The organism is Idiomarina sp. UBA3176, from assembly GCF_002364295.1.
In the GTDB taxonomy this organism is placed as follows: Bacteria; Pseudomonadota; Gammaproteobacteria; order Enterobacterales; family Alteromonadaceae; genus Idiomarina; species Idiomarina loihiensis.
In genome coordinates this window covers 1-49920 of the sequence record NZ_DEXU01000008.1, presented here as the reverse complement: position 1 = coordinate 49920, position 49920 = coordinate 1, and the positions used below count along the sequence as shown (strand labels likewise).

38 protein-coding genes are annotated in these 49920 nt (G+C 48.5%); 23 read left to right on the top strand and 15 right to left on the bottom strand.

Annotated elements, in window-relative coordinates; translation table 11 throughout:
* Positions 1–331 precede the first annotated feature (331 nt).
* On the top strand, positions 332–607 hold the full coding sequence (locus B2U97_RS04275) for a helix-turn-helix domain-containing protein (RefSeq protein WP_034818351.1): 276 nt from the start codon (positions 332–334) through the stop codon (positions 605–607).
* Complete coding sequence (locus B2U97_RS04270) at positions 600–1847, top strand: type II toxin-antitoxin system HipA family toxin (RefSeq protein WP_034818350.1); 1248 nt, start codon at positions 600–602, stop codon at positions 1845–1847. Before B2U97_RS04275 ends, B2U97_RS04270 begins: the two co-directional genes overlap by 8 nt.
* 27 nt (positions 1848–1874) lie before the next feature.
* Here B2U97_RS04270 and B2U97_RS04265 read toward each other — a convergent pair whose 3' ends face one another.
* On the bottom strand, positions 1875–2624 hold the full coding sequence (locus B2U97_RS04265) for a 3',5'-cyclic-nucleotide phosphodiesterase (protein WP_286823275.1): 750 nt from the start codon (positions 2622–2624) through the stop codon (positions 1875–1877).
* A gap of 67 nt (positions 2625–2691) precedes the next feature.
* Between B2U97_RS04265 and B2U97_RS04260 the strand changes: the two genes are divergently transcribed.
* The 4 genes from B2U97_RS04260 to B2U97_RS04245 all read left to right on the top strand — a co-directional run bounded on the left by B2U97_RS04260 (position 2692) and on the right by B2U97_RS04245 (position 8360).
* Positions 2692–3324: a DUF998 domain-containing protein gene (locus tag B2U97_RS04260; RefSeq protein WP_011233851.1), complete on the top strand. Its 633-nt coding sequence runs from the start codon at positions 2692–2694 to the stop codon at positions 3322–3324.
* Positions 3317–5566 carry a heavy metal translocating P-type ATPase gene (locus tag B2U97_RS04255; RefSeq protein WP_286823274.1) on the top strand — a complete coding sequence of 750 codons (2250 nt, stop codon included), beginning with the start codon at positions 3317–3319 and terminating at the stop codon, positions 5564–5566. The genes B2U97_RS04260 and B2U97_RS04255 overlap by 8 nt, the downstream gene beginning before the upstream one ends.
* A 21-nt stretch (positions 5567–5587) precedes the next feature.
* Entirely contained in the window at positions 5588–6334 is a 747-nt protein-coding gene (gene murI, locus B2U97_RS04250) for a glutamate racemase (protein WP_286823273.1), read from the top strand.
* Between the two features lie 337 nt (positions 6335–6671).
* Positions 6672–8360 carry an NAD-dependent malic enzyme gene (locus B2U97_RS04245; RefSeq protein WP_034818345.1) on the top strand — a complete coding sequence of 563 codons (1689 nt, stop codon included), beginning with the start codon at positions 6672–6674 and terminating at the stop codon, positions 8358–8360.
* Here the strand turns inward: B2U97_RS04245 and B2U97_RS04240 are convergent.
* Positions 8357–9508 carry a trans-sulfuration enzyme family protein gene (locus B2U97_RS04240; protein ID WP_011233855.1) on the bottom strand — a complete coding sequence of 384 codons (1152 nt, stop codon included), beginning with the start codon at positions 9506–9508 and terminating at the stop codon, positions 8357–8359. The genes B2U97_RS04245 and B2U97_RS04240 overlap by 4 nt on opposite strands.
* Positions 9509–9593: 85 nt before the next feature.
* On the opposite strand from B2U97_RS04240, the gene azu reads away from it, so the two are divergent.
* The 3 genes from azu to B2U97_RS04225 all read left to right on the top strand — a co-directional run bounded on the left by azu (position 9594) and on the right by B2U97_RS04225 (position 14281).
* Complete coding sequence (gene azu / locus B2U97_RS04235; RefSeq protein WP_011233856.1) at positions 9594–10043, top strand: azurin; 450 nt, start codon at positions 9594–9596, stop codon at positions 10041–10043.
* Between the two features lie 87 nt (positions 10044–10130).
* Positions 10131–11174: an efflux RND transporter periplasmic adaptor subunit gene (locus tag B2U97_RS04230; protein WP_034818353.1), complete on the top strand. Its 1044-nt coding sequence runs from the start codon at positions 10131–10133 to the stop codon at positions 11172–11174.
* The gene (locus tag B2U97_RS04225; protein WP_286823267.1) at positions 11174–14281 is read left to right on the top strand and encodes an efflux RND transporter permease subunit; all 3108 of its coding nucleotides are present in this window, start codon (positions 11174–11176) and stop codon (positions 14279–14281) included. The genes B2U97_RS04230 and B2U97_RS04225 overlap by 1 nt, the downstream gene beginning before the upstream one ends.
* Here B2U97_RS04225 and B2U97_RS04220 read toward each other — a convergent pair.
* From B2U97_RS04220 to B2U97_RS04210, 3 genes are read right to left on the bottom strand one after another with little or no spacing between them, the layout of a single operon-like run.
* Positions 14278–15027, bottom strand: a complete 750-nt coding sequence (locus B2U97_RS04220; RefSeq protein ID WP_286823265.1) for a transporter substrate-binding domain-containing protein — start codon at positions 15025–15027, stop codon at positions 14278–14280. The two genes, B2U97_RS04225 and B2U97_RS04220, sit on opposite strands and share 4 nt — an antisense overlap.
* Entirely contained in the window at positions 15028–15483 is a 456-nt protein-coding gene (locus B2U97_RS04215) for a TerB family tellurite resistance protein (RefSeq protein ID WP_286823263.1), read from the bottom strand.
* A gap of 8 nt (positions 15484–15491) precedes the next feature.
* Entirely contained in the window at positions 15492–16859 is a 1368-nt protein-coding gene (locus tag B2U97_RS04210) for a GAF domain-containing sensor histidine kinase (RefSeq protein WP_286823260.1), read from the bottom strand.
* 150 nt (positions 16860–17009) lie between these two features.
* On the opposite strand from B2U97_RS04210, the gene B2U97_RS04205 reads away from it, so the two are divergent.
* Positions 17010–20186 carry an amidohydrolase family protein gene (locus B2U97_RS04205; protein ID WP_286823258.1) on the top strand — a complete coding sequence of 1059 codons (3177 nt, stop codon included), beginning with the start codon at positions 17010–17012 and terminating at the stop codon, positions 20184–20186.
* 13 nt (positions 20187–20199) lie between these two features.
* Here B2U97_RS04205 and B2U97_RS04200 read toward each other — a convergent pair whose 3' ends face one another.
* Positions 20200–21135, bottom strand: a complete 936-nt coding sequence (locus B2U97_RS04200; RefSeq protein ID WP_034818340.1) for a LysR family transcriptional regulator — start codon at positions 21133–21135, stop codon at positions 20200–20202.
* 170 nt (positions 21136–21305) lie between these two features.
* Between B2U97_RS04200 and B2U97_RS04195 the strand changes: the two genes are divergently transcribed.
* Genes B2U97_RS04195 through aceK form a run of 3 tightly spaced genes read left to right on the top strand, consistent with a single transcriptional unit; the run spans position 21306 to position 24509 of the window.
* Positions 21306–21596: a helix-turn-helix domain-containing protein gene (locus tag B2U97_RS04195; protein ID WP_286830260.1), complete on the top strand. Its 291-nt coding sequence runs from the start codon at positions 21306–21308 to the stop codon at positions 21594–21596.
* Positions 21586–22797: a type II toxin-antitoxin system HipA family toxin gene (locus B2U97_RS04190; RefSeq protein ID WP_286823252.1), complete on the top strand. Its 1212-nt coding sequence runs from the start codon at positions 21586–21588 to the stop codon at positions 22795–22797. The genes B2U97_RS04195 and B2U97_RS04190 overlap by 11 nt, the downstream gene beginning before the upstream one ends.
* 17 nt (positions 22798–22814) lie before the next feature.
* The gene (aceK, locus tag B2U97_RS04185; protein WP_286823250.1) at positions 22815–24509 is read left to right on the top strand and encodes a bifunctional isocitrate dehydrogenase kinase/phosphatase; all 1695 of its coding nucleotides are present in this window, start codon (positions 22815–22817) and stop codon (positions 24507–24509) included.
* On the opposite strand, the gene aceA is transcribed toward aceK, so the two are convergent.
* The 4 genes from aceA to argE form a co-directional block, all read right to left on the bottom strand.
* Positions 24493–25830 (bottom strand): isocitrate lyase, encoded by a 1338-nt coding sequence (gene aceA / locus B2U97_RS04180; RefSeq protein WP_286823248.1) that lies wholly within the window; start codon positions 25828–25830, stop codon positions 24493–24495. The two genes, aceK and aceA, sit on opposite strands and share 17 nt — an antisense overlap.
* 30 nt (positions 25831–25860) lie before the next feature.
* Positions 25861–27444 carry a malate synthase A gene (gene aceB / locus B2U97_RS04175; protein ID WP_272989880.1) on the bottom strand — a complete coding sequence of 528 codons (1584 nt, stop codon included), beginning with the start codon at positions 27442–27444 and terminating at the stop codon, positions 25861–25863.
* Positions 27445–27781: 337 nt separating this feature from the next.
* Positions 27782–29407 carry a methyl-accepting chemotaxis protein gene (locus B2U97_RS04170; RefSeq protein WP_286823245.1) on the bottom strand — a complete coding sequence of 542 codons (1626 nt, stop codon included), beginning with the start codon at positions 29405–29407 and terminating at the stop codon, positions 27782–27784.
* An 89-nt stretch (positions 29408–29496) separates the two neighbouring features.
* Positions 29497–30657, bottom strand: coding sequence for an acetylornithine deacetylase (argE, locus tag B2U97_RS04165; protein ID WP_286823243.1), 1161 nt, complete (start codon positions 30655–30657; stop codon positions 29497–29499).
* 99 nt (positions 30658–30756) lie between these two features.
* Here argE and argC point away from each other — a divergent pair, with 99 nt between their 5' ends.
* From argC to argH, 5 genes are read left to right on the top strand one after another with little or no spacing between them, the layout of a single operon-like run.
* A complete protein-coding gene (argC, locus tag B2U97_RS04160) occupies positions 30757–31782 on the top strand; it encodes an N-acetyl-gamma-glutamyl-phosphate reductase (RefSeq protein WP_286823241.1) in 1026 nt (341 codons plus the stop codon).
* Entirely contained in the window at positions 31779–32510 is a 732-nt protein-coding gene (argB, locus tag B2U97_RS04155; protein WP_286823239.1) for an acetylglutamate kinase, read from the top strand. Before argC ends, argB begins: the two co-directional genes overlap by 4 nt.
* 2 nt (positions 32511–32512) lie before the next feature.
* The gene (locus B2U97_RS04150) at positions 32513–33463 is read left to right on the top strand and encodes an ornithine carbamoyltransferase (RefSeq protein ID WP_286823237.1); all 951 of its coding nucleotides are present in this window, start codon (positions 32513–32515) and stop codon (positions 33461–33463) included.
* Positions 33460–34671, top strand: coding sequence for an argininosuccinate synthase (locus tag B2U97_RS04145; protein ID WP_286823235.1), 1212 nt, complete (start codon positions 33460–33462; stop codon positions 34669–34671). Before B2U97_RS04150 ends, B2U97_RS04145 begins: the two co-directional genes overlap by 4 nt.
* A gap of 3 nt (positions 34672–34674) precedes the next feature.
* On the top strand, positions 34675–36537 hold the full coding sequence (gene argH / locus B2U97_RS04140; protein WP_286823233.1) for an argininosuccinate lyase: 1863 nt from the start codon (positions 34675–34677) through the stop codon (positions 36535–36537).
* Here argH and B2U97_RS04135 read toward each other — a convergent pair.
* Entirely contained in the window at positions 36521–37372 is an 852-nt protein-coding gene (locus tag B2U97_RS04135; RefSeq protein WP_011233873.1) for an MBL fold metallo-hydrolase, read from the bottom strand. The genes argH and B2U97_RS04135 overlap by 17 nt on opposite strands.
* A gap of 198 nt (positions 37373–37570) precedes the next feature.
* On the opposite strand from B2U97_RS04135, the gene B2U97_RS04130 reads away from it, so the two are divergent.
* Together B2U97_RS04130 and B2U97_RS04125 are read left to right on the top strand one after the other, a co-directional pair.
* Entirely contained in the window at positions 37571–39142 is a 1572-nt protein-coding gene (locus tag B2U97_RS04130) for a hypothetical protein (protein WP_034818319.1), read from the top strand.
* A gap of 73 nt (positions 39143–39215) precedes the next feature.
* Positions 39216–41921 carry a TonB-dependent receptor domain-containing protein gene (locus B2U97_RS04125; protein WP_153849807.1) on the top strand — a complete coding sequence of 902 codons (2706 nt, stop codon included), beginning with the start codon at positions 39216–39218 and terminating at the stop codon, positions 41919–41921.
* A gap of 242 nt (positions 41922–42163) precedes the next feature.
* Here B2U97_RS04125 and B2U97_RS04120 read toward each other — a convergent pair whose 3' ends face one another.
* On the bottom strand, positions 42164–43051 hold the full coding sequence (locus B2U97_RS04120; protein WP_114981944.1) for a mechanosensitive ion channel family protein: 888 nt from the start codon (positions 43049–43051) through the stop codon (positions 42164–42166).
* A gap of 101 nt (positions 43052–43152) precedes the next feature.
* On the opposite strand from B2U97_RS04120, the gene B2U97_RS04115 reads away from it, so the two are divergent.
* Positions 43153–44745, top strand: coding sequence for an ABC-F family ATPase (locus B2U97_RS04115; RefSeq protein WP_016341283.1), 1593 nt, complete (start codon positions 43153–43155; stop codon positions 44743–44745).
* On the opposite strand, the gene B2U97_RS04110 is transcribed toward B2U97_RS04115, so the two are convergent.
* Both B2U97_RS04110 and B2U97_RS04105 read right to left on the bottom strand, forming a co-directional pair.
* Positions 44742–45407 carry a glutathione S-transferase family protein gene (locus B2U97_RS04110; RefSeq protein WP_011233878.1) on the bottom strand — a complete coding sequence of 222 codons (666 nt, stop codon included), beginning with the start codon at positions 45405–45407 and terminating at the stop codon, positions 44742–44744. The two genes, B2U97_RS04115 and B2U97_RS04110, sit on opposite strands and share 4 nt — an antisense overlap.
* 108 nt (positions 45408–45515) lie before the next feature.
* Entirely contained in the window at positions 45516–46166 is a 651-nt protein-coding gene (locus tag B2U97_RS04105) for a DUF1707 SHOCT-like domain-containing protein (RefSeq protein WP_153849804.1), read from the bottom strand.
* A gap of 230 nt (positions 46167–46396) precedes the next feature.
* Between B2U97_RS04105 and B2U97_RS04100 the strand changes: the two genes are divergently transcribed.
* Positions 46397–47977, top strand: coding sequence for an amidohydrolase family protein (locus tag B2U97_RS04100; protein WP_011233880.1), 1581 nt, complete (start codon positions 46397–46399; stop codon positions 47975–47977).
* A 68-nt stretch (positions 47978–48045) separates the two neighbouring features.
* On the opposite strand, the gene B2U97_RS04095 is transcribed toward B2U97_RS04100, so the two are convergent.
* The gene (locus tag B2U97_RS04095) at positions 48046–49041 is read right to left on the bottom strand and encodes a YeiH family protein (protein ID WP_011233881.1); all 996 of its coding nucleotides are present in this window, start codon (positions 49039–49041) and stop codon (positions 48046–48048) included.
* Positions 49042–49138: 97 nt separating this feature from the next.
* Between B2U97_RS04095 and B2U97_RS04090 the strand changes: the two genes are divergently transcribed.
* Positions 49139–49920 (top strand): LysR family transcriptional regulator (locus B2U97_RS04090; RefSeq protein ID WP_286830256.1); only part of this gene is annotated, 782 nt, incomplete at its 3' end.

Sequence of the window (49920 nt, the reverse complement as noted above, 5' to 3'; positions counted from 1 at the left end):
CATATATGACGTTTACGTCAGGAACGATATCCCACCTGACATAAATGTCAGGCTACTGCTTACGGAGACGCTACGAGTTCATCCCTGAAGGCTAGACGAAGGCCATCCATGGCCTTCGACACTCCTACAGCAGAAAGCCCACGGGTTTGATGCCTCTTGCAGCTCGCGCCGCACACCTCATCAATAGTCCCTGCAACCGTTGGGCGCTCGCTATCCTGCTATCCAGGATATCTCGCCTGATATGAAAATCAGATAAGGAATAGCGCTAGCTCAAGGGGTCTGCTACAATAGTAACAATTAATACTTAAAATACGCTTAAATTGTTACTATTATGACGCTTAACCTAAACACGGCATACGATACTCAGCTTGATCTTAAAGAGCATATTAAGCAGCTGCGAAAAGCGCAAAAGCTGTCGGTTGAAGCTTTGTCTGCAAAATCAGGTGTGCCCTATGGGACCGTTCGTAAGTTTGAGCGCACAGGAAACATCTCTTTGCGTCAGTTTTTAATGCTGGTCGAAGCTCTGGGTGAACTCAACCAACTCAGGGAATTTCTGGAGCAGGAAAAAGCCCCTAAAACCATAGATGAGGTTTTGAAAAATGCTTGATACGCCTCTTCAGGTAATACGCACTTTGTCGGATGGTAAGCGGGTTGGTGTTGGCACTCTGGCTGAAAATAAATCGGGCGTTTACTTTCAGTACCACGACGACTATTTAAACCAACACAAAACCTCCTTGTCACCTTTCAATCTAAAAGCGATAACTGAGCTTCAAAAAGCCCCACGACAACCTCATTATGGCTTACACGGTGTGTTTGCGGATAGCCTGCCTGACGGTTGGGGGCTTTATCTGATGGACAGAGTGTTTCGAGTAAATGGCTATAACCCACAGAGAATATCCGCATTGGAGCGTCTGGCTGTTATTAGTTCGGATTGTTTGGGGGCGCTTTCCTATGAGCCGAAAACTCCCTTAAGGGAAGGTAACAGTGAAGATATTGCCTTACGGAAACTGGGTCAGGAAGCGATAAAAGAGTTTGAAGGTACTGAAACGGATCTTATTGAGCACCTACAGGCGGCCGGGGGCTCTGGTGGTGCGCGCCCGAAATTAAATGCGACCTTACTGAGCAATGGCCAGTACTCGACTGATCCGAACGCAACAGGGCAAAAGCTGATTGTGAAACTGACGTCGGAACGTTTTTTACTAAAGCACGAAGAAAGCCTGGTTGAGTACTTATATTTAACTATGGCTAAAAACGTTGGAATTCAGGTGCCTGAGTTTGAGCTTATCGACGCGGGTAACGGTCAGTTTTGGTTGCAGCAGACGCGGTTTGATTGCTCTGAAAACGGTCGCTACCACATGCTGTCAGCCTCAGGTCTACTTGATGCTTCCTTCCGGGAGCCTTCATTGGATTACGTGGACTTAATTAAGGCTACGCGACTTATGTGCGGCGTTGATGAAGCGCAAAAACTGGTTAAGCGGGCATTATTTAATTATATGACTGTGAATGAGGATGATCACTCGAAGAATTTTAGTTTCCTCGCCAATGATAAGGACGAATGGCGGTTATCGCCGTGTTACGACATTGTTTATAGTCCGTCTTCTTATGGCGAACATATGACAGCATTTAACGGTAACGGAGCTTGTCCGGATAAAACCGCGTTAGAGCAGATGGCCGGGCAGGCTGGTTTTGCAAACAGCAAGCCGCTTTACCATATGCTGGATGAAATTTATCAACAAATCCGAAACTTCAAAACCGAAGCTAAAGCTCTAGGGGTTTCTGTTGGCCTCATTAAAACTATCGAAAATGATATTGCTGTGCGGGCGCGTAATGTACGTCTAAATGTGTAGACTGACGTTCACGCCAGAAATGATATCCTACAGCACCACCGTATTTTTATGTGGTGGGTTGGCTGTTAAGGTTTTGCGCAGGTCTTTTTCGTTACTGGGTTTTAAGTGGGTTACCCAAAGCTCAGCGGGTTGCTGTTCCAGGCTATTCAGGGCGCTTTGCAGCAGAGTCGGGGTCATGTGCTTGGTTTTTTCTGCAACATGCAGTAACTCGTCGGGAAAGGCGCATTCCAGCATTAGGGTGTCGATGTCGCCTAAGCGGTTAAGCTGTTCGGTCAGCTGTTTGCCGGCAATGGTATCGGCGGCGAAAACGAAGTGTTTGCCCTGATTTTTTACGCTGTAGCCCACTGTCGGCACGCTATGTTCTACAGCAAAAGCTTTAATTTCCAGGCCATCCAGCTTGATGCTATGACCCTGGTGAATTTCTTTAAACTGCAATATCGCTTCAGGCCCTTCGGTCATGCTGCTGAGCTCAGGCCAGATATCGCCGTTAAAAATGTTATTCTTCAGCTTTTCCAGAGTGTGAGCCTGTGCGTAAACCGTAACAGGTAAGTGCTCACTTCCGTATTGGTTGCTTAAAAACGTGGGCAAAGCGGCAATGTGATCCATATGCGAATGGGTCAGAAACACATGCCTAACCTGGTGCATTTGCGCGAGACTGAGTTGATTCAGACCGGTGCCGGCGTCAATCAGAATGTTATGATTGAGCTGAATGCAGGTGGAGCCGCCTTTATTGTCGCCACTGAGTCCGCCGCTGCAGCCAAGCACTTGAATATTCACAATCTGTTCCCATCTTGGTTTACACTGTAGTGAAAGATTATCACATTAATACAGCCGAGGAGGCTACATGGAAAACACACCGACGAAAAGCTCTCCCGTTATGCCGCAACTCATTATTCTGACCTTATTTTGGGTTGGTCTGCAATTGGTTGCCACCTGGGTAAAAGACGACTTTTCTCATGTAAGCCAGTATATAAGCGAAATTAATGCCACTGGCAGTACTGCCGCTGGCGCGTTTGGCTGGGTCGGTTTTATTCCACTGGCGATGGTTTCTTTCGGTGTACTACTAACTGCGCGTCCGCATTTACGCGTTAAAGGCATTAGCCATATTGGCTGGAGTCTTCTATTTTTCTACCCTGTGGCTTACCTCGGTGCGGCACTGGCACCTTGCGATTTAGGCTGTCCGACGGATGGTTCCAGTTCACAGGCATTACATAATGTTATTAGCATGGTCAGTTACTTCGGTTTTGCTCTGGGTGCTCTTTTACTGACCTTTACGCCGAAAACCACCTGGCCGGTGCGCTGTGCTTTTGTTCTTTTGTCGGTAATTATCGCCTTAGGTTTTGTGCTAATGATTAACCCCGAATTGGCAGAAGTACGCGGCGCGATACAGCGTTATATTGGCGTGGCACAACTGGTGGTTTTCTGGCTGCTGTTGTGGCTTAAACCGGCAGAAGCCGACGGAGGCAGTAATGAGTAATTCGGTTCGTTTAAGTGTGGAAGGCATGAGCTGTGGCTCGTGCGCCAGTCGTGTAGACAAGGCATTAAATGGCTTAGACGGCGTTGAAGATGCGTCGGTAAATTTGGCGTCGGATAGTGCGGAAGTGACTTATTCTGAAAAGCTGTCAGTGAACGATTTAGTTCAGGCGGTGAAAAATGCGGGCTACGATGCCCATGAAGTGATTGATCGCGACAAGCAAATGCGCGAACAGCGTGAGCAACAGGCAAAGGAAATGCGTACGTTAAAAAGCCAGTTATGGCTTTCGACTTTGCTGACGTTGCCGGTGTTTATATTGGCCATGGGCAACCATATGCTGCCGGTGTTTTCCGAGTGGGTACATAACTCACTGGGTTTACAAACCAGCTGGTGGATACAGTTAGTGCTTACTACCCTGGTATTGGCGGTTCCCGGCGCTCGCTTTTATAAATTGGGAGTTCCTGCGCTATTCCGGGGCGCACCGGATATGAACTCTTTGGTTGCACTGGGCGCTACGGCGGCCTGGGGCTATTCGGTGGTGGCAACGGTTTTCCCAACCTGGTTACCAAGTGAGTCAGTGAACGTTTACTTTGAAGCTTCAGCCGTTATTGTCACGCTGATTCTGGCTGGACGTTTCATGGAAGCACGGGCTAAAAGCCACACCTCGGACGCGATTCAGCGACTGATGAGTCTGCAAAGCAAAACCGCACGTGTGGTGCGGGACGGTGAGGTGACCGAAGTCGATATTGCTGAACTGGGTAAAGGCGATGAAATTGAAGTACGTCCGGGTGAACGTATTGCCCTGGATGGCGAAGTGTCTTCCGGCGACAGTTATGTCAATGAGGCTATGATAACCGGCGAAGCCGAGCCGGTGCATAAGCAAAAAGAAGACAAAGTTGTTGGAGGAACGCTGAACGAAAAAGGCACTTTGCGTTTTAAAGTAACGGCTACCGGCGAGGGAACCGTGCTGGCGCAGATCATCCGTATGGTTGAGCAGGCGCAGGGCAGTAAATTGCCGATTCAGGACACGGTGAACCGCATTACCTTGTGGTTTGTTCCAGCGGTGATGCTGGCGGCCTTACTGACCTTTGTGGTGTGGTACTTTGCGGCGAGTGAGTCAGCGCTTACTTTTGCACTGGTTAATGCCGTCGCGGTTTTGATTATTGCCTGCCCTTGTGCCATGGGACTGGCGACGCCAACCTCAATTATGGTGGGTACCGGCCGCGGTGCGGAAATGGGCGTGTTATTCCGTCAGGGCAGTGCTTTGCAGGCGTTACAGCAGTCTAAAGGCGTTATCTTTGATAAAACAGGTACGCTGACCGAAGGCAAACCGACTATTACCGAGTGGATGACCCTAAGCGAGTTTGACGAAAAAGAGGTGCTGACATTAGCGGCTTCGATTGAAGCTAAATCCGAGCATCCTACAGCAGAAGCTTTGGTGAATTATGCCAAAGACCAGGACATTAAAGTCAGCGAGCCTGAGAGCTTTGAAGCTATTTCAGGTTTGGGTGCCACCGGCAAAGTGGATGGTAAAACGCTTTACATTGGCACCAGCGAGCTGATGCAGGACAACGACATTGCGCTGGATGCTGAGCCTGCAGATGCTAAAGCATGGTCAGAGAGTGGACGCACCCCGATTTATGTCGCAATAGACGGTAAGCTGGCGGCCATATTTACTCAGGACGACCCGATTAAATCGAGCGCCAAAGAATTGATTAAGCGCCTGCACGCCGACGGTCTGAAAACCGCCATGGTAACAGGAGATGCTGAATCTACTGCGAAACGTATTGCCAAAGAGCTGGGTATTGACGAAGTGGTTGCCAATGTAAAACCGGATGGCAAGGTCGATGCGGTTAAGCGCCTGAAAAAACAATGGGGTCAGGTTATATTTGTGGGGGACGGTATTAACGACGCACCGGCACTGGCCTCCGCCGACGTGGGTTTTGCCATTGGCACCGGTACGGATGTGGCGATTGAATCCGCCGATGTGGTGCTAATGTCTGACAACCTGACCGTTGTGCAACAGGCTTTTGCTTTGTCTGAAGCCACCATGCGCAACATTCGTCAGAATTTATTCTGGGCGTTTGCTTATAATACCGCGTTAATTCCAGTTGCTGCGGGCGTGCTGTATCCGTTTTTCGGTATTTTGCTTTCGCCCATGCTGGCAGCGGGTGCCATGGCGTTGTCCAGTGTGTTCGTCATTACCAACGCGCTGCGTCTTAAAACCGTGAATTTGGAAAAGTAAATTGAAAAGGAATAGACGGGCATGAAAGTCGGAGTTTTTGATAGCGGTGTGGGTGGTTTAACCGTAGCTCGGTCGTTGCAACAAAGTGGTTGCTTCAGCGAGCTACTGTATTACGGGGACACTGCCCGCGTGCCTTATGGTAGCAAGGACAGCAACACCGTTACGCGCTACGCGCTGGAAGCCGTTGAGTTTTTTAACGGTGCCGATGTGGATTGTCTGGTGGTGGCCTGCAACACCGTGAGTGTGACCGCTCTGGAGCAAATGCAGAAGTTCTCCAATAAGCCGGTGTACGGCGTACTGGAGCCCGGTGTAATGGCTTTGGAGCAACTACAGGATATTGATACCAACGCCAGGGTGTTGGTTATAGCGACGCGCTCGACCATAAACTCCGGTGCTTACCAGCAACAGATACAGGCTTTGGGTTATAAGCAGGTGAACGCTATGGCCACGCCGTTGTTTGTGCCCATTGTTGAAGAAGAGCTTTACGATGGACCAATTCTGAAGGAAACCTTTAAGCACTATTTTGGCCAGCTTGAAAAACCTGATGTCGTGCTGCTGGGTTGCACACACTTTCCGCTAATTGCCGAGAGCATTTCAGCTTACTTCAATGGTGCTAAAACCATTCATTCCGGCGAAGCCATGCTGGAATGGCTAAAGCAACATCTGGACTTAAGCGCCCAGTTTGAAAGCACACCATTGCACATCATTGCCACCGAAAATGTCGACGCCGTCAAACGCACCGCCACCCGCTGGGGCCTGAAGCTCTAGCGTCACCGAACGAGTGCTGAGGTTACTAAGGCTCTTACGGAGGCCGCCCGCAAGTACGTCCCTGTAGGGCTTGAGCAGCGCCATCCATGGCGCTGCACACCTCCGTAAGAGCTTTAGTAACCGTCGGTGCACTCATCCGGCGAGTTTTATCAGTTCCATGGCCTTCGTCAAGCGTTCATGGATGAACTTGCAGCGTCTCCTGAAGCCCGGGTTCTGTTATCTCAGCCGAATTACCTACCAGCCCTGCTTCCCCTGCTCTGAGCCAGCTGGAATAGCAACTAGCGTGATGTTGATGTTATGATATTCGTATTACTTTTGCTTTCAGGAGTTTGTACTTATGCCGCAGACGCAGCGTCCGCTTTATATTCCGTATTCTGGCCCTAATTTGTTGGAAACCCCTTTATTGAACAAGGGCAGTGCGTTCAGTAAGGAAGAGCGTGCCGCGTTTAACCTGACGGGTTTGTTGCCGCCTCGTTATGAGAGCATTGAAGAGCAGGCTGAACGGGCTTACATGCAGTACCGGAGCTTTGAAACGCCCATTAACAAGCACATTTATCTGCGCGTTATTCAGGACAATAACGAAACTCTGTTCTATCGCTTGCTTACGGATCATCTGGAAGAGATGATGCCGATTATCTACACCCCAACCGTGGGTGATGCTTGCGAGAAATTCTCAGACATTTACCGGAGCTCACGCGGTTTGTTTATTTCCTATTCTGAACGTGATCAGATAGACGATATTCTGCGCAATGCCACTAAGCAAAAAGTGAAAGTGATTGTCGTGACCGACGGCGAACGCATTCTGGGCTTGGGTGACCAGGGTATAGGCGGCATGGGCATTCCTATCGGAAAACTGTCGCTGTACACCGCTTGTGGTGGTATCAGCCCGGCGTATACGCTGCCGGTAATGCTGGATGTTGGTACCAATAACGAAAAGCTTCTGGAAGACCCAATGTATATGGGAGCCCGCCATAAACGCATTGAGCAGGACGAGTATGATGAATTCCTCGACAAATTCATAAAAGCGGTGACCAGACGCTGGCCGGGCGTGATGCTGCAGTTTGAGGACTTCGCTCAACCTAACGCCATGCCTTTATTGCGTCGTTATCGTGATGAAGTCTGCTGCTTTAATGACGACATTCAGGGCACAGCGTCTGTGACGGTGGGCACCTTGCTGGCAGCTTGCCGCCAAAAAGGTAAAAAGCTTAGTGAACAGAAGGTGGTGTTTGTTGGTGCTGGCTCTGCGGGCTGTGGTATTGCAGAACAGATTATGATTCAGATGACCGCCGAAGGTTTAACGGAAGAGCAGGCGAAGAGACAAATCTTTATGGTCGATCGCTTTGGTCTGGTTATGGATACCATGGATGGCCTGCGTGACTTCCAGCAGGCGCTGGCGCAGAAAACCAATGATTTAAACGCCTGGGAATACAGCGGTGAGTATCCGTCGCTGCTGGATGTGATGCATTGTGCTGAGCCTGACATTTTAATTGGTGTGTCTGGTCAGGCGGGGCTCTTTACCGAGCAAGTTATTTCGACTATGGCCAAAAATGTTGATCGCCCCATTATTTTCCCACTGAGCAACCCCTCCAAACATGTGGAAGCGCACCCGGCGGATGTACTGAAGTGGAGTGAGGGTAAAGCTATTGTCGCAACCGGCAGCCCCTTTGGTGAAGTTGAGTATGACGGCCGTATATACCCAATAGCGCAGTGTAACAACAGCTATATCTTCCCGGGCATTGGTCTTGGGGTGTTAGCGGTTAAATCCGAACGGGTTAGCGATGAAATGCTGCGTGTAGCAAGTAAGACACTGGCTAATGCGTCACCCAGCGCTAATGGTAAAGGCGAAGCATTGTTGCCAGCTTTTAACGACTTAACTCAGTTAAGCAAAGACATTGCTTTTGCGGTGGGTAAAGTGGCGCAGCAGGAAGGTTTAGCGCTGGAAATTGATGACGACACGCTGCGTGAGCGCATCGACAACAATTTCTGGAAACCGGAATATCGCTTCTACAAGCGCGTAAGTATTTAAGAATGCGCTAAATCGATGGCCTGCTGTAAATCGTTCAGCAGGTCATCGGCGTTTTCAATGCCTACCGATAAACGCAATAAATCCAGCGGTACCGGTGTGTCTGGTCCTTCAATGCTGGCGCGATGCTCAATCAGACTTTCTACGCCGCCTAATGATGTAGCGCGGTGCCAGAGCTGAGTTTTTGCGGCAACGGCAATTGCAGCTTTTTCGCCACCGGCTAAGCGAATAGACAGCATACCGCCGAAACCGCCTTGCATTTGCTTAACGGCTATCTCGTGGCCGACAAAACTTTTCAGGCCGGGATACAATACTTCAATAACCTGTGGGTGCTGCTCCAGTTGCTCGGCAATATATAAGGCACTTTGGCAACTTTCCCGTACCCTTAAAAATAACGTGCGCATGCCACGCAAGAGTTGTGCTGCGTCTTGTGGCCCCGGTACGGCTCCGGACTGGGCTCGAATAGCCACTAAGCGTTGCCAGAACGCGTTATCTTCACGAGCCGCCAGTGCGCCGGAAATAACATCTGAGTGGCCGTTAAGGTATTTGGTGGCGGAGTGCATAACAATATCGGCGCCAAGATCCAGTGGCTTGGTCAGCAGGGGGGTTGCCACTGTGGAATCTATTGCAAGCAGAGATCCGCAATTGCGAGCCATATCAGCTACGGCGGCAATATCAGTTACTGTCCACAGAGGGTTACCCGGCGTTTCCAGCCAAATAAGCGTAGGTTGTCTTTCAGCAATAGCGTCGCGTAATTCATTTAAATTGGTGGTATCCACAAACCGAACATCCAGCCCGCTATCGACGCCAAAAGTTTGCAGCCATTTGCGCAAAGCCCAGTACATCACTTTTGGCGCAATGACCTTATCGCCGGGTTTTAATGCCTGAAAAACGGCGGTAGCGGCAGCCATGCCCGAGGCGAACAGGCGTGCATCTGCCGCATTTTCTAACTCTGCTAATAGCTTTTCGGCAGGACGATAAGTGGGATTGTCAGCCCTTGAATACACCCGTCCGCTGCGATATTGATTGTCGTCATCACGCAGATAAGTCGTTGATGTGTATACTGGAGGGATAATTACTCCATTTTCGTTGTCAGAGTGACTACCACCCTGAGCAAGGAGTGATTGCGGCGAAAAAGGACGTTTCGTCATATAAATTCTCGTTAAAGTAATCTCAATGCGAGATATCACGTATATAAGAAAGGAATCATTTCATACTAACCGAAGAGGTATTGCAATGCGTTACATAATTTCCGCACTACTAGGCTCTATGTTGTTTGTCGCAAACGCCGCGCAGGCTAACGAATGTGAGCTATCCATAGATGGCAATGACAACATGAGATTTGATACAAAAGAGATGTCCGTACCGGCTAGCTGTGACGAAGTAACAGTAACCTTACATCACACAGGTAAACTGGATAAAAAAGTCATGGGTCACAACTGGGTACTGAGTGAAGCTGGTGATATGCAGTCTGTTGTACAACAAGGTATGTCAGCGGGTATGGATAACAACTATGTACCAGATTCTGATGCTGTAATTGCTGCAACCGACGTTATTGGTGGTGGTGAAGAAACGTCAGTGACGTTTTCTACAGAAGGCATGAGTGCAGATACAGATTATAAATTCTTCTGCACCTTCCCTGGCCACTCAGCAATTATGCAAGGCAGCTTTGCGATTAAAGAGTAATTTTCGCAACATTGCTTAACCGCAAATTGACTAGTAATAACTGCAGCCTACGTGGCTGCAGTTTTTTTGGAGCTTCATTTGACCGTTATGAAGTTTTTACTCATTACCTTAGTGTTTTTGTTCTCGCTACAAAGTGAAACGAGCCGGGCACAACAATTTGGCTCACGCGAAGCGCTGGTTTTAGCGCAACAAGTGACTTTTGAGCGTGAACGTAACCGGGTAGAAGCAGTTGGTACGGCCGAAGCTGTGCGCTCCATTACCATTTACCCTGCTGTTGGCGACAGAGTCGTCGCGGTAAATTTTAATCCTGGCGACAAAGTTGAGAAAGACGAACTATTGGTCGAGCTGGATGCCCGTCGTCAGCAAGTGGCAGTAGAACAGGCACAAATTAACTTACGCGATGCAGAACGTACGGTAGAACGTTTACGGACTAGTCGCGAACAGGGGGCTGTGCCCCAGTCTGAGCTAGACAACGCTATTTTATTAAGAGATTTAGCAAGGGTAGAACTGGATAACGCTAAAATTGAACTGGAAGACCGTTTTATTCGCGCGCCGTTCTCCGGAATTATTGGCATTACTGACGTAGAAGTCGGTGATCGTATTGACCAACAGACGGCTATCGCAACCTTAGATGACCGTTCAACCTTATTAATTGATTTTCGTATTCCTGAAGCCGCGGTTTCCCTGTTGCAGGACGGAGCAGAACTTAAAGTCGAGCCCTGGCGCTATTCGGGTACGCCGGTAACTGCCGAAATTATTGAACTGGATTCTCGTATTAACGCGACCAGCCGTATGTACAGAGCTCGTGCTGAAATTAATAATGACAGCGACGACTTCCTGCCGGGAACCAGTTTCAGAACAGCTATAGAACTTGCCGGTGAAGAGTTCGCTTCAATACCCGAAGCGGCCTTATCCTGGGGGGTTAATAATCCTTTCGTCTGGGTTATTGAGGGCGACAAAGCGCACCGGGTTGACGTGCAAATAGAACAGCGTCTGGCTGGTCGTGTGTTAGTTTCAGGCGATATTCAACGTGATGATTTACTGATAGTTGAAGGTGTTCAAAGCCTGCGTGAAGGCCAACCAGTGACCTTTGACAGAACCACTCTCGATACGCAAGAGGCGGTTGAATAATGTCAGACCAGCAATTGAATAACCAGCAGGATGCGAACGACTTACCTTCGGTCTCCATTCGCCGTCCGGTACTGATTGTTGTTCTCAACGTACTTATTGCCATAGCCGGTCTGGCCGCGCTTATGGGGGTTGAAGTACGTGAACTGCCGGATGTCGACAGGCCTGTTGTTGGTGTGAGTGCGACACTTCCGGGGGGCGCACCAGAAACGGTCGACGCCGAGGTTACCAGCATTCTGGAAGGCGCGGCGGCTCGTGTTTCGGGTGTGGAGTCGATACAGTCTTCGAGTGAAGAAAACAGCGCACGTATTTCTATCGAATTCCGCCCCGGAGTTGATTTAGATGTGGTTGCGGCAGAAGTCCGTGAAGCGGTCAACCAGGTGCGTCGCGAACTCCCCGACGATGTCGAACAAATTAACGTGCAAAAAGCAGACAGTGACGCGCGCTCGGTTCTGGATATTGCGGTTAGCAGCGATACTCTGACGCAGGAGGAGCTCACGCGTCGCCTGGAAACCGACTTGTCGCCGGCATTTTTGGCTATAAATGGTGTTGCTGATGTGCGGCTGAACGGTGACCGCGAGCGGGTACTGCGGGTGGATCTCGACCCCCTTAAACTTGTCAGCTTTGGCTTATCTGTTACCGATGTTGCAGATGCGTTACGGTTGGCGCCTTTTGACGTACCGGCTGGTAGTTTGCGTTCAACCGACCAGCGATTAATTATACGAGCTGACGCGACAGCCATTACCGAAGAGCAAGTTGAGAACATAATTGTCCGCGATGACACACGTATTGGTGATGTCGCACAGGCTTATTTTGCACCGGCTGATGCTGGCAGCTTTGTTCGTCTTGACGGTAAACCGGTTGTTGGTTTGGGGGTAATACGTCAGGCGGGCTCCAATACTATTGAAATTTCTGATCAGGCACTTGCTGTTCTTGATCGCCTGCGTGAGCGTTTTCCTGATATGGAAATGCGCATTACTAATGATGATGCGCAGTTTATTCGTACCTCGGTAGCTGAAGTGGTGACCACCCTTGCTATTACTATTGTTTTGGTTGTGGCTACGCTGTGGGTCTTTATCGGTTCATTTCGCGCGACTATTATTCCTGCGTTCTCCATTCCGGTTGCGCTGTTCGGCGCTATTGCGGCTATTTGGCTGATGGGCTTTTCCATTAATATTCTGACCTTGCTGGCGCTGGTATTGGCGACCGGTCTGATAGTGGATGATGCCATTGTTGTTACTGAGAATATTCAACGTCGCCGCAGTATGGGGCTTGGCAGCCGTGCTGCAGCGGTATTAGCGACACGCGAGGTGTTTTTTGCGGTAGTGGCAACGACAGCGGTGTTAGTTGCGGTTTTCGTTCCTATTGCGTTTTTACCTTCAACAGCCGGGCGTTTATTCCGCGAATTTGGTGGTGTGCTTGCGGCGGCAGTGGTCATTTCTTCTTTTGTTGCTTTGTCTCTGGTGCCCGCTTTTACCGCTCGCCTGCCTAAATCAGCCGGGCAAAATAACCGGTTTGCAGGCATTGGTAACAGCTTTAAACGGTTTTATAAACGAACGCTGCATAAAGCACTGGATTTCAGCTGGGTTGTGGTGCTGCTGTCTTTGCTGTCTGCTGGCGGCGGCGCGCTGCTTTACAATGAAATTGACAGCGAACTTATGCCCAATGAAGACCGCGGAGCGGTTCGGGTATTCTCGCGCGGACCTGACGGGGTTGGCCTTAAGTTTATGGATCGCCAGGCTCGTAAGCTGGAAGAAGTGCTGCTGGAATATAAAGAAAGCGGTGATATAGAGTCGATTTATACGGTTGTTGGGCAGTGGGACCCTAACCTAGTTTTTATTACGGCTAATCTGAAACCCTGGGAAGAACGGGATATTAGCCAGCAGGAAATTATTAATAATATTCGGGAACCCTTAAGCCGGGTTCCGGGCGCACCGGGGCGTGCTTTTGGTGATAACAGCCTGAATTTAAGAGGTCAGGGCGGTGGCCTGGAAATGGCTATTACCGGTGAAAATTACGACGATATTTTTAAAGTGGCGCGTGAGTTCACTGCCATAATCAAAGAGCGGATGCCGGATTTGGGTGACCCTAATGTGTCCTACCAGCCCACACAACCGCAACTACGGGTGAAGATAGATCGCCGCCGGGCTGCAGAGCTTGGGGTTTCCTTAAATGATATATCTTCAACGTTACGTGCTGCCATTAATGGTGACGATGTCGCCGACTTAAACGTGGGAGACCAGCAAATTCCGGTTATGCTGCGCACCCGTAATAATTTAATTCAGTCACCACAAGACATGCAGAACCTTTATGTGTCCTCCAGTAGTGGCGACTTAGTACCTATTTCAAGCGTTTCAGAAATTGTTGAAGAAGGTGTCTCTGCGGAACTGGAACGTCAGGCGCAGCGGCGGGCGATAGAAATTGACGCGCAGTTGCCTGAAGGTTTGCCGATGTCGGAAGCTGTAGAGCAGTTGCGTGGTATTGCAGAGGAAGTTTTGCCGGGCAGCATGGGACTGGTCTTTCTAGGCGAAGCCGCAACATTTGAGGACACTTCGCAGGAAATTGCCATGACTTATATTCTGGCTTTCCTGATTGTTCTGCTGGTACTGGCGGCTCAGTTTGAGTCATTAAACAGTGCGGTGGTTGTTATGCTGACCGTGCCTTTTGGTATTGCGGCAGCTATTTACGCCTTATTCCTTACCGGTACTTCCATGAACATTTATTCGCAAATTGGATTGGTGATGCTGATTGGTCTGCTGGCGAAAAACTCTGTATTGCTGGTTGAATTTGCTGACCAATTGCGTGACCGGGGACTTGCGGTTCGTGAAGCAATAGAAGAAGCTTCATTGATACGTTTACGGCCTATTATGATGACACTGGTATCCACGGTTCTGGGTGGTTTACCGCTTATTCTGTCTTCTGGTGCGGGAGCTGAAGCGCGTAACTCAATTGGTTGGGTTGTGTTCGGTGGTCTTGGATTGGCAACCCTGTTTACGCTTTATCTGACACCTGTGCTTTACTTGTGGCTGGCGCGCTTTACCAAGCCGCGTGCGGATGAAGCTGCTCGTCTGGAAACGGAAATGGAAGCTGCAAGAGAAAGCGGTCATTAATCTTGAGGTGCAATCCAGTGCTGGACATTCCAGCGCTGGCGTATTTCATCAAGTTTTCCACTTTGTTCAAGGTGAGTTAATGCTTTATTGAGTTGCGTCAGGCGCTCGGTGTCGCCATTTTTCACTGCGAAACTGACAGGGACTCTAATTTTCGGTTGCCAGAGAATGCGTATATTTAGATCCATTTTTTCAGCCAGATATAAGCCCACCCGTTCCGGCATAATAACGGCTTCTACTTCGCCCACGCCTAACTGTTCCATGGCTTCTTTTTTTGAGTCGGCCTGCTGAATTCTAATGGCGTTATTCAACCCTAATTTTTCCAGATGCTCTTCAAGTACCGAATGGCGGTCACCGCTAATGCGTTTACCGACAAGCCCTCGCACGGATTCAGGGCTACTGTCCTGATCTAATACAAACAAAGTGGCCAGGCGGTGATAATAAGGTTGGCTAAAATCAAAAAACGACTGCCGTGCAGCCGTTTTTTCCATGCCTATAGCAACATCGAGTTCACCATAACGAAGTAAACTGACGACATTATCCCAGTCGTACTGATAAAGATTGAAGTCTTGCCCCAGGTAGTCATACACAGCACGCGTAACATCAACGTCAAAGCCAACACTGTCACTGTCTTGAGTGAACTGAAAGGGCGGGTAGCCGGTGGCCATCCCCACTTCCTCTGCGGGACTTACCGCAGCAAAAGTAAAGCTTAATAGAGCAGAAGCCAACAACGTTGATGAAACATGCATTCAGGAGTCCATAACATTTAATTTGGTTCGAATATAGTCTGCATGACCAATATAAAGGAGGTCTGCCAGCTTACGCAGCATGCTTTCTTCATAAGGATCAAGCTCACCATCAGCGTAGGCAACAACCCATAAACTTTCCAATAATTCGACGCGTTTTTCGTAGGCGAGAGCTTTTAGCTGAGCAGTAAACTCGTACAATGATGCGGCTTCTTTTACTGTTTTTACGGCCTTTTTAATAGCGTTTTCCGCTTGTTCACCCTTAATGTCATATTCGTGCTCAAGCTCATGTAAAAGGTGCTGGCGTTCTTCTTCCGACAAGGTACCATCGGCAAGACTAATTTCTGTCATTAATACCAGTGAAAGGAATGCATCGTCTGTCATACCATCTGCTTTATCCAGGCTGGCCTGTTCAGCGGCAGTATTGTTTTGAAAAAAGTTTTGCAGAGCTTTAAGCATACAACATCCTATTTAGGTAAATTAGGTAAGAAAAAAGAAAATTCTGTGCCTTCGCCAGGCGTTGATTGGACAGAAATCTGACCTTTGAGTTTCCGCGTTACCAAATTATAAACAATAGATAGGCCCAGTCCGGAGCCGCCAGTCTGGCGAGATGTGGTAAAAAAGGGCTCAAAAATGTTTTTCATGGTTTCGCTGTCCATGCCTTTGCCGTTGTCACGAAAAGAAAAGCGTACGCCGTTGTCTTCCTCTGCAGTCAGAATGTCAATTTGATGATTTTCGTCGGGCTCGGCAAAGGCGTGGTCGTTAGTGTTACTGACCAGGTTAGTCACAATTTGTGCCAACGCCCCCTGATAGGTATTGAGAACAATATCTTCATTACAGTGAATACTGATGGTGACTTTTTTCTTTTTCACCATAGGGTTCAGGCTTAAGACTAAGGCGTGTAAATAATCTTTGAGTTGGCATTTCACCAGCTCAAAACTGGACTGGTCCACAGCCGTTTTCTTAAAGTTCTGAATCAGTGTTGCTGCGCGTTCTAGGTTACTGCTTAGTAGCTGATAAGCTTCAAACGTATTGTCGATGAAGGTATGCAGATGTTTTCGTGAAATAGAACCATCAGTAAAACTTTGATTCAGCTTTTTCAGCCGGTGCTCACAATGAGTCACTGCGGTTACTGAAACGCCCAGCGGAGTATTTACCTCATGAGCAACACCAGCAACTAATTTACCCAATGCGGCCATTTTTTCCGTCTCAATTAACCTTTCCTGCGCCTGTTTGAAATTATCCAGTGCTTTGGTCAGAGATTGGGTACGTTCTTCTACCATGCTTTCCAACTGCTCATTTTGTTGAATGAGCAGGGCTTCAAACCGCTCTCGTTCAGCGGCACTAACAGCACGACCGTAAATGTCCGCCAACATACCGACAAAAGCAACTTCAGCCGATGTCCATATGCGATTTTCTTTGCGGCTTTCGCAGCACATAACGCCTATCATTTCGCCTTTATGACGCAAAGGAACATCGAGCAGGCCGTAAACGCCGGTTTCCTTCAGATAGCCGTTAGTTAGCTCTATAGTTGCAGGATGACAGCGGGCATCGTTGGCAATAATGGTGCGTTCGGATTCTAACGCCTGAAAGTAAGAAGGTAACTGGTTTTTGTAAAGTACCGGGACTTCAGCGTTTGGCGATTTCTCGTCAATGAGTTTAGCCGCTCTCATGGCTTGTTTGTCCGATTGCAATAACCAGATACTAACCCGGGTAATATCCAGTCCCTCCAGTGCTGAAGCTAATATAAGCTCAGACGCTTTCTCTAAGTCGCCACCGTCAATTTCGGGCGATTTAGAGACGTCGAGGAGGATGTTCTCTAAGGCATCGTTCATATTCAATCCGGTTGTCTGAATATTTTCTCACTATAACCCACTGACTTTTAATGTCCATTAATCGACCTTTCCTCACCATTTAACGTTAGCGACTGGACATTTGGATCTTAACTCCTTACAAAGGTAAGACATTTTTAATGAGGCTATACCATGAAAAAAACAACACTAACCTTAGCGGTTGCATCGTTATTAAGCTTCGCGCCGCTAAGCATGGCAGAAGAGCAAACCCAGGGCTGGGATGTCAGTAACCCGCAGGGTGAATTTAAAGACATTGATATATCGGTTAACTCCGGTACCTGGATGAATGTGGATGTCAGCCCGGACGGTGAATACATTGTATTTGATTTACTGGGTGACATTTATCGCATGCCCTTTGGCGGCGGAGACGCTGAAAAGCTTGTGGGCGGTATAGCCTGGCATATGCAGCCAGTTTATTCGCCAAATGGGCGTTATATTGCGTTCACCTCGGATCAGGGCGGTGGCGATAATATCTGGGTGATGGACGCCGATGGCAGCAACGTGCGTGCGGTTACCGAAGAAACTTTCCGGTTGTTGAATAGTCCGGCATGGAGTCCGGACAGCGAATTTCTGGTGGCGCGTAAGCACTATACCGCCAGCCGTTCATTAGGCGCAGGCGAAGTCTGGATGTATCACCGCAGCGGCGGCTCGGGCGTGCAACTGACTGAACGTCCTAACGACCAGAAAGACTTAGGCGAGCCGGCGTTTTCACCGGACGGTAAATACATCTATTTTTCGCAGGATGACACACCGGGCAAAACTTTCCACTACAGCAAAGACTCGCTGGAAGGCATTTACACCATTAAGCGTTTTGAGCGCGAGAGCGGTGAAATTGAAACCCTGATAAGTGGTGCTGGTGGCGCAATTCGTCCGACACCATCGCCCGACGGGCGTTACCTGGCCTACATTAAGCGTGAAGACTTTGACAGCGTGCTGTATGTGCTGGACCTGAAGACCGGCGAACACAAGCGGGTTTACGGGAAAATGGAACGCGACATGCAAGAAACCTGGGCCATTCACGGTGTTTACCCGACTATGGACTGGACACCGGATTCTAAGCAGTTAGTGTTCTGGGCCGGTGGCCATATTCAGAAGCTGAACATCGATGACGGCAACGCGCGCATTATTCCGTTTAAAGTCGAAACCGAAAAGAAAGTACAGCACGCCTTGCGCTTTAAGCAAAACGTTGAAGCTGACCAGTTTGACGTGAAAATGCTGCGTATGGCGCAAGTGTCGCCACAGGGTGACGCGGTGATTTACGAAGCTTTAGGTAGCTTGTATCAGCGTTCGTTGCCCAATGGAGAACCGCAGCGTTTAACTAATAGCGAAGACTTTGAGCTGTACCCGCAATACTCGCGCGACGGAGAAAGCGTGGTGTTTGTCCGCTGGAATGACGAAGCGCAGGCGCAGGTTATTGTTCGCGATATTAGCTCGGGTAATGAGCAGGTGCTGAATACCGGGCAGGGCAATTTTGTTGAACCTACATTCTCCCCGGACGGTAAGCATGTGGTTTACCGAAAAATACGTGGGGGTTACTTAATTTCCGATAAGTTTGGTCTGGAAAACGGTATTTATCGCGTTGCGGTGTCAGCCAATGCAGAGCCAGAGCAAATTGCCGAAAGTGGGCATTTACCGCAATACGGCGCACGTAACGACCGGGTTTATCTGATGACACCGGGCGCTAAGCCAACCTTGAGCGTTATCGACTTACGCACACTGGAGCAGCGCGAGTTGTATCAGTCGGAGTTAGCCACTGAATTCCGCGTGTCTCCGGACGGCAAGCAACTGGCTTTTGCGGAACGTTTTAAAGTGTTCGTAACACCTTTAGTTGAGCGCGGCAGCGTTATCAACGTGGGACCGGGTGATAAACAAATGCCGGTGCATCAACTCTCCGTTCGTGCCGGTGAAAACTTATCCTGGACGGCAAACAGTGACCAGATTTACTGGACATTGGGGCCGGAGCTTTACCATACATCGGTGGCTGAAGCCTTTAATGCTGAAACCGACAGCGAAACCCTGAAAGTAGAAAATGGCCAGAACATTGGTTTTGAACAGGATGCTATGGTACCGGATACGACGGTTGCCTTTGTCGGTGGCCAGGTCATTACCATGAACGGCGATACCGTTTATGAGCAGGGTACTGTGGTCGTGCGTAATAATAAGATTGTTGCGGTTGGCCCTGAAGCAGACATTGATGTGCCAGCTGGTGCTGACGTGATTGATACCAGCGGTAAGACTGTTATGCCGGGCTTATTCGATGCGCACGCCCACGGTGGCCAGGGTCAGGCGGAAATTATTCCGCAACAGAATTGGGGGCAGTATGCGAACCTGGCATTTGGTGTGACCTCAATTCACGATCCGTCTAATGATACGACCGAGTTCTTTGCGGCCTCAGAACTGCAAAAAGCGGGAAGAATTGCCGCGCCAAGACTGTTTTCAACCGGCACCATTTTATACGGTGCTAATGGCCCGGGTTACACTTCGCATGTGGATAGTTTAGAAGATGCTAAGTTTCATTTAGAACGCCTGAAAAAAGTGGGTGCGTTTTCTGTGAAAAGTTATAACCAGCCACGTCGTAACCAGCGTCAACAAGTGGTTGAAGCAGGGCGTGAACTGGAAATGATGGTGGTGCCTGAAGGTGGCTCGTTGTTGCAGCATAATTTAAGCATGATCATGGACGGGCACACTACGGTTGAGCACTCACTGCCGGTAGCCAATATCTATGATGATATTCGTCAGTTATGGCAGCAAAGTGACGTAGCTTATACACCAACCCTGGGTGTGGCTTATGGCGGTATTTGGGGTGAGAACTACTGGTATGCGGAAACCGATGTGTGGAAGCACCCCAAGCTGACTCAGTATGTCCCTATGGACTTTTTAGTGGGTAAGTCCATGCGTCGTGAAAAAGCGCCGCATAACCATTACAACCATTTTAATAATGCGGAAGTGGCAACTGAGTTGCAGGACCTGGGGGTTGAAGTACTTGCCGGTGCCCATGGTCAGCGTGAAGGTTTAGCGCAGCACTGGGAAATCTGGATGATGGCGCAAGGTGGTATGGAACCGCTGGAAGCGTTGCGTACATCGACCATTGACCCGGCTAAAGTCTTTGGTATGGACCATGCTTTGGGTTCTCTGGAAGAAGGGAAACTGGCGGATATTATTGTTATTGACGGTAACCCGCTGGAGAATATTCGGGATACCGATAAAGTGACTCATACCATGGTTAATGGCGTGCTCTATGACGCCACCAACATGGATCGCTTGCTGCCGGAGCCACTTAAGCGGAAAGACTTTTTCTGGGAAGAATAAGCCTTTATAGCAATTAAGATGCTGCCGCGGTTTCGGCGACCACCTGTCGGAACCAGCGGTGGCCTGCATCGTGCTGTAGTAGCGGCGACCAGATCATGGTCAGAGTTAACCCCGGTATTTCAAACGGCGGGGCTTTCATAACCAATTGACTATCCTGTGAATACAGTTCGGCGGCCCGCGTTGGCAAGGTAGCAACCAGCCCCTGACGAGCCAGATACATAGCCACATGATAATTACGGGTAAACACTTTAATTTTCCGGCGTTTGCCCAGTTTATCTAAAGCGTCGTCTACCCAGCCGAGTTTTTGTACGTCATGCGGGTCCATCCCCACGCCCACACCAAAGCCGGTTTTACTCACCCACACGTGCTGAGCCTTTAAGTAATTGTCCAGCGTGTAGTCTTCCAGCAATGGGTGATCTTTGCGGATAAGGCAGGAAAACTCGTCGCTCCATAAATTCTTTTGATGAAACGACTGTGGTAACTGTTCAAAGCGGTTAATGGCTAAATCCACCTTGCCGTTCTCAACGTCGTGAAAGCTGATATCGCTGGGAGTCATAATGTCCAGTGAGACATGGGGCGCCTGTTCATCGAGCTTTTCCAGCAGTTTCGGCATGAGTGTCGAGGCGGCATAGTCGGATGCCATAATACGAAAGACCTGATCGCTGGTGGGGGCATCAAACTCACGCACCGGCTGAATCATCTCCTCAACCGAATATAATACGCCGCGTAGTGCTTCCTGCATGTCCAGCGCACGTTGAGTCGGAACCATGCCTTCACTGGTACGTACTAAAATAGGGTCGTTTAATAGGTTACGCAAACGCTTCAGGCCGTTGCTCATGGCGGGCTGGGTGATATTCAGCTGCGCTGCGGCACGGGTCACGTTTTTTTCCCGCAGCAGAACATCAAGATAAACCAGCAGATTCAGATCAATGTCTTTGATGGTATTCATGGCTATCCAGAATAAGTGGAATATGAAAAATCTATCGGGATTATAAATAGGGTGAATGTATAACGCCAGTCTTGTTTCCTTACCCTGGGTTAAGAAAGAGACTTGCTTATTTTTATTAATCCACCATAATTAATTTATTAAGCGTTAATAAATGATATTTGGTGGTTAAATTGAATGGTGCAGATGGCTTTTTAAAAACGGTTGGTGATCTCATTAAGCGTCAGCGCTCATTAACAATGGATCAGCAGGATTTCGCCAAGCGGCTGGGCTGCGGCGTTAATACGGTTTATCGTATGGAAAACGGCCATTCAGTTAACTCACTGACATTATTTACCGCTCTCGAATTGCTGGGATTGCTGGAGCATTTTATTCCGGTTCTGGATGATCAGTATGCAAGGGTGGCAAACGCGCCTCAGCGCAAACGCCGAAAAACCTCAGAGGATTTTTCTAATGACTTCTAAGGCGTATGTTTTTATCGAAGGGTTAGAGAGTGAGCCTGTTATTTGTGGTGTTATTTGGTATGACCCGGAAAACAGAATTGGCCGTTTTCGATACGGTCAGTCCTATTTAGCCCGAAACGATGCTTTTGCGCTGGATCCTGTTCATTTGCCGTTAACGGACGAACTATTTGAGACGCGCGCTAACAAAGGGCTGTTTGGTGTTTTAACCGATGCCGGAGCTGATGCCTGGGGACGAAAGCTGATCACCCAGTTGCGCACAACCAAACCCGAAAATGAGTTGGAGTTTTTAATTGCCGGTGCATCCATGGGTGTCGGTGCTATTAGTTTTAGTCTTTCTCAATCTAAGTCAAAAGCTAAGGTATCCAGGAATACACTGGATGATATCGATTTGTTGTTGGCCGGGAAAAACGCAATTCTGAATTCAGAAAATGTCTCTGCTGAGGTGAAAAAGGCATTTCAGTACGGCGAGTCGATGGGTGGTGCCAGGCCAAAAACCGTGCTTCAGCATAAAGGACAAGCTTATTTATTAAAATTTAACCGCGCCGACGACCTCTACAACGTAGCCAGAGTAGAAAGCGCAACAATGGCAATGCTAAATGAAGTGGAAGGAGTCAATGTTGCCAGCACCCGGTTGCTTACCGGTGAAGAAGACGTACTGATGAGCGAGCGGTTTGACCGTCGTGGTCTGGATGTTTCGCATCATTTTATTAGTGCGAACTCTTTGCTGACCGAAGGAAATGTCAGCGAAGCCATGCTAAAGACAACATACTCCTATGGTGCACTGGCGGAGCATCTGAGGAAAACCAGTCAGCGTGCTGAGGATGCAACCGAACTTTATAAACGCATGGCATTTAATGTGTTTATTGGTAACACAGACGACCACGGTAGAAATCATGCCTTACTCTGGGATTTAAATTTCGGCGGCTGGAAGCTGTCGCCCGCCTATGACGTACTGCCTATTAATAATAGTCAGCAACATGCTTTGGGTATTGGTGAATATGGACGTGCAGGCAGTATTGATAATGTGTTGTCGCAATGCCGACGGTTTGGTGTTACCCCTAATAAAGCGAAGAATTTACTCAAGAACATTCAGGAGCTGGTGGTTGAGTGGCCTGCTTACTACAAGAAGAATGGTGTCGCGGAAGGTGATATTGAGAGATTAAAAGCCGTTATTCCGGATACTTTCAGGTTAAACACCTGAATTCAGGAGATGTGACCATGACAATTAGCCCCGAGACCCTGGCAAAAAGTATTCTGGATGGCTTTCATAGCCACTATCGGCGTTTTCAGGCACTGACTCAGGGGGCACGTGAACGTTTCTTAAAGCGCGACTGGACTGCGGTGGTGTCGGCAGCTTCAGAGCGGATTCATTATTACGACCACCAGGTGGGCACAACGGCGACAAAAGTCGAGCGCCGTGTGGGGAATGAACTTGATGAAAACCTGTGGAGGGCAACCCGGCAACGTTACCAGCAACTGCTGAAGTTTCACCCGCAGGCGGAGCTGGCGGAAACCTTTTACAACTCAGTGTTTTGTCGGGTGTTTGACCGAGCCTATTTTAATAACGACTACATTTTTGTGGAAACTGTGCTGGCCAACCACATTCCGGTGCCGGTGGAGAACGAATGCCACTCTTACTTTCCGGTGGTTGACGGGTTGGAGGGAACACTGACCCGGGTGTTTGAGGATATTGGCCTGGGTGGTGAATTTGAAAGCTTCGAAAATGATATTGAACAGCTACGCGATAAGTTCTTTGAGCGCGCAACAGAAACGGATATTGAAGCCCACAACCTACGCATAGACGTACTAAAGTCACCATTCTACCGCAACAAAGCGGCGTATATTGTCGGCCGGGTAGTGACTGAAAATAACCATTATCCTTTTATTGTACCGGTGCTGATCAACTCGCAGGGTAAGCTTTATGTTGATGCCTTTATTACCCGGTCGGATCGCATGGCGACCATTTTCGGCTTTGCCCGTTCATACTTTATGGTCGAAACCGAGGCACCTTCTGCCCTGGTCAGGTTTTTAAAGGACTTAATGCCGCACAAAACGCTGGCTGAACTTTATTCGTCGGTGGGTTTTCATAAGCAGGGAAAAACCGAGTTTTATCGCGAGTTTTTGCACCACTTGCGCCGTACAGACGACCAGCTCTCTGCTGCTCCCGGTGTCAAAGGTATGGTTATGACGGTGTTTACGCTGCCGTCTTTTCCTTATGTGTTTAAAGTCATTAAAGACCGGTTGGGCGGCACCAAGGAGTTTGGTCGGCAGACCGTTATTGACCGTTACCGCATGGTTAAGCGGCACGATCGGGTGGGGCGTATGGCCGATACTCTGGAATTTGTCGATGTGGCATTGCCGCTTAAGCGTATTTCTGCGGACTTACTGGAGGAATTTAAGCAAACCATTAGCAATTCTATTTCGATAGAAGATGACACTCTGGTGATTCACCAGTTGTTTGTTGAGCGCCGAATGACGCCACTGAATTTGTACTTAGAATACGCCAATGACGAAGAAATAGACGCGGCGATGGATGACTACGGCCGGGCCTTAAAAGAAATGATGGCGGCGAATATTTTCCCCGGTGACATGTTGCTGAAAAACTTTGGTGTCACGAGGCATAAACGAGTGGTGTTCTATGACTACGACGAAGTGCGCTACTTAACGGACATGAGTTTCAGACGTTTACCGGAAAACGACTGGGAAGTATCTATTGCCCCGGACGATGTGTTCCCGCAGCAGCTGGCGCAATTTGCCGTGCCGCAGGCGAAGTACCGTGACAAATTATTGAAGCGTCACCCAGAATTGATTGACCCGGCGTACTGGTGCCGGGTACAAAAAAACATCCGCAAGGGTGAGCTTACGGATGTCTTTCCTTATGATGCAGACTTGCGCTTTACGCGGAGGTTTTAAACTGGTCTTCCTCGGTCGAGCCTTTCAGTGCAGTGACTGAGGATAGCCCGCCCTGAATTACATTGGTCAGCTCGTCAAAGTAACCGGTACCCACTTCCTGCTGGTGCGCCACAAAGGTATAGCCTTTGTCTGCTGCGTCAAACTCCTGCTGCTGTAGTTTAACGTAGGCTGACATATCGTTGCGCGCGTAGTCATGCGCCAGTTCGAACATGTGGTACCACATGTTGTGCACACCGGCTAAGGTAATAAACTGGAATTTGTAACCCATTGCGGCAAGCTCGCGCTGGAATTTAGCAATGGTGTCGTCGTCCAGGTTGCGTTTCCAGTTAAACGACGGTGAACAGTTATAGGCTAACAATTTACCCGGATACTTGGCATGAACGGCTTCAGCAAACTGGCGCGCTTCGTCTAAGTCTGGTTTGGCGGTTTCACACCAAATGAGGTCAGCAAACGGGGCATAAGCTAAGCCGCGTGAAATAGCTTGTTCAATGCCTGGCTTCACGCGATAGAAACCTTCGGCGGTGCGCTCGCCGGTAATGAAAGGTTTGTCGTTCGGGTCAAAATCAGAAGTCAGTAGATCGGCGGCGTTGGCGTCGGTACGGGCCACAATCAGTGTTGGTGTACCCGCAACATCGGCAGCTAAGCGCGCAGCGGAAAGCTTCTGCACCGCTTCTTGTGTTGGCACCAGTACTTTTCCGCCCATATGGCCGCATTTTTTCACTGATGCCAGCTGGTCTTCAAAATGCACGCCGGCAGCACCGGACTGGATCATGCGCTTCATCAGTTCGTACGCATTGAGCACGCCGCCAAAACCGGCTTCCGCGTCGGCGACAATTGGAGCGAAGTAATCAATATAGCTATCGTCTTCTGGCGTAACACCTTTTGACCATTGAATTTGGTCGGCACGGGCGAACGAGTTGTTAATGCGCTCTACCACCGTCGGTACTGAGTCGACCGGATATAACGACTGATCCGGATACATGCTGCAGGCCGAGTTGTTGTCAGCCGCCACCTGCCAGCCGGAAAGGTAAATGGCCTGCAGACCTGCTTTAACTTGCTGCACCGCCTGACCACCGGTTAAAGCGCCCAGCGCGTTCACATAGTCTTTGCCAAATTTTTCCTGTGCTTTGCCGTGAATAAGCTGCCATAGCTTATCGGCACCATTGCGTGCATAGGTGTATTCCGGTTGGACACTACCACGCAAACGTACCACATCTTCTGCGCTGTAAGGGCGTTCAACACCTTTCCAGCGCTGGTCGGTGTCCCATTGCTTTTGTAACTCTTTAACTTGTTGTGCAAATGAAAGATTCTGGGTTGTCATAAATAATTCCTTGTTGTTCTTTAATTGTCATTACTTGAGTTGTTGGTAGCCGGGCAGGGTCAGAAAGTCGACCAGTTCGTCGGCTGTGGTAATTTCTTCTAAAAGCTTTAATGCCTGCTCAAAAGCTTCGTTGTTCCAGCGTTGTTCACCGACTTCATTTTTCACTACGTCGGCTTCTTCTTGCAGGTACTGTCGGAACAGCTCTTTGGTAACTGGCGTGTTATCGGAAAGTGTTTTGCCGTGGCGGATCCACTGCCAGATAGAGGTACGCGAAATTTCAGCGGTGGCGGCGTCTTCCATCAGGCCGTAGATAGGAACACAGCCTTTGCCGTTCAGCCAGGAGGCAATGTATTGCAGTGATACCCGAATATTGGTGCGCATGCCGGCTTCTGTTCGCTCGCCGTCACAGGGTTGCAGCAGCAAGGCTTGCTCAATCGGGCTGTCGTTTTCACGCAGTACGTGCAGCTGGTTGTCGCCTTCAATACCGTCGACAAAAATTTCGCGTACGGTATCAGCTAAACCCGGGTGAGCAATCCAGGTGCCGTCGTGGCCGTTGTCACGCTCCATGGTTTTGTCGGCATGAACTTTAGCGAGTATTTTCTTGTTCTCGGTTGAATCTTTGCTGGGAATAAAGGCCGCCATGCCGCCCATAGCTAAGGCGCCACGCTGATGACAAGTTTTCACTAACAAGCGTGAGTAAGCATTAAGGAAGGGTTTGTCCATGCTCACCACCTGACGATCGGGTAAAACCCGCTCCGGATGCTCTTTCAGGGTTTTGATGTAACTGAAAATGTAGTCCCAGCGGCCACAGTTAAGTGCGGCAATATGATCTTTCATAGCGTGTAATATTTCATGCATTTGAAAAACCGCCGGCAGAGTTTCAATGAGAATTGTGGCGCGAATGGTGCTGGTTTTTAAGCTGAATTTTTTCTCGGTGAAGTGAAAAACATCAGCCCACCATTTGGCTTCGTCACTGTGCTCCAGCTTGGGCAGGTAGTAATACACACCTGAGCCTTGTTGCAGGCGTTGCTGATAATTCAGCAAAAAGTACAAAGCAAAGTCCATTAGCGCACCGGGAATTGGCTTACCGTTCCGGTGTACGTGTTTTTCCGGTAAATGCAGGCCGCGAACCCGGGCAATCAGTAATGCGGGATCAGTGCCAACCTGGTAGTGTTTGCCACTGTCCGGGTCGGTATAGGTCATGCCGCCAATGTTGGCGTCACGCAGGTTAATTTGACCGTTAACCATGCCCTCCCAGGTGGGCGATTGTGAATCTTCAAAGTCGGCCATGTAACAGTCGACATTGGCATTCAGCGCGTTGATGACCATTTTGCGGTCCACCGGTCCGGTAATTTCCAGGCGGCGCTTTTTTAAGTCGACCGGCAGTTCGGCAATGCGCCAGTTTCCCTCCCGGATGTCTTGAGTTGCAGAGTCAAAATCAGGCAACTGACCCTGATCAAATTGCGCCTGACGTTGCTGGCGCTTTTTTAACAGCGACTCTAACCGTGGTTGAAAGGTATCGACTAACTCAGCGAGAAAAGACTGATTCTCGTCGTTGAACAGTGCTTTTGCATCGTTATCAAGCGGTTGACTGAAGTTGAATAGGTTGTTCATTTTTGAATCCGTTGTTATTAGTTTGTTAACACGGATTAAGAGTAGATGCTGGTCGCACCATTAGTCTAATTTATGCTGTTAATTAGCAGTATTCAGGAGGGTTATTATTGTAGCCTGACGTTTACGTCAGGAACGGCGCTGAACCTGACATAAATGTCAGGCTACATGGGCGTTTGGATTGGCGCTGAACCTGACGTAAACGTCAGGCTACATGGGCGTTTGGATTGGCATTGGACCTGACATAAATGTCAGGCTACGTGCACCCTGTAGCCTGATGTTCACATCAGGTGAGATACCCCACCTGACATAATTATCAGGCTACATAAGCCTACGGCATTTAAATTCTAAAACGCTTAACCAATTCATTAAGGTCAACGGCCAGGCGCGAGAGTTCGCGGCTCGAGGCATTGGTTTGCTCTGCACCAGAGGCTGTTGAATTAGACAGGTCACGAATGCTAACCAGGTTTTTGTCCACATCGCGCGACACGTTTGCCTGTTCTTCTGCGGCACTGGCTATGGATGTGTTGTGATTGTTTATTTCACTGACAGCAGCGGTAATCAACTGCAATGCTTCACCGGCTTCACGTGCTACATCCAGAGTCTTAGTAGCACGCTCTAAGCTCTTGTCCATGGTGGCGACAGAGCGGTCGCTGGACTCATTGATAGCTTTAACCATGTCTTCAATTTCAACGGTAGACTGCTGTGTTTTGTGAGCTAACGAACGAACTTCATCGGCAACCACTGCAAACCCGCGACCTGATTCACCAGCACGAGCCGCTTCTATTGCTGCGTTTAGTGCCAGCAGGTTCGTTTGTTCGGCAATACCGCTAATAACTTCAAGCACCTTAGTAATACTCTTAACTTTTTCCGCAAGCTCGGTCACGTTACCTGAAGAATCTCCAATTTCCTGAGACAACTCTTCAATAGCACGGACCGTTTTACGTACGCGGTCATTACCTTGTTGCGCTTGTTGATTTGCTTCGTCAGAAGCTTCCGAAGCGTTTTGAGCATCCTGTGCAACGGTTTCAACGGCGGTGGTCAGCTCGTTTACGGCCGTTGCTGCCTGCTCTAATTCTTCCGACTGCTGCTGAATAGTCCGGGTAGACTCTTCAGTCACTGAGCTTAGTTCTTCAGAGGTTGACGCTAATTGCTCCGACGATTCCGATATGGTGGTAATAGAATTGCGCAGTTCTGTTTGCGTTCGTTCCAATTGACGAAGTAGCTGTGCTGGCTCATCTTTGCCGACAATTTCAATACGTTGCGTTAAGTCGCGCTTAGCAATGCTTTCGGCAAAATCAACGGCTGCTCCGATTGGTTTGACAATGCTGCGGGTCAGTACAACGGCGAACAGAACTAATAACGCAATGACAACGACTAGTACTACTATAACGGCAAGAATCGAGTTTTCGGCGACATTGTGAGCGTTGTCTGCTGCCTGATTAATTAGAGATCTTTCAGCGTCATACATTTTATCCAGTTGCTGTGTGATTTTATCCGTTAACGGAAGTATGCTGTTTTCACGAATAGATGCGATAGCGTCTACCAGACCTGCGTCGACAAGCTTGTTAAACTGTTCATTGAGCTTCCAGTATTCTTTGTCAAGTTCCTCATATTCGCTTAAGAGCTTTTGAGCCTGAGGGTCTTGAACCATGCTCTTGTATTGGCGCTGACTTTCCTTCAATTGAGTTATTGCGTCTGATAACTTCTGTTTGTATGTAGCAAGACGCTGTGGATCGTTTACGTAACTTGATACATTGGCAGAATGAATTCGCACCAGAAGAAACTCTTGGTTCAGCTCGCTAATTTCTTCAAGCTCAGGTAACTGCTTTTCGCTAACGGTGGTTATTCCGTTATCAATAATTTCAATACGGTTTAACGCGAAAATACCCAAAATGAGAGTGAGTAACCCTATCAGTCCAAACGCGATACTGGCGCGAATACCTATGGAAATTTGACGTAGCATGATTTATTTCCTCGTTATGCAGTTGCTGATAACTAAGTGTAGCAAGTTTGTATACATTTAAAATTTGAACGCTGATTTGCTATCGGCAGCTACCTTAAAAAACAATAACTTTTTAGTAAGTTTTTTAGTTTTTCCTGAGTTGGTTTTATGGTTTCAACTAATAGATACTCATCGGGCTGATGTGCCTGGCGTATCGATCCCGGCCCCATAACCAGTGTTTCACAGCCCAGTTCCTGAAGAAAGGGCGCTTCAGTGCAGTAGTTAACCGCCTGCGCCTGAGTTTTCGAAATTTTCTCAGCTAATTGCACCAATGCGGAGTCGGTACTTTGCTGAAAAGCCGGTATGGGGTGGTGCAGTGAAATGAGCTCAATTGACCCCGGATAGCGAGCCTGAATATTTTCTGTTGCCTGGTGCAGGTGAACGTAAAGCTCATCGACAGACAAGCCCGGCAGCGGCCGAATGTCCAGATGCAGCTCGCAACAACCACAAATGCGGTTGGCGTTGTCGCCGCCGTGAATGTGACCAAAGTTCATGGTGGGGTGTGGCACAGAAAAACTTGAATCTGAATATTTATGCTTGAACTCTTCTTTTAATTTCATCAGTGCTGAAATGACTTCGTGCATCAGTTCTATGGCGTTAATACCCAATGCCGGATCTGAGCTGTGGCCGGAGCGTCCGGTAATGCGTATTACTTCGCTCATGTGCCCTTTGTGCGCGTATACCGGGCGCATATCTGTGGGTTCGCCTATTACGCAGTAGTCGGGTTTGAGGTTCGCAAAACGACTGACCTCACGGGCACCATCCATAGTGGTTTCTTCGTCGGCGGTGGCCAGTATCATCACAGGCTTGTTTTGCTGAGCTGCGTCCAGCTCGCTCAGAGCCTGAATAACAAAAGCAAAAAAGCCTTTCATATCAATGCTGCCAAGGCCGTACCAGCGGTTGTCCTGTTCAGTGAGTTTAAAAGGATCGAAGTTCCAGCGGCTGGCGTCGTAAGGAACGGTGTCAGTATGTCCGGACAGCAGTAAGCCTCCACTTCCTGCTCCCCGGCGAGCCAGTAAATTGAATTTTCCCGGCTGACTTTGCAGTTCATTGGTTTCGCACTCAAACCCTAATATCTCCAGCCATTCAGCCAGTAAATTCACAACTTTCTGATTGCTGTGATCCCACTTCGGGTCGATAGAGCTGATGGAAGGCTGTGCAATGAGTTGCTGATACATTGAGAAGAATGATGGTAAGGCTGGGGTGCTCATGATAGTAATCCTTAATATAATTATTCACTATTATTGCATAAGTATATTTATTCGGTTATTCTGCATTTTTACTCAGAAACAGCAACAGGTTTTTGTCGCATGCAGTATACAGCCGCGCAGTCTCAGTCAGTCGCAATAATCGGAGCCAGCGGTTACGTCGGCGTCGAACTAACCCGCTTGGTGCAACAACATCCGGCACTTAGTCTTTTGGGTTGTTATGTCTCTGAGCATAGCAGTGATGCAGGCTCGTTGTTGAGTGATTTACACCCACAATATGCACATTTAGTGAAACTCTCGTTGCAGGGCTTATCCAGCCAAAAAAAAGAGCTCATTAAAAGCTCGGCTGACACAGTGTTCCTCTGCACGGATCATGGCGTGAGTGTGGAGCTTGCGCCCGAGTTTCTGGCTGCTGGCTTGAAAGTCATAGACCTGTCCGGTGGCTTTCGGTTAAACGCAACTGAAGATTATCCCTCATTTTACGGCTTTGAGCATCAGCAGGACTCGTGGCTACAACAAGCGGTTTATGGGTTGGCGGAATGGTACCCGCAAGAAATAGTTGCCGCACAGTTAGTTGCTGTGCCCGGTTGTTACCCTACAGCGGCGTTAATGGCATTGCTTCCGGTAAAACAGGCAGGCTTACTCAGCTGCAACAAAATTATTATTAATGCGGTATCCGGTGTGACCGGTGCCGGGCGGAAGGCCGCGCTGACGAGTCATGGTGCGGAACTTTCTTTGCAAGCGTATGGGCTGTTTGAGCATCGGCATACTCCGGAAATTGCTCAACAGTTACAGCACGAGGTGTTGTTCACTCCACATTTAGCGCAGTTTCCGCGCGGCATTCTGGCGACTGTATATGCCGAGCTTAACGATAATGTTAGCGATACCGATTTAGATAAAGCTTACCAATGCTATGCAGACAAGCCTTTGGTTCGTTTTGAAAAACAAGCGCGGCCAGCTATTAAGAATGTGGTGGAACAACCCTTTGTCGATATTGGCTGGCACCGGCAGGGCACCCAGCTTATCGCCTTTTCGGCCATTGATAACCTGCTAAAAGGTGCCGCCAGCCAGGCTATTCAGTGTGTAAACCTGCAGCTTGGTTTAGCGGCAGAGGAGGGGCTGGTATGAAAGTGATAAAGTTGGGCGGTAGCCTGCTTGAGCAGCCCGATGAGATGAGAGCTCTGTTCGCGTCCCTGTCAGACACTGAAAACAATACCGTTATTGTGCATGGCGGCGGCGCTCTGGCTCAGCAATGGCTGTCCACCGCTGGCCTAAAAAGTGAAAAGCATGAAGGGCTGCGAGTCAGCCCCGAGCAACATATGCCTTACATAGTGGGTGCTTTGGCGGGGTGTGCGAATAAGCAATTGATGTCCTGGGCGATTGCTGCAGGAGCATGGCCTATTGGCTTAACGCTGCATGAGGCGGGTATTTCTTGTCGGCGGAAGTCTGCCGAGCTGGGGCAGGTAGGTACTTGCGAGCTGTTTGAGTCCGGGTTAATTACTAATTTGCTCAAATGCGGTTACCTGCCATTAATAAGCTCTATTGGCTTCGGTAAACAGGGCGAATGGTTCAATGTTAACGCCGATGACGCCGCGGTTGCGGTTGCCGCAAACCTCGACGCCGATTTACTGTTTCTAACCGATGTCGATGGCGTGCTCGACAGCGAAGGCCGATTGATAGAGCAGTTGGACAGCCGGAGCATCGACGAACTGACAAAAAGCGGTGTGATTAGAGATGGCATGCTGGTTAAAGTTCGCGGCGCACTTAACGCAGCAAAACGCTTACGACGATGTGTGCGAATAGGCAGTTGGAATTTGATAAGTAAAACCCATTCAGGCACACAGATTAGTGAGTAAGTATGATGAAACATTGTCTATCCGGGCTGGAGTTAACTCCGGCTAACACATTGCAATTATTGGCTTTAGCGCAAGAGCAAAAAGCACACCCCGAAAAATACCGCCAGACTCTGGCAGGTCGTAGCGTTGTGACTCTGTTTGAAAAGCCGAGTCTGCGTACGCGTTTGTCTTTTGATATTGGCCTGCAAAAACTGGGTGGTCATGCAGTTTATTTGAATGAGCAAGGAAAGGGCATGGGCGTGCGCGAAAGTGTTGCTGATTATGCCCGCAATTTATCGTGCTGGGCCGATGCCATTGTTGCACGGGTTATGTCGCATAACACCTTACAAGAACTGGCTCAGCACGCCTCAGTGCCGGTAGTGAACAGCTTGTGTGACCGGTTTCACCCCTGTCAGGCGTTGGCCGATTTTTTAACCCTGCAGGAGCACTACGGCAAGGTGAAAGGTCTGAAGCTGGTGTATCTGGGCGACGGTAATAATGTTTCGCATTCTTTGATGTTGACTGCGGCCGCGCTGGGCACGGATTGCACCATTATTTGCCCCCGGGGATATGAACCTGATGCAGAACTTGTCAAAAAAGCGAAAAAACAAGCTGAAGAAAGTGGTGCTGACATTGTGGTTACCCACGATATTGCCGCTGTGGCAGGTGCTGATGCGCTCTATACCGACACTTGGGTGTCGATGGGCGATGATAAACCGCTGAGTGAAGTGCGCGACACCTTCCAGCCCTACCAAATCAATTCGCAGCTGGTCGAGCACAGCGGCGCCACTTCGGTGTTGCACTGTCAGCCAGCGCATCGGGGCTACGAAATTACCTCCGATGTAATGGACGGCCCGCTGTCGCGCTGTTTTCAGCAGGCTGAGAACCGCCTGTATGCGCAAAATGCCTTATTAACTTTATTATTAAACCCCACGGCAGCCGCACTGCCAGAATTTATGGAGAAAGCCTCATGAGCAATTTAAAAAAAGTGGTACTGGCCTATTCTGGTGGCCTGGATACCTCGGCGATTGTGCCCTGGTTAAAAGAAAACTATGGCTGTGAAGTGGTGGCCTTTGTGGCTGACGTTGGGCAGGGAGCAGAAGAGCTGGAAGGCGTTGAGGAAAAGGCCAAAGCTTCAGGTGCTTCTGAATGCCATGTGGTGGACTTAAAAGACGAATTCGTTAAAAACTATGTGTATCCGACCCTGAAAACCGGCGCAATTTATGAAGGCACTTACTTATTGGGCACCGCTATGGCGCGGCCGATAATTGCCAAAGCTCAGGTTGAAGTGGCGCGTAAAGTCGGTGCTGACGCACTGTCTCACGGTTGTACTGGTAAAGGTAACGATCAGGTGCGGTTTGAGTCTTGTTATGCGGCCTTAGCACCAGACTTACAAGTGATTGCGCCCTGGCGGGAATGGGAGTTAAGCAGCCGGGAGTCTTTGCTGGATTATCTGGCGGAACGTAATATTCCCTGTTCAGCTTCAGCGACCAAAATCTACAGCCGCGACGCTAACGCCTGGCATATTTCGCACGAAGGTGGCGAACTTGAAGACCCCTGGTGCGAGCCTACCGAGAAGGTCTGGACTATGACGGCATCGCCGGAGCAGGCACCGGACAAACCCGAATACCTTTCTGTTACGGTGGAAAACGGTGAAATCGTGGCGGTGAATAACCAGGCGCTGTCGCCTTTTGAATGTCTGAGTGTTTTAAATGACGTTGCTGCTAAGCACGGTGTTGGCCGCGTGGATATTGTGGAGAACCGTCTGGTGGGAATGAAAAGCCGCGGTTGTTATGAAACCCCGGGCGGTACCGTGATGATGGCAGCGTTGCAGGCTATTGATGAACTGGTGCTGGACAAAGTCAGTCGTAGCTGGAAAACTCAGTTGAGCGAGCAGTTTGCGCAATTATTGTACGATGGTCGCTGGTTTACCCCTTTGCAGCAATCGGTTATGGCTGCGGCACAGTCGTTATGCGCGACGGCCAGTGGTGAGGTGGTTCTGAAGCTTTATAAAGGCTCGGTAACCGCGGTACAGAAACGTTCGCCGCACAGCTTGTACAGCGAGGATTTTGCTACCTTTGGTGCCGATGAGGTTTACAACCAGGCACACGCCGAAGGCTTTATCCGGCTGTTTTCTCTTCCGAGCCGGATTGCGGCGCTGCAAAAACAACAAAAGGGATAGGTTATGGCGTTATGGGGCGGACGTTTTGCGGCAGGACCCGATGCCGCGTTTCAGCAGTTTAATGACTCGTTACCCTTTGACTATGTGCTGGCGGAGCAGGATATTACCGGCTCTAAAGCCTGGGCCAACGCCCTGCAAAAAGTTGGGGTGCTCAGTGCTGAAGAGTGCGAACAGTTACAACAGGCACTGGAGGAACTATTAGGTGAAGTGCGTTCTGATCCTGCGGCTGTTGCTGTCGGCGGTGATGAAGACATTCACTCGTTTGTTGAGGCGGCACTGATAGCCAAGGTCGGTGACTTAGCCAAAAAACTGCATACCGGGCGTAGCCGTAACGATCAGGTCGCGACCGACTTGCGGTTATGGTGTCGTCAGCAGTCAGAAGTTTTGCAACAGGCGTTGCAGCAAACCCAGCAGGCATTGCTGGGTTTAGCTGAGCGCGAACAGGGCACGGTTATACCCGGCTATACCCACTTGCAACGAGCCCAGCCGGTATTGCTGGCGCATTGGTGTTTAGCTTATGTAGAAATGCTGCAGCGCGACAGCGAACGTTTAGAGGATGCCGTAACGCGGCTGAATAAAAGTCCGCTGGGTTGCGGGGCTTTGGCGGGAACGGCGTATCCGGTGGACCGTGAAGCCATTGCCAGCGAGCTGGGCTTTAGCCAGGCGACGCGCAACAGTCTAGATTCCGTTTCCGACCGTGACTTTGTGGTGGAACTTTTGAGCTCGGCATCGTTATCTATGCTGCATTTGTCGCGTCTGGCGGAAGATCTCATCTTCTATAATTCCGGCGAGGCTGGCTTTATTGAGCTGGCAGACAACGTGACCTCGGGTTCTTCGTTAATGCCGCAAAAGAAAAACCCCGATGCGCTGGAACTGGTACGTGGCAAAAGCGGCCGCGTGGTGGGCTCGCTAACTGGGTTGATGATGACCTTAAAGTCTCTGCCGCTGGCTTACAACAAAGACATGCAGGAAGACAAAGAAGGTTTATTTGACGCCTTTACCACCTGGCAGGCCTCGCTGGCTATGGTGACTTCCAGTCTGCATGGGTTAACCGTGAACCATGATGTTTGCCGTAAAGCAGCGCAGGGCGGTTATGCGAATGCTACCGAGCTTGCGGACTATCTGGTGTCCAAAGGCGTTCCTTTCCGTCAGGCACACCATAATGTGGGCGAGTTAGTGCAGCAGGCTATTCAGGCTCAAAAACCGCTGGAAGATATGCCGCTGGGGGCGTTTCAGGCGGTTGTTCCGGTTATTGAGCAGGATGTTTATGAGTGGCTGACGCTGGATGCCTTACTGGAAAAGCGCTGTGCACTGGGCGGTACCTCACCGCAGCGCGTAAACGAAGCATTAAAGAGCGCTCAACAGCAGCAGAAAATTCGCATTAGGGATGCTAACCTCGGTGACATTGGAGCAATTCTGGATTTAGTTCAGCACTGGGCCGGAGCAGGGGAAAACTTACCGCGGGCCAAGGACGACATCGTACATTCAATTAATGAGTTTGCGGTGACCGAAGTGGACGGCAAAGTGATGGGTTGTGCGTCGCTTTACATCTATACCACTGGCCTTGCCGAAATCCGCTCGCTGGGTGTCCATCCGCATACGGAAGTTCGCGGGCAGGGTCGCATGCTGGTGTCTTATTTATTGAAAAAGGCGCGGTTACTGCAATTGAACCGGGTCATTGTGCTGACCCGGGTACCGGACTTTTTTGAGCAGCAAGGTTTTAGTCATTGTTCTAAAGACAGCTTGCCGGAAAAAGTCATGAAGGACTGCGAATTATGCCCAAGGCTGGCCAACTGCGATGAGCTGGCCATGGACTTTCACCTTCAACCACCGGACGAACGGCTAATCTTTAGTACAGCGTTGTGATCCAGCGTTCTTCGTTAATAAAGGACCAGCTCCAGCCGTCCCATTTATCGCTAAGACCCTTGGTTTTTGCTTCATCAAGGGTCATTCCCTGTTGTTTCATGGTATCAACTTCGGCTTTGGTCTCTTTAAGCATGGTTAGAAAGCCTTGGTAATCTTGTTTGTTAGCTAACGGACCGTGGCCCGGAATGATCACCGTGTCGTCATTAATGCGATTTAATAATTCTTCAACGTTGGCAATGTAGCCGTCAACGTCACCACCGCTCTTCAGGTCAATAAAAGGGAAGCGTTCATTAAAAAATAAGTCACCGGGGTGCAGCACATTAGCGTCTTCAAACCATACTGCGCTGTCACCGTCGGTGTGGCCTGCAGGCAAATAAAACACACGAACGGTGTCATTGTTTAAGTGGAAGGTAAGGGTTGAATCAAAGGTAATGGCTGGAAGGCCGGCTGCGTTGAAATCGCTATCCTGACTCAAGCGTTCTCGCACATGGTCATGAGCATAAATAGTTGAGTTCTGATTATTGGCAAACCAACTATTAGAACCTACATGGTCGCCGTGGAAGTGAGTGTTCAGAATATAACGAACCTCTTCACCACTCAGCTCCTTAATTTTGGCGGCAATTTTTTCTGCTACCTGAGTGTATTGATCATCAACCAGGAATACGCCGTCATCGCCGGATGACATCAGCATGTTGCCGCCAGCGCCTGTGAGCATATAAATATTATCGGCGACTTCGTTGTGCTCGACGATAACCTCTTCGGATTGATAGGCCGCTGCTGGTAAAGCAAGTACAGACAGAGTCGTCAGTACACAACTGAGTAATAATTTACGCATGGGGTTTCCTTTTTGGTTTTTCATTATTGATATAGGTTACTTATTCAACAAGCGCAAAGATCAACAGCATGACCTCAAGTGACTTAAATGTGAATATATTGTTACATTCTTATGTTGTCACAATATTGTCATGCAAGCGTTTTACTCTTCACCCCGACTTAAATCATAACTGGATAAAATCCAAGTCGGGAGAACCCAATGAAATTTAATACCTTATTCAAAATCTCTGCAGTAACGACAGCTTTATTTTTGGCCGGTTGCGGCGGCGACATTAATGTTACACCAACGGTTAATAATGGCGGCGGCGCTGACGGTGGTAATGGTGGCGATGGCGGTACCAGCGTAGAGTGCGCTAGTTACGGCGATGTGGAAGGTACCTACGACGGTCAAGACTGTACCTATGATGAAAATTTCGCCAGTGCGACCATCGAAATTGATGAAGATATTACTTTTGAAGAGTTGCCTGACGGTGGTGTGCACGTATTTGAAGGCGCGCTGCAAGTTGGTGTCGATTGCGACACGACGACAAGCTGTGAAATTAACCAGAATGGCCCGGTTATGACCGTTGAACCAGGTGCTACACTGGCCTTTACTTCTGGTGAAGCCATTATTCAGATTGCTCGTGGCGCGCAGTTAAATGCTGTTGGTACTTTCGACAAGCCAATTACATTTACCTCAGCTAACGCATTTGACCGTCTGAATGTTTCTGGCGACGCGCCACGTTATGCAGACTGGGGCGGCATCATTATTAACGGTAACGGTATTACCAACCAGTGTACTGATGCACAGCGCGATGGCGGTACTTGTAACGTAGAGTCTGAAGGTATTGTGAGCTATTACGGTGGTAATGATAACACTGATAGCAGCGGCTCAATGAAATATGCAAAAATTTGGTACGCCGGTTCAGGCCCTCGCGATGGTGGTGATGGCGATGACCTTAACTCATTAACTTTAAACGCTGTTGGTTCTGGATCATCTTATGAATTTATCCATATTCATCAAGGCTATGATGACGGTATTGAGTTCTTCGGGGGGAAAGCGGATGTTAAAAACGTGGTTTTCACCGATACTCAGGATGACTCAATGGACATCGATGCTGGTTGGCAAGGCCGTGCACAGTTCCTGTTTATTAAACACGGTACAGTGACGGTAGATGGCAATACTAACTACATGGGTAACGGCGGATTTGAAGCCGACGGTGAGAAAAATAACGGTCCAGACTACAGCCAGGCACCAACGTCAGCACCGACCATTGCTAACGTAACTATTATCACCACTGATGGTAAATCTGTACGTGATAACGATCCATCTATTGCCACTAAGTTTGATGATAACTTCCAGGGTCAAATGTATAACGTCCTGAAAGTTAAAGAGAATGGTACTGCTGACGACGGTTGTATCTTCTTTACTTCAGACGGTGAAGCAGGCGTAGATAACGGCGAGCTGGACTTCTACAGCTCAGTTTTAGCCTGTACTAACAACTTCGTAAATACCGGTGATAACACCTTTGCAGATGGCGAAACTTACTCAGCCTGGTATCCGAACGGCGGCGTAAACGAAATTCTTGATGGCTCCGCTACTGTTCTGAATGACGACGGTATCTCTACAGATATGACTTCTTCTATCACTATCTCGGCGAATGACTTAACGTCACTAAACGATGACTTCTTTACTCCGGTTGATTTCATCGGCGCATTGTCTGACGACGATACAAGCTCTGAGTGGTACCAGTGGGTTGAAACTGCTGTAGCTGCTGCTGACGCAGACTAATTTGAGTTGGAATGCGAATGAATAGGCGCAACGGTGTTGCGCCTATTTTCCGATTTTATTGCAGGAGTTGGTTATGAAAAATCAATACAAACTCAAGCCTGTTGCTTTAGCGGTTGGATTAGGGTTGTTTGTCTCTGCGCCAGCAGCTTTGGCTCAGCAAGCCGATGAAGCAGACGTTGAACGCGAATCGACCATTGAAGAAGTGGTTACCACCGGCAGTCGTTTGCAGGGTAGTGCCGCGGCTGTTGTTCAGGAACGTAAAAATCAGGCTTTTGTGGCTGATATTCTGGGTGCCGAGCAGTTGTCCCGCTCTGGCGACAGTGATGCGGCCTCGGCTTTACGTCGGGTGACCGGTTTAACACTGGTTGACGGTAAATTTATTTATGTACGTGGCCTCGGTGAGCGTTATTCAAGTGCCCGTATTAATGGTGCCAGCATTCCCAGCCCGGATTTAACCCGTAACGTCATTCCTTTGGATATTATCCCATCGACCATTATTGAGAGTATGGCAGTGCAAAAGGTGTTTTCACCTTCTATGCCGGCGGCTTTTGGTGGCGGCAATATTGATATTCGTACGCGTTCTTTGCCCGACGACTTTGTCTTTAGTCTTGAAGCGGGTGTTGGCATGAATAGCAACGCAGACGAAGGTTATACCTATAACCGGGACGACAGCGGTATTCCGGCAGGCATAAAAGACGCAATTGGCCGCTACCAGGGTGACTTTAGTCTACGTAATATTGTTAATACCGACGGTCTGACCGGTTCTGGAAATAGTGCGGGTAATCAGGCTCGGGCAATAAATGCGTCGCTGGCTAAACAGTTACCACGAGACATGGTGCTGAAGAAAGAATCTTTAGACCCTAACATGGACTTTAAAGCCACCTTAGGTAATAGCTTTGACGAGTCATTTTTCGGTGGAACTATAGGCGTGTTAGCCGCGGCTTCCTACGATAATGACTGGGATGTTTCTGAACGCAAAAATGCGGTTATCAGTAACAACGCAACAGCTGATTGCTCAACTTCTCTGGCGACGGTCGAAGACATCTCTAAGTCTTGTTACAACACCTTTGAAGAAACCACAGTAACGACAGAAACTGAGCGTCTGAACGGCTTTTTCACTGCGGGTTATGAATTAGATACACACAGTGTCAGTTATACCAAAATTTATCTAGAAGACTCGGAAGATGAATCGGAGTTTGGTATCAAGCAAAGCCCGAACGGCAGTAACCTGAAAACTATAGTTGGAACCGGTATTGCTAACCGCGAGCACGAATTCAAATACGAAGAGCGTGTCTTAAACGTCGATCAGTTCCGCGGCCAACACACCTTTATGGATTACTGGGGCATTGGTTTCGACTGGCAGTATACGGAATCAAAAGCGGAAACGGATATCCCTACCGAAGTTTCGTATCGTTTTGACGATATTTATGACACCGAGGGTAACTTCTCTGAAACTCGCGTAACGGGCGATGACAACCGTGCTATTTTCCAGTTTGTTGATATGGAAGATAACGTTAAGTCTTACGGCGGTAACCTGTCATTACCACTTGCGTTTTCTGGAATAGAGCTTGAGCTAAAAGCAGGCTATGACTTTGTTGATAAAGCGCGTTATTACAGTACCAGTCGCTTTAGTCTGGACAATGCATCGGGTTCGCGTTTGTCAGTGCTGGACGACTTAGATGACGTGTTAGGTGTCACGGGTTATTTGACGGATGATGTTATTGATGACAACGATTTCCGTATTTCTTTCCGCGAACCCAGTGCGCCAAATGCGGATGACTATCTGGCAGCCCAGAAAATTGATGCCTATTACGGTGAATTCGACGCAATATTCGATAACACCTGGCGTGTAAGTGGTGGTGTTCGTTATGAAGACTTTAAACAGGTTTCTCTGGCAACATCGAGCTTAATTTTTAGTGAGCAGGATTTAAATAATTATTTCAATCCTGAGCGTGTGCTTGAAAGTACCATTGCTGAAGACGACCTCTACACGGCTTTATCGCTGACTTATATGGCCAGTGATAATTACCAGTTGCGTTTTGGTTACGGCGAAACCGTTGTGCGTCCGGATTTACGTGAAACAGTGCCGGTGGCTTACTACGATCCAATTACGGACATTCGTACGTTCGGAAGAGCTGGCTTAGAGAGCAGTGATTTACGTAACTACGATGCACGCTTTGAGTACTATGCCGATAATGGTGACAATTACACCATTGCGGCTTTCTATAAGGACATAGAGAACCCCATTGAGTCAGTGCTTCAGGTGGGCGATGAAGATTACACCTTAAGTTACGTTAATGGTGAATCAGCTGAAGTCTATGGTGTTGAGTTTGAGTGGCTGCACGATTTAGGTTACCTGGCGAACGGGTTCTTTACCTCTGGTAACTTAACCTTGAGTGACTCTGAAGCGTCGATTGATCCGGCATTGGCGGGTAACTTAACCAACCGGACTAAGCGTATGACGGGACACTCTGAGTACGTTGCCAACTTCCAGTTGAACTACGACTCAGCTAACGGTGAACATGCTACTTCACTGGTGTATAACGTGTTTGGTGAGCGTATCTTAGCGGCTGGTATCGGTGGACGTGAGGACGCTTACGAGCAACCCTTCCATTCACTGGATTTGGTTTACAGTTATTATCCGAGCTTTAATTCTAAAATCGGCTTAAAAGTTAAGAACCTGCTGGGCGAAGATCAGGAAGTGACTCAGTCGGATATTCTGGTTCGTAGTAAAGAAGTTGGAACCGTCGTTAGCTTGAGTTATAGCTACGAGTTCTAAGTAGCCCGATGTTTACATCAGGTGAGATGCTTGAAGTCATTATCTGATGTTGAGCATTCGGCTACGGAGAGGAATAGTGGTAGAGGGCGCGCCTGACGGTTGCAGTGGACTATTGAGGAGGTGTGCAGCGCCATGGATGGCGCTGCCCAAGCCCTACAGGGATGTATTTACGGGCGTCCTCCTCAATAGTCCCTGCGGCCCCAGCGCCCGCTACATTCACCTCACCTGAGGTGAACCTCAGGCTACGTCATCTTTATCTCTAGCGGCTTTAACGTATCTAAATGCACGTCGCGTTGAGGGAAGGCGATAACAATATCGTTCTCGGCGAAAAGCTTATCCAGCTTAAAGCGAATGTCTGACTGCACCCGGCGAATATCCATAGGGGCTTCTACTTCCGTCCAGAACAGCAAATTAAACGTCAGGCTGTTGTCACCAAAGTCATCGAAAAACACTTCAAAAGGTAAGCGCTGAACGATTTTCTCGTGTTGGCTGGCCGCTTCCATCATCAATTCGCGGACTCTGTCTATCGGCGAGCCATAAGCAACGCCCACGGTGACTGTGCTGCGTATTTCAGTGGATACCAGCGTCCAGTTCACTACGCGCTGTTCCAGAAAGTAGCTGTTTGGTACCAGCACATGCACACCGTCGAAACGTTTGATGCGAACGCAGCGGTTACCAATTTCTTCAATACGACCGCGTTCGTTCTCCAGCTCTACAATGTCGCCAATGCGGATAGGGCGCTCGGCAATTAATATCATGCCGGAAATAAGGTTGTTTAGCAGGTTCTGGGCACCAAAACCGACACCAATGGCTAATGCACCACCCAGAACCGCGAATATGGTAATAGGGATGCCAGCGACCGGTAGGGCAATGAGCACAATAAGTACATAAGCCAGAAAAGAGAATAACTTACGAAAAGCATAAATGGTGTTCTGAGAGGCGTGGCCGGATTTTAAGGCACGCTTAACCAGACTAGAGCCTATCCAGCGTATGACGATTACGCCAACAATAATCAGCGTAATAGCAATAATGACCTGGCTTAGGTATATCTGCGCGTCTCCGGTTTTCCATAACTCGACATTCCAGATTCTATTTAAACCAGAAGAGATGTCTGTCCAGGACATTTGCATAATCTATTTACCTATTATAGTGAATCTTTCTTTGTAATTTACGCGAAAAACACGTACATTGCGCGCTCAATTTTTACCCTATGATCCTGGATGTTGACTACGTGATTTCTGCTGCAAATATCACCATGCAATTTGGTGCAAAGCCTCTTTTTGAAAATATTTCTGTTAAATTCGGCAATGGTAACCGTTATGGCCTGATAGGCGCTAATGGCTGCGGTAAGTCGACCTTTATGCGTATATTAAGTGGTGAGCAGGAGCCTTCGGCTGGCAATGTGTCGCTGGAACCCAATATTCGCATCGGTAAGTTGCGTCAGGATCAATTTGCTTACGAAGACTACAGTGTCGTTGATGCCGTTATTATGGGCCACGAAGAGCTGTGGGCGGTAAAAGAAGAACGGGACCGCATTTACAGCAGCGGCGAAATGAGCGAAGAAGACGGCATGCGTGTGGCCGACCTGGAGACCGAGTTTGCTGAAATGGATGGCTATACTGCGGAGTCACGCGCCGGTGAGTTATTGCTGGGGCTGGGCATACCGGTAGAGCAGCACTTTGGACTGATGTCGGCGCTGGCGCCGGGTGTAAAAATTCGGGTGTTACTGGCGCAGGTACTGTTCTCCGAGCCGGATATTATGTTGCTGGACGAGCCGACCAACAACCTGGACATTAACACCATTCGCTGGCTGGAAGGCGTGTTGGCCGAAAAGCAAAGCACCATGATTATTATTTCGCACGACCGTCACTTTCTGAACACGGTTTGTACGCATATGGCCGATATTGACTATGGCGAGCTGCGCGTCTACCCGGGTAACTATGACGAATACATGTTTGCCGCCACTCAGGCGCGCGAGCAGTTAATGAGCGATAACGCCAAGAAAAAAGAGAAAATTGCCGAGCTGCAGAGCTTTGTTAGCCGCTTCTCAGCGAACGCGTCAAAAGCTAAACAGGCAACGTCGCGTCAGAAACAAATGGAGAAAATTCAGCTGGACGAGGTTAAAGCCTCCAGTCGTGTTAATCCGTACATTCGTTTTACTCAGGAAAAGAAACTCTACCGGTTAGCGCTTGAAACCGAGAACGTGCGTAAGAGCTTCGAAGACGAAGCGGTCTTAAAAGGCTTGAGTACCTCGATAGAAGTGGGTGAAAAAGTCGCTATTATTGGTGCCAACGGTATTGGTAAAACGACCTTGCTGAAATGTTTGATGGGCGAGTACACGCCGGACTCAGGCAGCATCAAATGGTCTGAAAATGCGGCGATAGGTTACTACGCGCAGGATCACGCCCACTGGTTTAAACAGGATATGACCGTTTACGAGTGGATGTATCAGTGGAAAAAACCGGGTGACGACGAGCAGGCTATTCGGGGTGTGTTGGGCCGTATGCTGTTCTCTTCTGATGACATTCAAAAGCCGGTATCGATTTTGTCTGGTGGTGAAAAAGGCCGGATGATTTTCGGTAAACTGATTTTGCAGCGCCCGAATATTCTGGTGATGGACGAACCGACTAACCATTTGGATATGGAATCGATAGAGTCGCTGAACCTGGCACTGGAGCAGTTTGAAGGCACTTTGTTGTTTGTCAGCCATGACCGCGAGTTCGTCTCGACTCTGGCTACTCGTATTATCGAAATTACCGACAAAGGCTTACGTGACTTTGCCGGCAGTTACGATGAATATCTGGCGCAGTTGGCTGCGGCTTAACGCTGCACCATTTTCTGGGCGCTCTTGACCAGTTCGTCAGGGTCGCCCATTCGCTCCGGCTTTGTGACACCGCGTTGGCAGGCTGGGCGCTCACTAATGGTGTTCATCCAGCGCTTTAAGTTCTCCAGACCATCCAGGCTCACACCGGACCAGTCATGGGTACGCACCCAACACCAGTTGGCAATATCCGCTAACGAGAAGTTATCACCCGCTAAGTATTCAGACTCGCCCAAGCGCGTGTTCAGCACTTCAAACAACCGACGGCTTTCATTCTGATAGCGTTCAATGGCTGAGGGCAGCTTCTCCGGGAAATACCGATAGAAGACATTAGCTTGTCCCATCATAGGACCAATGCCACCCATCTGAAACATCAGCCACTGGATCATACGTGAACGTTCTTTCGGGTCTTTAGGATTAAGCTTGTCGTAGGTCTCAGCCAGATACAGCATAATGGCACCGGACTCAAACACCGCGAAATCATCGTTATTTTTATCGACAATCACCGGAATACGACCGTTAGGGTTCATTTTCAGAAACTCCGGGCGTTTTTGCTCATTTTCCTGCAACTGCACATGGTGCAGGTTATAGTCCAGCCCCATTTCTTCTAAGGTTACCGTGGCTTTATAACCATTGGGGGTTGCTGAGGTGTAGAGTTCAATCATGTTTATTCCTTAAACCTTTGATGAGTCGCGCTGTTTCATACGCTCGTACCAGGCTTTTAGATTAGGCCAGCGGTCATCGACTCGCAACTGAATTCACCTATCCCGACTTTAGCGAGATTGAAAGGTGCCCTTTAAGCTATTAGCAAAGGCTACAAACTTCTCTTTTATGGTTCGTTTGACTTTCACTTCAACTGAGCCAAGCAACTGGAAGCCTTCAATTCGTATATGCGGAGCTTGTTTCAGGTTGCCCATTGAGGGCGCTTTATTTTCGGTGGAGCCAAGAACACTAAAGACGTTGGTGCTAATGGTAATTTCTTCAGGGACAAAAACTTCAAGACTTGAAAGCCCTCCAATAATTTTGATAGTGACGTCCGGGTGTTGAAAAACGGCATCGGTAAAGTCCAGTTCTACAGAGCCTAGCAGAGAGTAGATGGTGATCTCACGCGGCACTGTCCACACGCCACAGCGTTCATTAGAAGACAGTATGGATATCACCTTTTCCGTTGGTTGAATGCGTCCTTCGCCGTAATGTGGCGAGAACTGCTGTTCTTTCATGCTGTCGTATGATGTGTCTGGCTTCAGCTCCAGGTCTTCTACCAATTCGGCAAGCTGGCTATGTTCAGTCGCATCCATGGCGTGATCAAGCCGACGTTCAAAGGCTTCTTCTGATAACTCACCGTGGCCATAGTTCATTACCAACTGATCAATCGTCTCTTCGCGGACTTTTTCCAGTGGGCGGTCTTCAAATTTTACACTCATTGTGGTTCCTTGTTGTTCTTATGCTCTTATTATGGACAACAAGGCAATTGTTAGGCCATAAATAAATCATAATAAAATCAATTGGTTAACATTTTTGTTTTTATTCGATTTTGTGTGTCTGACCAAAAATTAGGAAAAGTTACCAATTATCGGGAGTTCGGTTGATCTTCTACGAGTTATTAACTTAACTAAAACCTAGAAAAATCAGGTTACTTCAAACGGATACGGCCATGAGTAAACTACCTTTCGTTGTTGATGCCCATACCCACCTTTTTAACGCTCGTTATGTGCCTTTGCAGGGGATTCTTGAGAGTTGGGGAATTTGGAAAATACCGGCAAAGTTGATTAGCAAACTGGCCTATTCCCTAACCGCCAGTTCTACGCTAAAAGAGCGGCTAGAGTCGTTTTCAGTGACATCGAAAAAAGGCGCGACTGAAAAAATCTGCAATGAGTTTGCCCATCTGGTTTGTATTGAGATAGAGCACTATTTACTGGAAGAAGGCAATAGCGACCCGGAGTTAGCCGAAGCCTATCAGGAGCAATTCATTAACAGCGAGCTTTATTCGGTTCTGAAGGAAATACACCAGTATTACGGTGACAGTGAATCGGCTCAGGAACTTGAGTTAGATTACATAAAAACGAAATGGACTTTCAAAGCAGAGACTCAGGTTCAGGATAAAATATCAGGTTGGTTCTCTGGCATTCACAAAATGATTGAACGAATGCTGCGTAAGTCACTGGAGTTTCTGGAAGACGCTGCGGACAAAATAGACTTTGTCTTGAATATGCTACGCAGCGAAGTCGGGATATTTAAGCGGTTAGAAGGCTATTACGACAACTTCTCAGAACGTTATGTGTTTTTTCATTACATGATGGATATGGCTTACCCATTTGACGACAACCCCAAATACGATTTTTATGATCAGCAGTTGGAGCGTATGACGGCGTTGGAGAATTTTTCGGAAGGGATAGTTCTTGGCTTCTCCGCTTTTGACCCTTTACGTTTTGTTTCTCAATCTTCCTCTGACCGCGTGCTTCGTGATGCTATAGAAAGATCATTGGAACATGGCAAGGCAGGGTTCAAGTTTTATCCTCCTATGGGTTACAAGCCTGCAGACAACGAAGCTAACGTGGAACGAGTTGTTGATTATTTTCTGGATTTTTGTGTGGAGTATTCAATTCCAGTTTTCACTCACTGCACCCCGGAAGGCTTTCAGGCCTATAAAGGCTCGGGCCTGAATTCAGACCCGGATTATTGGGAGCAAGCGCTGAAAAAGAACAAGCAGCGAGAAACCATGAGACTCTGCTTTGGTCATGCCGGTGGTGGGAAACGGAAGATGAACGGGCGCTGGGTTAAGGGTTGGCTGTCGGATACGGAAGACGAATGGAATGATCAGAATAACTACGCTCGTAAAGTTGTAGAGCTGTGTCGGCGCTACGAGCATGTCTATTGTGATTTGTCCTACCTGCACGAAATTGTCGAAAGCAAGAAAGCCCAGGAGAGCCTGGCTAAACGACTTGAAATAGAGCTAACGCGTGAAGCCACTGCCGACAAACCTTTTAAACTTGCCGATAAAATAATGTACGGTAGCGACTGGCATATGGTGTCTATGGTTAATGATATTGAAAGGTACTTCGGGCAGATAAAAGCGATTTTTGAAATGCAAAAAATGCAGCTTTTTGCCGATAGGTTTTATTTCAAAAATGCGCTTAAGTACGTTGATTTAGAGGCTTACATTGCACGTGCGGAGAATGTCTTTAGTCAGGATTACATTGCACGGCTTAAAGAGATTAGAACGCACTTGATGTAGCCTGACGCTAATGCGTCAGGTGAGATAGTTAATTAGCTATAGAAAGTCTATGAGAAAAGACGTGATTACTAGGCGAACTGAGCTAACAGGTAACCGGTAATGAACAGACTCACAAAAAGCAGGGCGGCGAGTGCAAATGCTTTTGCGCCGCCTTGTTTGATGACGCTGATGTGTGTGAGCATGCCTAAAGCGGTCATTGCAATACACAGTAAATAAGTGGCAGCTGCTGTGAATGCTGTCGTCACGTCGTCCGGTATCCAGTTCAGTGAGTTGATGATAATAGCGCCAATGAATAGAAAAGCGAACCAAGGAACGGAGACTTTATTATCACCACTTTCTTTGTCTGAACCTTTTGACTTTTGTCTCATCCATACTGCAAATGTTAATAACACAGGTACTAATAAAACCACTCTAAGCATTTTTTCCAATACCGCCATGTGTGCCGCGTTTGAGCTAACTGAGTCGCCGGCGACAACTACTTGTGCAACTTCATGGACGGAAACGCCCACCCATAAGCCATACTGGGCCTCGTTGATATCGAAAAATTGAAACACTAATGGCATAAGCAGCATAGAAAGCGTGCCAAATACAACTACGGTGCTGATAGCGGTTATTACTTTGTGAGGTTTGGCTTTAATGATTGGTTCCATCGCAGCAACGGCTGCTGCACCGCAAATAGCGCTGCCCACGGCAACTAAAATCGCTTGCTCTTTATCAAGCTTAAACAGCTTGGTTCCGGCCCAAATACCGACAAACAGAATAACTGATACCATGGTAACCGCGCTGAATAGACCGTAAATACCAACCTGAGATAAGGCTTGTAAAGTAATATTGAAACCGTATAAGACAATGGCAACTCGTAATATTGATCCTTTAGCGATATTTAATCCAGGAGCGAGCGGTTCTTTGCAACGTGCCGGTAATATATGGCTGACCAGAATCCCAACGCCAATGCTGATTAATAGCGGAGAAACAGACTGAATAGCTGGAAGCCATAGATGGAGCTCCACAACACCTATTGCTAATACAACCGCTGCAATGAGCCCTACGATAGGATGGTTCATGGTTATGCCTTGTATTGATTCTTGTATTTAGGCTGGAGTATAGTGCAATCAATATTAATTAAAATTTAATAAAACTTTATAAAGTTAAAATATATTTATGATTAATTTGCGCCAACTTCAAGTGTTTAAAACCATTGCGGAAACCAGCGGTTTCACTGCGGCCAGTGTGCAGCTAAATATGACCACATCTGCGGTATCTATTAACCTAAAGGATATTGAACAGCAGCTGGGCACTCGGTTGGTGATGCGGGAAAGAGGACGAAAGCATCGTTCACACAAGGTTGAACTCACTGTTGCTGGTATGTGGCTGTACGAGCGAGCCCAAAAAATGCTATCGCTTAGTGACAGCACCGAACGATACTTTGAACAGTTACACAGTAATCGACGGGAAACGTTAAACATAGGTGCCAGTCAGACTGTCGGTAATTATTGGTTGCCGGCTTATATCAATGTGCTAAAACAACAACGTTCCGAGCTCAAAATTAATGTTTATATTGGTAATACCGATGAAATACTCAGCCGAGTTGAGTCGTTTCAGGACGAGATAGGGCTGGTTGAAGGTCCAAGTTCACGCGACGACTTACTCACTAAGCCGTTTAAGGAAGACAGCATGACGCTAGTTGCGCCGCCCGATGACAATGGTAAAGCGTTGGAAGTACAGCCTTGGCTTATTCGGGAAAAAGGCTCTGCCACTCGCCGGCTTACTGAAAAACTTTGGGCTAAGCTTGGCATTAAGCCAGCGAACGTTATTGAATTGAATACCAATGAAAGCATTATTCATTCGGTGGCATCAGGTATTGGAGTTGCCTACGTTCCTAGTATCACAACACCACTTATGTTGGAAGCTGGGTTAGTTGGGTTCTACCCCGTTTTTACGGA

Bases quoted from the DNA above. Each gene is read 5' to 3' on its own strand.
- murI (WP_286823273.1), top strand. From the start codon at position 5,588: ATGAAAGTCGGAGTTTTTGATAGCGGTGTGGGTGGTTTAACCGTAGCT.
- B2U97_RS04120 (WP_114981944.1), bottom strand. From the start codon at position 43,051: ATGCAAATGTCCTGGACAGACATCTCTTCTGGTTTAAATAGAATCTGG.
- B2U97_RS04105 (WP_153849804.1), bottom strand. From the start codon at position 46,166: ATGAGTGTAAAATTTGAAGACCGCCCACTGGAAAAAGTCCGCGAAGAG.
- B2U97_RS04190 (WP_286823252.1), top strand. From the start codon at position 21,586: ATGACTTCTAAGGCGTATGTTTTTATCGAAGGGTTAGAGAGTGAGCCT.
- B2U97_RS04210 (WP_286823260.1), bottom strand. From the start codon at position 16,859: ATGAACGATGCCTTAGAGAACATCCTCCTCGACGTCTCTAAATCGCCC.
- B2U97_RS04130 (WP_034818319.1), top strand. From the start codon at position 37,571: ATGAAATTTAATACCTTATTCAAAATCTCTGCAGTAACGACAGCTTTA.
- B2U97_RS04240 (WP_011233855.1), bottom strand. From the start codon at position 9,508: ATGACGAAACGTCCTTTTTCGCCGCAATCACTCCTTGCTCAGGGTGGT.
- B2U97_RS04150 (WP_286823237.1), top strand. From the start codon at position 32,513: ATGATGAAACATTGTCTATCCGGGCTGGAGTTAACTCCGGCTAACACA.
- B2U97_RS04275 (WP_034818351.1), top strand. From the start codon at position 332: ATGACGCTTAACCTAAACACGGCATACGATACTCAGCTTGATCTTAAA.
- B2U97_RS04245 (WP_034818345.1), top strand. From the start codon at position 6,672: ATGCCGCAGACGCAGCGTCCGCTTTATATTCCGTATTCTGGCCCTAAT.
- B2U97_RS04230 (WP_034818353.1), top strand. From the start codon at position 10,131: ATGAAGTTTTTACTCATTACCTTAGTGTTTTTGTTCTCGCTACAAAGT.
- B2U97_RS04215 (WP_286823263.1), bottom strand. From the start codon at position 15,483: ATGCTTAAAGCTCTGCAAAACTTTTTTCAAAACAATACTGCCGCTGAA.
- argB (WP_286823239.1), top strand. From the start codon at position 31,779: ATGAAAGTGATAAAGTTGGGCGGTAGCCTGCTTGAGCAGCCCGATGAG.
- B2U97_RS04170 (WP_286823245.1), bottom strand. From the start codon at position 29,407: ATGCTACGTCAAATTTCCATAGGTATTCGCGCCAGTATCGCGTTTGGA.
- B2U97_RS04110 (WP_011233878.1), bottom strand. From the start codon at position 45,407: ATGATTGAACTCTACACCTCAGCAACCCCCAATGGTTATAAAGCCACG.
- argC (WP_286823241.1), top strand. From the start codon at position 30,757: ATGCAGTATACAGCCGCGCAGTCTCAGTCAGTCGCAATAATCGGAGCC.
- aceB (WP_272989880.1), bottom strand. From the start codon at position 27,444: ATGAACAACCTATTCAACTTCAGTCAACCGCTTGATAACGATGCAAAA.
- B2U97_RS04100 (WP_011233880.1), top strand. From the start codon at position 46,397: ATGAGTAAACTACCTTTCGTTGTTGATGCCCATACCCACCTTTTTAAC.
- B2U97_RS04225 (WP_286823267.1), top strand. From the start codon at position 11,174: ATGTCAGACCAGCAATTGAATAACCAGCAGGATGCGAACGACTTACCT.
- aceK (WP_286823250.1), top strand. From the start codon at position 22,815: ATGACAATTAGCCCCGAGACCCTGGCAAAAAGTATTCTGGATGGCTTT.
- B2U97_RS04125 (WP_153849807.1), top strand. From the start codon at position 39,216: ATGAAAAATCAATACAAACTCAAGCCTGTTGCTTTAGCGGTTGGATTA.
- B2U97_RS04135 (WP_011233873.1), bottom strand. From the start codon at position 37,372: ATGCGTAAATTATTACTCAGTTGTGTACTGACGACTCTGTCTGTACTT.
- argE (WP_286823243.1), bottom strand. From the start codon at position 30,657: ATGAGCACCCCAGCCTTACCATCATTCTTCTCAATGTATCAGCAACTC.
- B2U97_RS04205 (WP_286823258.1), top strand. From the start codon at position 17,010: ATGAAAAAAACAACACTAACCTTAGCGGTTGCATCGTTATTAAGCTTC.
- B2U97_RS04220 (WP_286823265.1), bottom strand. From the start codon at position 15,027: ATGCATGTTTCATCAACGTTGTTGGCTTCTGCTCTATTAAGCTTTACT.
- aceA (WP_286823248.1), bottom strand. From the start codon at position 25,830: ATGACAACCCAGAATCTTTCATTTGCACAACAAGTTAAAGAGTTACAA.
- B2U97_RS04095 (WP_011233881.1), bottom strand. From the start codon at position 49,041: ATGAACCATCCTATCGTAGGGCTCATTGCAGCGGTTGTATTAGCAATA.
- B2U97_RS04270 (WP_034818350.1), top strand. From the start codon at position 600: ATGCTTGATACGCCTCTTCAGGTAATACGCACTTTGTCGGATGGTAAG.
- azu (WP_011233856.1), top strand. From the start codon at position 9,594: ATGCGTTACATAATTTCCGCACTACTAGGCTCTATGTTGTTTGTCGCA.
- B2U97_RS04260 (WP_011233851.1), top strand. From the start codon at position 2,692: ATGGAAAACACACCGACGAAAAGCTCTCCCGTTATGCCGCAACTCATT.
- B2U97_RS04255 (WP_286823274.1), top strand. From the start codon at position 3,317: ATGAGTAATTCGGTTCGTTTAAGTGTGGAAGGCATGAGCTGTGGCTCG.
- argH (WP_286823233.1), top strand. From the start codon at position 34,675: ATGGCGTTATGGGGCGGACGTTTTGCGGCAGGACCCGATGCCGCGTTT.
- B2U97_RS04200 (WP_034818340.1), bottom strand. From the start codon at position 21,135: ATGAATACCATCAAAGACATTGATCTGAATCTGCTGGTTTATCTTGAT.
- B2U97_RS04145 (WP_286823235.1), top strand. From the start codon at position 33,460: ATGAGCAATTTAAAAAAAGTGGTACTGGCCTATTCTGGTGGCCTGGAT.